A 56,299-nucleotide genomic window follows, 5' to 3' on the forward strand; every position below is an offset into this window, starting at 1 on the left:
TTGCGGACGCCCCCGCGCAACGGAGACCGATCCATGCCCACCCCGATCGTTGCTGGCGGGACGCGTCCCTCAGCCCGTGCCAAGGCGGACCCCATAGGTTTGGATAAGGTGGAGGAATGACCGCTGCCGAATTGCTTCCGCTTCCCGACGACTATGCCGAAGTGTTGGCGGCGTTGAAGGACCAAGTGCGCCAGGCACAGGTCACCGCCCAGCGCCGGGTGAATAGGGAATTGATCGGCCTGTACTGGGGCATAGGCCGACAGATCCTGCTCCGGCAAGAGGCCCACGGCTGGGGCGCCGGGGTCATCCGCCGGCTGGCCGAGGACCTGCGTGCGGAGTTCCCCCAGATGCGCGGCTTCTCCCAACGGAACCTGCAATACATGCGGAACATGGCCAGCGAGTGGGGCGCCGAGGCAAATGTGCCACAGCTTGTGGCGCAATTGCCCTGGGGACACATCCGCACCATCCTGGACAAGGCCCAATCACCTGAAGAACGTGAGTGGTACTCGGCCGCAGCAGTGGAATATGGATGGTCCCGCAACGTCCTGATGAACATGATGATGAACCGCTCCATGCAGCGCACCGGGACCGCGCCGTCGAACTTCACCCAACATCTGGCCGCCGACGATTCGGAATTGGCGCAACAGGTCGCCAAGGACCCCTACGCCTTCGAATTCCTCGGGCTTTCCGGCGAAGTAGCCGAACGCGACCTGGAACAGGCACTCATGGACCGCATCGTGGAGACCCTGCGCGAAATGGGACCAGGGTTCGCCTTCGTCGGACGCCAGGTGCACCTGGAAGTGGACGGCGATGATTTCTACCTCGACCTGCTGTTCTTCCATGTCGAGCAGCTGCGCTATTTCGTCATCGAGCTCAAGACCGGGAAATTCCAACCCGAATTCGCAGGCAAACTGAACTTCTATGTCGCACTGGTGGATGACAAGCTCCGCCGCAAGGCCCACTCCCCCACCGTGGGCATCCTCATTTGCGGCAGCAAGAACGACCACACCGTGCGCTACACGCTCGGGCGGTCCACCTCCCCGATGGCCGTCGCCGCCTACACCTACGACCAGCTCACCAGCGCCGACCGCGCACTGGTGCCAGCCGAGGACCAACTCACCGCGGCCCTCGACGCGCTCCCGGAGGCCACCGAATAGCCTGCAGCCGCTAACCGTCGGAGCCGCCTTGTAAGGTGTGGCCCATCTGCACCAGTGGCAGGGGCACCCTGGAAGGAGGTGAAACATGGGCAAGTCATCGAAGCCGTCAAAGGCTGCGCTCTCCAAGGCGGGAGCGAAGCTCGCCTCGAATTCCTCGAGCAAACCGGCGAAGTCCAAGGCGGGATCCACGCTCGGCAAGGGTTAGGCACCGAGCCAGCAGTGGTGGGTGCCTGACGCAGGGCCCCACCACCTTCTCCTTGCGAACGCACCTAGGTAGTGCAGACGGCTTCTGATATTCCGTTCAGTTGACTTCGGAAAACGACAGAGCCGGTTCGCTATCCCGTGAATTTTCACGGCAGTGCAACGGCTCGCGGGGACACCGCATGATTGCCTTCAAACTCAGGTGAGGCCGTAGCATGCTCAGCATGACCCCTCGCACCTCGATGAAGCTGCTTGCCCCGCTGCGCGACCGGCAGGCCGGTCCCCTGCTGGCAAGTTTCTGGGCCGCTGAACTCGCCGACGGCATCATCTCGGTACTGGTGCCGGTGGCGGTCTACGCCGTGACGCAGGATGTCAGCGCAGTCGCCCTGGTGTTCCTGGGCAGGATGCTGCTGGGGATCGTCATGGCGCACCTGGGAGGGTGGTTGGCCGACCGGTATCAGCGCAAATACTTGTTAGTCGCCAACTACCTTGTCCGGATGCTGTGCGCCACAGCGATCCTGGTGTGGCACGAGCAGGTGCTGTTCCTCGCAGTCCTTGGCATCGTGCTGGGTGCGCTGGGTGCTTTCGACAATCCGGCAGCCGAGGCCGGAGTCAGGTCCATCTTCCGGCACGACCTGCAAGCCGTGGCGGTCATGCGCAACGTTGGGCAGACCCTCTCTCAGATGATCGGCCCGGCCCTCGGCGGGCTCCTGTTCGGAACTGTTGGTGTTGCCGGTGCCTTGTGGGCCAGCATCGGGCTCATGGTGATCGCGGTCCTGGTCATTATTCCTGTGGCACCGTTACCCAAAGGTTCCCCGCGCGAGAAGAACCCTCCGGGCCAGAAAACCAGCAAACCGGAAAAGCCCCGGCTGATCGGCGCCGTCTTCATGGCGACCTTCCTCAGTTCATTCCTTGTCGGCGTCGTAGTCGCTGTCGGTGTCCCGCACTTAGAGCAAGACAGTTCAGCCCCTGCTGGCGCTTATGGCTATGCGTTGGCCATCTACAGCTTTGGTGCGGTGATTGGCGGCTGGGTTGCGGGCCTCATCCGGTGGCGCGATCGTCATCTTCCTCGGGTGCTGTTGATCTCGGCGGGGGCCTACGGGCTGATCGCCGCTGCGGGAATGCTCGGACCTTGGTGGACGATCCTGATTTCCTGGTTTGCCTGGGGCATTTGTTTCGGGCCCGAGGGCATTCTCACCGACCGATACGTTGTGGCGCGTACTCCCGACCGGGACTTGGGCCGTCTCTACGCACGCTGGTCCAATATCGGCCGGCTCGGAGCCGCTGCGGCCTATGTCAGCATGCTCGTCTGGGGAACAGCCAACCCCACCATCCTCGCACTGGTCCTCTCGCTGGGGGCGGTTGTCATCGCACCCTTGCTCATCGCCATCCCCCTCCTGCGCCAACGACAACACCAATGATCGCGGGACTTGGCGACTCCGAGGCCAGAATCTCAAGAGTAAGGATTGAACGTTTTGACCTCAGGAAGCGCCCTTGCATGGCTTTCAACGCCCACGTCTGGAAAATCAACGGAGTACAGCAGTCCCGTTGAGACACGCGGGTAGGCTATCGCCAACAGACAAGATGGCTAGCGACATGCCCCAGTACTATCCATGCCGGTCGCCCCGAAATCGTAGGAGACCGATATGCGCCGTAGAAATTTGTTCGCGTTGACAGCAGTTCTTCTCGTCCTTCTGGTCTTGTCCGTTGTCACGCAAGTTTGGATTTTGCCTTCCGAAGTCAGGAGCGTGGTCGCGGTGTTCCCGGAAGTCAATCCAATCGCAATCGCCATCGCCTGCTGGCAAGTTGCTGCGGTCATAGGGTTTAAGCTCGTCCACCTAGCTCGCGACCACGGGCTCGATGCCTCGAACTACGGGTGGATTCAAGCAATGATCGGTTGCATACTCGCCTTCATCGTGCTCGTTTTGGCAGCCTTTATCACGCTGAACATTATGGGATACACACCGCCGGGCGTGATGCTCGGACTCATCGGCGGAGGAATCCTGGCCATGATCGCCGCTGGCTCACTTGCACTATTTCTGGGAACTAGGCCCCTGGCACGGCAATACTGGAAAAGCTGAGCCCGCCCCTCAGCGCCGACCCAAGCCCTAGAACCCGGTCAGCCGGCCTGGGTATAGAACATGGAACAAGCCGCGATGGGAAAAGTGTCCCGTAGAGGGTTCCCCTATCGGCGTCTCTTGGCCCGAGCGCCGAACTCGTCAAGAACCCGTACAACATCTTCCGCCAGCCAAATGCGGTTGCGTCTTCCGCTCGAGATTTGAACCAAGACACCGGCATCGACAAGGCGGTTGATAGCGACCTGGGCGTTGACGGCTGAGATGCCAAGTTGAGTTGCAGCGGCGGCGCTGTCAATAACTGGCTGGCGAAGGAGGATACTCACGAGCCGGTGGGCCGCGGAGTCTCGCCTTGCCTTAACGCGGTCGCGCCACTCAAGCTGGACGGTTTCCAAGTCGTCGACGAGGATACGACCATTGTGAACCGCCGCGAACGATGCCTCAGCGATGGAGCGGACTATCGGTGCGATGTCCCCGGATCGGTAAGCACCGTGGGCATCGAAATAACGACCCGTGTCGTGGAGCAAACCCGCGGAGACCGGAACGGCGACATTGCGCGTTAGCTTCCCCCCACGCAGCATCGCCTGGATAAGCGCTCGACCGACTCTGCCATTGCCGTCGGGGAATGGATGGATCGTTTCGAATTGGGCATGGGTAATCGCGGTCTGAACAAGAACAGGAAGGTCAACGCGATTGGCGAAAGCGACAAGATCGTCCATGAGTGCGGCGACTCGTTCGTGATGGGGCGGAACGAACTGTGCGGTGTGGGGCCCGAGGCTCCCCCCTCCGATCCACACCTGCTGATCACGCCAATGGCCGACGATGTCGGGGTTGCTTTGCTCGAGTAGCGCGCGGTGCATTTCCAGGATGGCGTGGCCATCAATGGATTCGGACAGTGCAAGAGCTGCTTGCATGGCTCTGACGTTGCCCACGATCAGCTGCGCATTCCTCGAGGCGTGCTCACCGAGCTCCGCCAACGCGATCTGTCGCGCGCCGCTGGTTAGGTTCTCAATCTCTGAGCTGGAGGCACTTTCGGTGCGCAAGAGAATGGATGCGAATGGTGCTGCAATCTGCCCCACTTCGGCATCGAAGCGGGCAAGCTCACTGGCTGCTTCTTCAGCCAGCGCTTGCAGTTCGCCATCGATATGGATTTCCAGACCGGAAATGAATGGTGGCACCGCCGCCAGATACGGTCCGGCAGCCCGGCGCCGTTGCGTGCGTGAGCCATAATCGTCTTGAACGTTGTGCCAGGGCCGCTCTTCATAGCCGAGTGGTGGCCAGGCCACGTTCTGCTCAAACATTGACATGACACAAGCATACCAATGGTTAAGTAATTAAGCATTGGTATGTGCCGCTGCTATTCTGATTTGCTCCAAGCGACGCCGTCCGGCGGACGAGTCCGGTTTCGGGTGTCCCGCAAGCCGTTCCGTTTGCGGTTGGAAATGCGGGAGGCCGAGTTGAACCGATATCCGATATCCGATATTCGATATGAGCGTGCCGTAGGCTCAAGCCACGCAGGATTTAGCTTGAAAGCACGGATGGGATTCAGGATGACCGACAAGTACTACTACGAGCCTATTGAGGCGGCCGACCTGCCCGCACTCGAAGCAGGTCGTTACCCAATTCTGCACCGTCTCTGGGACGCAGTGGAGAACCCGGCTGGCGTCACCGAACCCGGAGTACTCGACCGGGCTGAAAGACACGCTAGTGAGTTGAAGATGGCATCCGTGGACGTGGGCGTTCCTGGGTGGCAAGGCGAACTCGCATCGCCAGCTGTAGATCTCGCGTGGTTTGCCGAGAAAGGCTTCTCAATCTTCGCCGTACTCGACGGGAAAGGCGACCCCGGCCCCTCTTGGTGGCTGTCGATTAAGGATTGCTTCTTTGGAACCAGATCTGCCACTCCCCCATTCCGAACCTTAAATTGAGATTGCACTAGAGCACGGAGTAATTTGTACCTGTGGGGCGCCGTCCCGCAGAAGGTTCGGCTTGCGGGCAGGCGTCCTCGGTAGACTTCGACCATGAGAGCCAGAGCGTCTACATACGGATCAGTCGGTACAGTCCTACTCATCGGCGGGCTCGCCCTGACCCTCGGCTCGGGCGGCTCAGCCCTTCTCGTCGCGCTCGGCGCTCTTGTGGCCGTCGCAGGCGTCGCAGGCTTTGCTACAGGCGTCGTCCTGCACGTCCGTGCTTCCAGGACAATCCGCCGAGTCTAGCTACACTGCCAGTGAACGACCCCGTGAGGTTGCTTTCCCGGTGAGGGTTCCCATCTGAAAACGGTGCGAACCTAACCAAGTTTCAGGTAATCGTCTACTGCTGCGCCAGTTTTGGCCGAGTCACCGCGATGATAAAAACGACGATTCCCATTCCAGTTAAGGCCCAGCCCAGTATGCCGAGATTAGTGAACGTAACAACAAGCGCTCCGGCAACTAAAAGCGCAATGGATACGGCCAGGCTCGTCCGTGCAATTTTGGTCATCATCATGAAGTCAACTATACGATCCAAGGAAAAACTGATCGAGGCCAGCAACTTCGCTGCTTAGCGCGACCCCACTGAAAACATCTTTATCAAAGGCACTTCAGGGATGCGATCCGTATCCGCTGTCCCACCAAGCGTTCCCCCTCCGCAGCACCAGCTCTCGACCACCGGGATCGACGTCATCCAGCGATCCGACGGCTCAATATAGACATCGGATTTCACAGGATATACACCCCGAATGCGGGATAACCTCATGCGTTGGAGTCTCGCCACGGGACAGGATTCAGTTCGTCCATGGTTGCTCCCCCAGTCCGTTTTGTACGAGCATGACTGGCGCCGTTCGGCGGCAAACACCATCCGTTCTCTTCGAATCGTTACACTGTTCCCTTGGGCAATCCTTGGGGACAGCCGGCCCTACAAGATCTGGAGCTGAAAATTCATGGGTGGACACCACCACGCGGACGTACTCGTTGACCCGGCCCGGCGCAGGCGCGCCAACATGATCCTGTGGATCCTACTGGCCCCCATTGGTGTACTCGCCCTGGTGGCCACCATTGTCTTATGGCCCAGCGGCGGACTTGCCAAGTCACCACTGGGCGACATCTTCGGAACGGCAAACGGCGCGGAATTGTCTACCGGCACCGTCACCCGAACGGTCAGCGAGGTCTGCCCCTCAACCGAAGGATTGGACCAAGTCGGCGGCAAGGAACTGCAATGCCAGATTTCCTATATCGCGCCAGCGGAGGGAGGTGCCTCCTTCGCCCTTGAGGTTCCGCCGGAAACTACCCAATCCCGGCCCCTGAAGGCCGAGGACAAGATCAAATACCTTGATATGTCGCACACCAGTGACTCGTCAGCACCCTACGTGTTTGTTGACTTTGTCCGTTCAACGCCATTGGTGCTGCTGGGCCTTGCCTACGTGGCGGTGGTATGCCTGGTGGCGCGATGGCGCGGGTTGCGGGCCTTGGCCGGACTCGTAGGCGGCCTGTACTTCATCATCGGTTTCATGGTCCCGGCGCTACTCGAAGGCAAGTCGCCGACGTTGGTCGGGCTGACCACCGCCACGGTGGTCATGTTTGCCGCGTTGTATTTTGCTCACGGTTTCTCCGCCAGGACCTCCACAGCCCTTTTGGGCACTTTGTTCGGGCTCGGTGTCACCGCCGTCATTGCGGTCTGGGCCACCGATGCCGCTGCGCTGACCGGAGCCACCGATGATTCCGCGCTGACGTTGAGCACCGTGGTGCCGGACTTGAGCCTTTCCGGGTTGCTGTTGTGTGGCCTGCTCATCGCCGGCATGGGAGTACTCAACGACGTGACCATCACCCAGTCCTCAGCCGTGTGGGAACTGGCGGAACTCGCCCCGCATTCCAGTGCCAAGCAGCTGTTCACCGCAGGTATGCGCATCGGTCGCGACCACATCGCCTCGACCGTGTACACCATCGCCTTTGCCTACGCCGGTGCCGCCTTGCCGATCCTGGTGTTGGTCAGCTTGTATGACCGGCCCCTGCTCGATTCCCTCACCACCGGGCAAATGGCTGAAGAGGTCATCCGCATCCTGGTGGGCTCCATCGGTCTGGTCTTAGCGATCCCGGTGACGACCGCAATCGCCGTGGCAGTGGTTAAAGCCACGGGCTCGGGCGCCAAGCCTTCGGGACGACGATCCTTGGGAACGCCGGACGACGGAGAAGCAACGCATCCGGGCCACGGCCGCGAGATCGAAGTGGGCGCGGCGCCACCCCTCAACATCTAATGCGAATGATTCTTATTTAAGTTAGGGTGGAAATCCGAGTAATGCACCACCACTCCTAAAGGATCCAAAAAGCCTCATGAATCGCCGCACCCGCATCCTTCTCCCCCTAGCCCTCGCCGGGTCCCTCGCCCTGGCCGCATGCGGTGGCAACGACACCGGCCAGGAGCCCGCCGACTCCGACAAGCTCCGGGTAGCCACCAGCACCACGGTGTACGCCGATCTGGTCCAGCAGATCGGCGGTGACACCATCGAGGTCTCCCCCGTGATCGATTCCCCGGCTCAAGACCCGCATTCCTACGAAGCGACCTCGCGTGACAAGCTTTCGCTCTCCAAGGCCCAGCTGGTGGTCGCCAACGGCGGCGGGTATGACGCCTTCATGGACGTGCTGGCCCAGGACCTGGAGCTTCCAGATTCCGCGGTGATCAACGCCGTGGACACCTCCCCGGTCGCCCACGAGGACGAAGGCGAACACGAGGGACACGAGCGCGCCGAGTCGGAGCACGAAGGACACAACCGCGCCGAGGCGGAGCACGAAGGACACGACCATGAGGACGGGCACACCGGCGAAGCCGAAGGTGCCGACGCGCATGCCGGTCACGACCATGCGGCCTACAACGAACACATCTGGTACGACCTCGAATCCATGCGCCTACTCACGGACGAAATCGCCACACGTCTGGGAACCCTCCGCCCCGTAGACGCCGAGTCCTACAAGAATAATGCTGCGGCGCTGAATGACGAGCTCCGGGGTCTCGAATCCCGGGTTGCTGCGCTGCAGGGACCCTTGGAATCCACGGCGTTCGCCATGACCGAACCGGTACCCTTCCACCTGCTTGAGGATGCGGGCATGACTGATGCCACCCCCGAGGGCCTGAGTGAATCCATCGAGGGCGGCGGCGAAATCTCCCCGCAAGCGCTCAACGAGATGGAAAAACTGTTCAGCAACGACGCCATCGACGTGCTGGCCTACAACACCCAGACCGAAAGCCCGCAAACCGAACGGGTCCGCGCTCTGGCCGAAGCCGCCCAGGTCCCGGTCATCGACTTCACCGAAACCCTGCCGGCCAACACCACCTATGTCTCCTGGATGGATACAAACATCCGCGCCCTGGAGGCCCTGACAAGCTAGTGCAGACGGGCTAAGCACGGCACAAAAACTCCCGGGGGCCGCGAACCATTGGTTCGCGGCCCCCGGGAGTTTGTACTCCAAGCACCTACTTCTTTAGCTGGCGGACTCCGAGGCATTGGGCCAACGCAGCAGCGCGGCAATCCCCGTACCCTCGGGCAACACCCCGTCGGGGACGTAGCGGATCGAGGCGTCGGTGAGCGCGGTGGCGCGCAGCAGCACCTCCGGTGCCGGCCAGGAACCCATGACCGATTCGGCATGGTCTCCGGAATCCTCGCCGCAGAGCCACGGCTCGGCATTCAGCGCGGTGAGCGTCTCGTCGTCCTGGTACTGATTCACCAACACGGTGGCCGCTTGCGCCTGTTGCAATGCCGCGACCACTTCGTCGAAGCCCAGGGCCAATTCCGGCCTGCCGCTTCCGCTGCGGTTTGCCACGCGTTCGGAGAGTTCCTGCACGTCTCGGCCCAAGACTTCGTCGACCCGTTCCTGCACGGCCGCAGCAAAAGCTGCCTGGTCGGCTCCGCCGGTGCGGGTGTGCTGGTCCAGGATGCTGGTGATGGGTTTGTGTGCCACCGCGAGCATCCCGGCCACCATCTCGCGAGCCTTGACGTCACCGGCCAACACAATGAGCCTGACATAGTTTTCGCGGGCCAGCTCGTCGATCTGCTTGGCCAATTCGTCGGCATTGCGCCGCCAGATTTCCTCCGTGTTCGACTGGTTCTTGGGTTCGTCGTACTGTCCCGGAACCTTGCGTGCGTGATGTGCTTCGTCGGGGTCCCCGGTGACTCCCCGGGACTCATCGGCACCCTTGACCGACGAATGGTAAAGGCTCACCTCGCCGCCATCCTTACCGGCCTCGGCCACAAGATAGGGGAATTGGCCTCCCCTGGCTCGGGCCAATGCCACCAGATTCGGGAAGGGACCGCAGTCCACGTCCGCGAACTCGACCTTCAGTCCATCAATGATTTCATCCACCACGACCTCTCCGTTGTTCACCGCCACAAAGCGGGCAACCGGGGAAGCATGGCCTTCTGCCGACACCAGCGCAGCGGTCAGCGCCTCAATGTCGGCATCCGAGGCTTGTTGGGATCCAAGCAGTTTTCCTACCTGGCCGGGAAGCGAGTCAACAGCTTCCTGGGCCGAGGTGGTTCCCAGCGAAACGTCTACGAGGGCGGTACACCATTGGCCCTCTCGACGGTAGAGCGAGGCGTCGATTCCTGTGGAACCTGCGCGTGATGCCATGGGGGAGCTCCTTCCCACGCGGGGTGCTCCCGCGTGCCGATTCGATCCGTCTGCTCACCGTAGCATCGCTGGAGACCTGCCGAAAGGGTCTGCTCAAAAGCGATTTCATTAGGTACGATGATGCCCACCATGACCCGCCGCGAAGTACAGGGATGGGCACCTCAACACGCATGTCGAGGTGCCCTTTGCCGTATTTTCTAGAGCCCCAGCACGCTGGTGGCGATCAGGAAGTAGATGATCAGTCCGGCGGCATCCACGAAGGTGGAGATGAACGGGTTGGAGAACACCGCCGGATCCGCGCGCACCGCCTTGCCCAGCAACGGCATCAATCCGCCGATGCTCGCGGCCATGGTGCACACCCCCAGCAGCGTCAACCCAATGACCAGCCCAATGGACACCTCGAAGGCGAGCCCGGCGATGACAAAGCCGAGGGTCCCGAGCAACAAGCCCAGGAGCGCGCCGACCCGGACCTCACGCACAAACACCTTAAACACGTCCCGTGGTCGCACATCGCCCAGCGCCAGGGCCCGGGTGATGGTGGTGGCCGCCTGGTTGCCGGTGTTCCCACCGGTGCCGATCAGCAACGGGATGAACAGTGAGAGCACCACCTGCGCTTCGAGGGTCGCCTCGAAGGCGCCAATGACCTGGACCGTCAGCGTCGCACCCAGGGCCAGCACCAGCAGCCAGACCACCCGGGCTCGGACGATCGAACGAACAGGGGTTGCCAGGTAGGGACGGCGCAGCGGCTCGGTGCCACCGGAGCGTGCCGCATCCTCCGATTCGGCGTCTTCAAGGACCTGCAAGGCATCGTCAACGGTCAAGATCCCGACCAGCCGGTCCTCGGCATCCACGATCGGCAAGACCAACACCTTGGCATCGGCACAGTAACGCGCGGCTTCCTCCACGTCGCTGGTGGCTTCGACGCTGATCGGCTTCTTCATGATGTCCTGGACCCGTTCAACGGGTTCGGCGCGCATCAGATCACGCAGCGACACCACCCCCTTCAGGCATCGGCCGGCGTCGGTGACCATGATGGTGTAAACGCTCTCGGCGTCATCCAGCTGGGCACGGACACGTTCGAGTGTCTCGCCCACACTCATTTCCGGGTGGGTGATCACGAACTCCGGGCTCATGTAACGCCCCACCGCGCCCTGCGGGTACCCCAGCACGGTGCTGGTCAACGCGCGTTGCCTCTCATCCAGACCCAGGATCAGCCGGTTTGCCACCGAGGCCGGCAGCTCATCGAGCAACGCCACCCGGTCATCGGGGCTCAGCTCGGCAAAAACCTCCGAGACGTCTTTCTCCTGCAACCCGGCAACCAGATCCGCCTGCAGCGAGGCGTCAAGGCGCTCGAAGACTTCCACGGCCCGGTCCTTGGGCAACGTTCGATAGGCCAGCGCCCGATCGATGGTGTTCAGCCGTTCAAGTTGTTCCAGGGTCTCGGTGGTCCCCAATGGGTGGAAGACCATGGCGATGGCGGCAATGTCGTTCGTGGCCAGGGACTTGGCCAGCTGCTCCGCGCTTTGCTCAAAAGTGGTGGTAGGGGTTTTGATCATGATCCGGTTCCCTCCGGTGCAGACACACAGGTTCATCGCGCCGGTAGTGGCCGGCGAAGTGTGCCAGGGATGGGTGTTGTGGGCTGGTATTACGTAAAACCACAACCGCGCAGTGCTTGCTGCGGCACGAGAACCCTAGGGTCACACGCAACCATGGGCCATGAAGGGATCAACGCCCCGGGTTCAGATTACCCGGGGAAGAGGATGGTGACATCGTTCCCCACCGGGACAAAGGTCATCCGGTGAAAGAAGAAGAATGGTTCACGGCTGGTTGATGAGGGATTCCCGAGCACACAGGTGATGCTCGCGCGGTTTGGTAGATCGACTAGATCCGTCGTCCATGCGTGCGGTCACCTCCATCCGTGTCTGGGCCCCCGGCCAATACCCGTGCGCCCGCCGTTTCCGGTGGGCCGCGCCGGGTCCGGGCGCCGTCCTTATCCTAGGCCACCGCGGACCCGAAGGGCCAATGCGGGTGGTCTTGGCCTCGGCTGCCTGTCTGATCAGCTGCAGGGCACGACAGTGGTGGGGACCCAATAACGTTTGGTCGGCCCGTCTGAGGCCTCCACAATGTTCTCCAGCACTCCCCCATTGGCTTCGATGGTTCGTGTCGAACCGATATTGTCGTCACGGCAGGTCACCAGTGCCGGGTCGATATTGCGTTGGGCCAATTGCGCCAATGAAAGCCGCAGGATTTCAGTGGCGTAGCCGCGCATCCGTTGTCCCGGGCGCACTGCGTAGCCGATGTTCCCGCCGACGGTTCGCAGGTGCTCATTAAGCTCGAACCTGATGGAGGTGCGGCCCACCAGTTCCCCCTCGGCGAAGGCTCCCCAGAGGGTGGAGCGAACCCAGCCCGGAGGCAGACCCAGCCCCTCTTCGTGGGCCCGCAATTGTTCCAGGTAGGACTCGAATCCGCGTCGGGCCGAGTAGCCGAGCAGGAAGTCGAAGTCCTCGGCGTCCAATTCGGTGTGGGCGGCAAGCGCCTCGGTGGCATCGCTGGAGGTGAAGGGGCGGATCAAGAGCATGATTTGTAGGTTATCAGCCCGGCCCGAGGGTCTCGGACCACCGGGTCAAAGCATTCCGGCGCGGCGGGTGGGGTTTCTGGATGTTGCCGGACCCCACCCGCCGTCATGAAGCCGCCGGAGGCGGTTTTAGAAGCTCAGCATTCGATGACGTTCACGGCCAGGCCGCCCATCGCGGTTTCCTTGTACTTGTCGCTCATGTCCTTGCCGGTCTCGCGCATCGTGATGATGACCTCGTCGAGGGTCACGTGGTGCTTCCCGTCGCCCATCAGCGCCATCTTGGCGGCGTTGATGGCCTTCGAGGCGGCGATCGCGTTGCGCTCGATGCACGGGATCTGCACGAGCCCGCCGATCGGGTCGCAGGTCAGCCCGAGGTTGTGTTCCATCGCGATTTCCGCGGCGTTCTCCACCTGGTCCACCGTCCCGCCCAGGATCTCGGCCAGCCCGCCGGCGGCCATCGAGGAGGCCGAGCCGACCTCGCCCTGGCAGCCGACCTCGGCGCCGGAGATCGAGGCCTGCTCCTTGTAGAGCACGCCGATCGCCGCGGCCGTGAGCATGAAACGCACGATCACGTCCTCACGCTCCTCCTGGTTCCAGTACTGGGCACCCGGGGCGTAATGGGTTGCGTAGAACATGACCGCGGGGATGATGCCCGCGGCCCCGTTGGTTGGAGCGGTGACCACACGGCCACCGGAAGCGTTTTCCTCATTGACGGCCAGCGCGACCAGGTTCACCCATTCCTGCCAGTACACCGGGTCGCGGTCCTTGTCTTCCTTGGCCAGGCGTTTGTGCCACTCGGGGGCGCGGCGGCGTACCTTGAGCCCGCCGGGCAGCACTCCTTCGCGTTCCAGGGCCGAATCCTTGCAGTCCTCCATGACCTGCCAGATGTGCAGCAGGCCCTCCCGGATCTCATCCTTGGTGCGGTAGACCTCTTCGTTGGCGGCCATGACCCCGGCGATGGACATGCCGGTGGTGGCACAGTGCTCCAGCAGCTTCGCCGCGGTGGTGAACGGGTAGGGCTGCGAGCTGACGGCTTCTTCGATGTTTGCCGCGATCTTGTCCTCGGCACCCTCACGGACGATGAATCCGCCGCCCACCGAGTAGTAGGTGTCCTCGGCCAGGACGTTGCCCGCGGCGTCGAGCGCAGCCATCTTCATGCCGTTGGTGTGCCGAGGCAGGATCGTCAGCGGATGTTGGATCATGTCCTCGACCTTGTAGTCGATTTCCTTGCCGGAACCGACGGCCTTGCATAGCTGCAGTTTGCCGGTGGCAGCCATTTCCTCGAGGCGTTCATCGACTTCGGCGGGCAGGATCTCTTCGGGGTCGTAGCCCTCCAAGCCCAGCATGATGGCCGTGAAGGTTCCGTGCCCGCGGCCGGTGGCTGCCAACGACCCGTACACGTCGACGCGCAGGTTCGCGGTTGCCTCCACATGTTCCTCGCGCACCAGTTTGGCGGCAAAGGCATGTGCTGCACGCATGGGCCCCACGGTGTGCGATGAGGATGGCCCGATGCCTACGGTGAATAGATCAAAAACGCTGATAGCCATGAACGTGTTTCCTTTACGAGTATTGCTTGAACTGGCTGGTACCAATGCTGTTGCGCCAAGAAGGCGCCCTGTGATGCACGCCACTATGAGTGGCGCATAAACCGCGAGCCCGGGGTCCAAGCGGATTCCCGGGCTCGTGGCGCCATGCCTGTGATCCGGGACTAGGCCAGTTTGGCGAGTTCAGGGTATAGGGGGTGGGCGTTAGCTAGGGCATGCACCCGGTCCTTGAGGGCCGCGAGCGTCGCCTCGTTGTTCTCCTGGGTGCCGGCGATGAGGGTCTCGGCAATGATGTCCGCAACCTCCACAAACGCTGCCTCCGAGAAACCACGGGTCGCCAACGCCGGAGTACCGATGCGCAGACCCGAGGTCACCATCGGCGGACGCGGATCAAACGGCACCGCATTGCGGTTCACCGTGATCTCCACCTTCGCCAACAGATCCTCGCCCTGCTGCCCATCAAGTTCCGAGTGGCGCAGATCCACCAGCACCAGGTGCACATCGGTGCCCCCGGTCAACACGCTGATGCCCGCAGCAGCAACATCAGGAGCATTCAAACGCTCCGCCAAGATATGCGCCCCGGCCAGCGTGCGCTCCTGACGTTCCTTGAACTCCTCGGTCGCGGCGATCTTGAACGCCACGGCCTTACCGGCAATCACATGCTCCAACGGGCCACCTTGCTGCCCGGGGAACACCGCGGAGTTGATCTTCTTGGCGATGTCAGCATCGTTGGTCAGGATGATCCCGCCACGTGGACCGGCCAGGGTCTTATGCGTGGTGGAGGAGACCACATGTGCATGCGGCACCGGGGAAGGGTGCAACCCCACGGCGACCAGACCGGCGAAGTGCGCCATGTCCACAAACAGGTACGCCCCGACCTTGTCCGCGATCGCTCGGAAGCGTTCGAAGTCCAGCTGGCGCGGGTAGGCTGACCAGCCGGCGACAATCATCTTGGGCTGGTGCTCGATGGCCAGGGCCTCGACCTTGTCCATGTCCACCACCAAGGTGTCCTCTTCGACACCGTACGGGACGATGTTGTAGAGGCGCCCGGAGAAGTTGATCTTCATCCCGTGCGTCAGGTGCCCGCCGTGGGCCAGGTTCAACCCCATGATGGTGTCGCCCGGACGGATCAGCGCGTGCATCACCGAGGCGTTAGCCTGAGCTCCGGAGTGCGGCTGCACGTTAGCGAAACCCGCACCGAACAGGGCCTTGACCCGTTCGATGGCCAGCGTCTCAATGACGTCGACTTCTTCGCAGCCGCCGTAGTAACGGCGTCCCGGGTAGCCTTCGGCGTACTTGTTGGTGACCACCGAACCCTGCGCCTGCATCACGGCCACGGCCGTGTGGTTCTCCGAGGCAATCATTTCCAGGCCGCGCTGCTGGCGGGCCAGTTCGGCGTCGATGCGTTGGGCAATCTCCGGATCCAGGGTCCCGATGTCTTGAGTCAGTGACGCTGGGGCCAGTGATTCAAACACTGCCGTCATGCTACGTCCCCACCATTGGCCGAGGCGTAGTCTGCTGCAGAAAGCAGCGGGCCTTCCGCGGTGACCTCGACGGTGAACAGCCAGCCGGCGCCGTATGGATCCTCATTCAGAATGGCCGGGTTGTCGATGGCTTCCTGGTTGATTTCCAGGATGGTGCCGGTGACAGGTGCGTACAGGTCGGAGACCGACTTGGTCGACTCGACTTCGCCGCAGGTCTCCCCTGCGGTGATGGCGTCGCCGACCTCGGGCAGGTCGACGTACACGACGTCGCCCAGCGCATCAGCCGCAACCTGGGTGATTCCGACCTTGGTCGGGGTCGAGGCGTCGACCCATTCGTGCTCGGCCGAGTAACGAAGGGAGGCAAGAACCTTGCTCATGTGGATATTTCCTCTCAAAGAATGACGGGTACTGAATTTAGCTGGCTGTCAGGTGGTGGAGGCACACGAGGCGCCAACACCACCGACAACGTTACTTGGCTCGGGTGTAGAACGGCAGTGCGACGACCTCGAAGGCCTCCGGCTTGCCGCGAAGATCCACATCGACCTTGGTGCCGACGGCCGCATGGGCCGGCTCGACGTAGGCCAGTGCCACCGGGAATCCCAGGGTCGGGGATGGTTGTCCGGAGGTGACGGCACCGATCTGCGTGCCGTCGATGGACACCGGGTAGCCGCCGCGGCCGGCGCGACGGCCCAGTCCCTTCAGCCCAACCAGGACCTTCCGGGGGCCTTCGGCCTTGATGGCTTCCAAGGCCGCCCGACCCACAAAGTCCTCTTCCTTCTTGAAGGAGACGATGGGGCCCAGGTTGGCTTCGAAGGGGTTGCCCTCGAGGGAAAGCTCGTTGCCGTACAGCGGCATGCCGGCTTCCAGTCGCAGCGAATCGCGGCAGGCCAGTCCGGCGGGGACCAGCCCGTGGTTAGCTCCGGCGGTCATCAGTGCATCCCAGAGGGCAGGTGCCTGCTCGTTGGGCAGGTACAGCTCGAAGCCGTCCTCACCGGTGTATCCGGTGCGGGCCAGCAGCACATCGAAGCCGGCCACGGTGGCGTCATCCGCGGAGTAGTACTTCATATCGGAGACATGGCCCCTAGTCGCTTCATCGACGAGTTCGTGCAGGATGGCCACGGAGGCCGGCCCCTGCACGGCGATCAGCGAGGTCTCATCCGAGGCGTCGGTGACCGTGACGTCGAAGCCGGCTGCGCGTTCGGCCAGTGCCGCGGCAACCACCGGAGCGTTGCCGGCGTTGGGCACCACGAGGAACTTTTCCTCGCCGCGGCGGTAGGTGATCAGGTCGTCAATAATGCCGCCTGCTTCGTTGCAAATGACCGAGTACTTGGCCCGGCCCACCTTCATCACCGCCAGGTTTCCTGCCAGTGCGGAGTTCAGGAACTTCGCGGCCTCGGGTCCCTGGACCCAGACCTCGCCCATGTGGGAGAGATCGAATAGGCCGGCGGTGGCGCGCACGGCCTTGTGCTCCGCCAATTCCGATGCGTACTTCAGCGGCATGTCCCAGCCACCGAAGTCGGTGAAGGAGGCACCAAGCTCGGCATGTTTTCCATGCAAGGAGGTTTTTTTCGGGTCGCTCATCAAGCTACCTTTCGTGAGGCAAAAACGAGTGGTCTGGGATTAGTTTTCGAAGGCTTCCGGCGGCGGGCAGGAGCAGATCAAGTTCCTGTCGCCACCGGCGCCATCGATACGTCCCACGGACGGGAAATACTTGTCCACGCGCAGGGCACGGACCGGGAAGGCCGCCTGCTCGACGGTGTACTTGCGGTCCCAAGCGGTGTTGACCACGGCTGCCACGGTGTGCGGGGCGTGGCGCAGCGGAGATTCCTCGATGGTGAAGTCTCCGGCCAGCACCTGCTCCATTTCGCCGTGGATCGCGATCATGGCCTCAATGAAGCGTTCGATCTCGGCCAGGTCCTCGGACTCGGTCGGCTCAACCATCAGGGTGCCGGCGACCGGGAAGGAGAGCGTCGGTGCGTGGAAGCCGAAGTCCATCAGGCGCTTGGACACATCCTCCGCGGTGACGCCGGTCTTGTTGGTCAGCTCGCGCAGATCCAAGATGCACTCGTGTGCGACCAGGCCCTTGTTGCCGGTGAACAGGATCGGGAAGTACGCGTTGAGGCGCGAGGCGATGTAGTTCGCCGAAAGGATCGCGGTCTTGGTGGCGCTGGTCAATCCTTCGCCGCCCATCATTGCGATGTAGGCCCAGGAGATCGGCAGCACGCCGGCGGAGCCGAACATGGTGGCAACCACCGGGACGCCGTCGCGCATCGAGTAGGTGCCCGAAGCGTCGCCCGGCAGGAACGGGATCAGGTGCTCGGCCACGCCGATCGGTCCCACGCCCGGTCCGCCGCCGCCGTGCGGGATGCAGAAGGTCTTGTGCAGGTTCAGGTGCGAGACATCCCCGCCGAACTTGCCCGGCTGGGCCAAGCCCACCAGGGCGTTCATGTTGGCGCCATCGATGTAGACCTGACCGCCGGCACCGTGGACCTTGTCGCAGACCTCGCGCACGTCGGAGTCGTAGACACCGTGGGTGGAGGGGTAGGTGATCATGATCGCTGCCAGGGTGTCCTTATTGGCTTCGATCTTTGCATCCAGGTCCGCGGCGTCGATCGATCCATCTGCTGCGGTCTTCACCACGACGACCTTCATGCCGGCCAGAACCGCCGAGGCGGCGTTGGTGCCGTGCGCGGAGGCAGGGATCAGACAGACCGTGCGCTGGTCATCGCCGTTGGAACGGTGGTAGGAGCTGATCGCCAGCAGGCCCGCGTATTCGCCCTGCGAACCGGCATTGGGCTGGATGGAGACACCGGCGTAACCGGTGATGGTGGTCAGGCGGCCTTCGAGGTCGGTGATCAGTTCGCGCCAGCCGGCGGTCTGGTGTTCCGGGGCGAAGGGGTGGATGGAGGCGAACTCGGGCCAGGAGATGGATTCCATCTCGGCGGTGGAGTTCAGCTTCATGGTGCACGAGCCCAACGGGATCATGGTGCGATCCAGTGCCAGGTCGCGGTCCGAGAGGCGGCGCAGGTAGCGCAGCATCTGGGTCTCGGACTTGATGGTGTTGAAGATCGGGTGGGTCATGAAGTCGCTGGTGCGTTGCACGGCCGCGGGCAGTTCGAAGCCCTCGGCCTTCGGTGCCGCACCCTCGATGCCGAAGACCGAAGCGATCGCTGCCACGTGGGCAGCGGTGGTGGTCTCATCGGTGGAGATGCCCACGGTGGTGGCATCCACACGGCGCAGGTTGATGCTCGCTTCTTCGGCCTTAGTGATGATGGAATCGGCGTTCTCGACGGTGACCTGCACGGTGTCGAAGAAGGACTCGGAGGCCAGAATCAGACCGGCACCGGAGAGCGCGGTGGCGATGGTGCGTGCGTGGTTGTGCGTGCGCTGGGCGATGGCCTTGACGCCGGCCGGACCGTGGTATACACCGAACATCGACGCGGTGATGGCCAACAGCGCCTGGGCGGTGCAAATATTGGAGGTGGCCTTCTCGCGGCGGATGTGCTGCTCGCGGGTTTGCAGGGCCAGGCGGTAACCGGGGGTTCCGGTGTCATCCTTGGATACTCCGACCAGGCGGCCGGGCAGGGAACGCTCCAGGCCGTTACGCACGGCCAAGTAGGCGGCGTGCGGGCCACCGAAGAACAGCGGGACCCCGAAGCGCTGGGTGTTGCCCACGGCGATGTCTGCACCCTGGTCGCCCGGGGCGGCGATCATGGTCAGGGCCAGAATGTCGGCGGCGATGGTGACCATCGCACCGCGCTCCTTGGCTGCGGCGATCACGGCGCTGTGGTCGATGACAGCACCGTCATTGCCCGGCTGCTGCAGCACGATGCCAGAGATCTCACCCTCGGGCAGGCCGCTGGACAGGTCGGCAATTTCGACTTCGAAGCCCAGGGCGTCCGCGCGGCCCTGCACCACGGCAACGGTCTGCGGGAAGAGGTTGGAATCCAGCACGGTCTTAGCGTCGGCCTTGGCCTTGTTGGCGCGGCGCATCAACAGCACGGACTCGGCGACGGCGGAGGCCTCGTCGAGCATCGAGGCGTTGGCGATCGGCAGCCCGGTCAGGTCCATCACCATGGTCTGGAAGTTCAGCAGTGCTTCCAGGCGGCCCTGGGAGATCTCCGGCTGGTACGGGGTGTAGGCGGTGTACCAGGCCGGAGCCTCAAGTACGTTGCGCAGGATGACCGGCGGGGTGTGGGTGTCGGAGAAACCCTGGCCGATCATCTGGGTCTTCATGATGTTCTTCCCAGCCAGCTCGCGCAGGTCGGACAGGACCTCGGCCTCGGAACGCGGCGCGGGAAGATCCAGTGGTTCACTCTGACGGATATCGGCCGGGACGGCCGTGTCGACGAGTTCGTCGAGGGAGGAATAGCCAAGCTGTGCAAGCATGGTGTCGATGTCGTTGCCTTGCGGGCCAATATGGCGGGCGACGAACTCAGCGGACGGGGTCACGGTCATGGGGAACTCCATTGGGTCATCGGCGTGCGTACACACCGAACGAGCTGCAAGTCCCTCCCCGACCCTGTTGCTTGACCTGAGAGTTTCCGCGTCGTGCCATGGTAGGCGGCACGAGCTTGCACCTTCGGTGAGCATCACCGCCGGGGCGATGTTGCTGCTTTCCAGAGTTGCCTCTTCGCGGCGGTACGGGGGCCTGAGAGTTTCCCGGGGAGGAATTGCTCCTACGGCGCCCGACCAACAAATGTTGAACGGGACTCTCCCGCCGCATGTCAGTGGCTGCGCCCCTTGCGGGGCACGGTCACCATCCTACCGGCGAAGCGTGAGCCATACAACATGGGACCTGACGGCCCAATCCACTGCGCGCTATTGGCGCTTCACCAGCGGATGCCGGGGCTTCGAGTCGGCGGTCTGCTCCCCCCGCGCCGACGCGGATGACTGTTTACTCTTCTCCCTCGTCGTCGAGCAGGCAATGGGGTTTGGCTTCGAAACCCATCGGCAGCTCGACGGAATAGGGAATACCCCACGCGCTGCGATAGGCAATGCGCACCCCATCGAATGAGGACTCCGCGCCCCGGTCCACCGGCTCAACGGCGATGATGGCGGATTCGGTCGCGCCGCCGCCGAGCACAGCAGGCAATTCGGCGAGCCCCCGCCAGGCCGCTTCCGCATCGGTCCCCTCGGTGCGCACCGGAAAATGCTCCACGCCGATGCCACCAACCACGTGTTGGACCCCGGCGTCGACCAGCCTGAAGTTCACGGAGCCCAGCAACTCAATGGACCGCACAATGACCTTCTTGCCCGGTTTCACCTCAAGGTGCGGGGTGGTGATGGCGCCGGGCGACGTCCCGGGGGTTCCCGTGCTGTAACACGTGAGGCCACCACCGCGTTCGGCACCCACCGGGTCAAGCATCCGGTATCCCACCCAGCCAGCGGTGGCGACCACCACGGCGATGGCACCGAAGGCAACCGGTCGCGGCCAGCAGGCCGACGGGTTACTTTCGAACGACTGTGAAGTGGTTTCCAGCATGGCACACGGCCTTTCCCTGATGCCGCACCGCGGGTCCTCCGCGTGCTGAGGTTCAGATCATCCTAGTCGGCGGGGAAGAAACCGGACAGCGCCCGGCGAACCGCGACCGGAACCAGATCATGACCCCGACGTGGGAGCTACACGATCCCGGTGACCCCCAGCCACGAACCAATGGCAAAGGTGACCCCGAGCGCTGCGGCCCCGCCGATCAGCACCCGTAGCGTCGGTCGAAGCATGGGCGCCCCGCCCAGCCGGGCACCGAGCGCGCCGGTGATTCCCAGCGCCAGCATCACGGCCATGAATGTCACCGGGATCTTCAATTCCATAGGCAGGAACACCGCGGTGGCGAAAGGCAGCATGGCACCCACAGTGAAGGCGACCGCCGAGGCCAGTGCCGCATTCCAGGGGTTGAGCACCTCGTTTTCATCAAGCTGCAATTCGATGTCCAGGTGTGCAGCCAGCGCATCATGGGCGGTCAGTTCCTGGGCCACCTGCGCGGCGGTCTCCGGCTTGAGGCCCTTGGCCTGGTAGAGCCCGGTCAGTTCGGCCAGTTCCTCCTCGGGCATCTGTTTGAGTTCCAGGCGTTCTTTTTCGATGAGCGCTTTTTGCGAATCGGCCGAGCTGGATACCGAGACGTATTCGCCCAGCGCCATGGAGATGGCCCCGCCGATCAACGCTGCGGCACCTGCTGTCAGCACCGGGCCCGTGGCCGTGGTGGCACTGGCTACGCCGATCACCACGGCAGCGACGGACACGATCCCGTCGTTGGCGCCCAGTACCCCGGCGCGCAACTTGTTCAGCCGTTCGGCAACTCCGGTGTCGTGTGGTTCATCATGGTGCTGCAGCTGAGGTTCTTCTTGCCCATTCATGCTCCCCAGCAAAACACTCAAGTCCATCGATTGGCCAGCATCGACGCGCTGATCCGCCCAAAGCGCACCGAGGGTGCGCTACCGTGCCACGGCGCCCAAGGAGACGAAATCCGGGTAGCGGGCCGAGAGCTTGTCCCCCGAAGAGGTGCCGGTCAGCCGGCGTTTGACCCACGGACCCAAATGTTCCCGAGCCCAGATCGCATCGGCGCGCAGCTGCGCGGCACGCGATAGGGCCAGTGGTGCGGCAAGATCCGGTACCTCGATCTCGCTCTGGTGTTCGAGTACGCGCAGCACCTTCCTGGCCATCAGGGTGTGGCCTGCACCGTTCATGTGCAGACGGTCGGTGGACCAATAGCGCAGGTCCCGGAATTCACGCCACCTCCAGTAATCGGCGATCACCGCACCGGTTTCTTCAGCGATTTCGCGTACCGCCTCGTTGTAGATTGCGGTGCGGCCGCGTGTGGTGGAGAAGATCGCTGACCCATTGGAGTCGAATCCGGTAAAAAGCAGTAGCGTCGTCCCGGTTCCGGCCAGCGTGATCGCCATGTCGCGGTATCGGACCATCAGCGCATCGATGTCGACGCTGGGGCGCAGGATGTCATTGCCGCCCATGTACAAGGTGGCCAGCGTGGGCTTCAGGGCCAGCGCGGCGGGCAGTTGCTCGGCGATCACCTGGTCGATCTTTTTTCCGCGGATCGCAAGATTCGCATATCCCCAGTCCGGGTGGATGCAGAGCTGCTCGGCCACCCGATCGGCCCAGCCGCGCACCTGGTTGGGGCGGGTTTCATCCACGTCTCCCATGCCTTCGGTGAAGGAGTCGCCCAATGCCACAAATCGTTTCGAGAATTCCACTCGCCCAGCTTAGCGCCAGAGCGGTTCATGGGCAGCACCGGGCCGGGACACAGCAGGCACCCAGAAATCGGGTGCACGCTGGAAAACATGAAGACCAAAAAACGTCGCACCGCACCTCACGGCACCACCGCCAGCAATCGCGCGGTCATGGGACATGACGCTGCTCCAGTAGCGAGTCCCACGTCTTTGCCCGGAGAAGAGATCGTGGCTCCGCGGACCGTGGGACCCGAAACCTATGAAGTCTCGATGGAATTTGTGGCCACCGTGCAGTCCGCCAACCCGGCGCAGATTCCGTGGCTTGATCAAATCCGTCGCGATCAGCAACTCAACGATTCCTTCAGCGAGGTCATCTAGCACCCAGGCGGCTTGTTCCCCAACTTAGCCGCCGAGCAATACCTGGCGCGCCAGGACGCTAAGCTGTCCGCCGTGCGAGCCGGTCCCGTTGACCTCGGCGCGCGCCGGAATGTAACCCAGCGCCAGCCCGTAGGCGGGATCCGCGTAACCCAGCGAGGCATTGGCCCCATCGTGACCAAAGGCCCGGGCCGAGCCGAAGTCGTTATTGGCATGTGCCTTCATAAAGCCGATGGCGAAGGCCCCCAGGTGCCCTCCGGCCCGATCCAGACCGAAGACACGATCCTGGCTGACTTTGGCAATGGTTTCCTCGGTCAACAGTGGCGCATGTTCGTCGCCTGACTCGTCAATGAACCCGGTGCCCACTGCCGCGTAGAGCCTGGCCAGACCCAGTGCGCTGGCCACCCCGCCGATCGCTGCCGGGCCGCCCTCGCGGATGGCACGCACGTTGGGCACCTCCATGATCTCGAAGCTTTGCCCCTTGGGTCCGTCAAAGCCTCCGGTGGAATTCAGCGCCAGACCCAACGGGGAGAACGGGTCAATGAAGGGTGGTGGTGGGCCTTGGGCCGCCGTGAGCACCGGGTGATAGCGCGATTCCAGTTCCTCGGGCAACCCGAGGTAGAAGTCAATGTTGTGTGGTGCGCGGATGCGCCGCTCGAAGATGTCTTGCAGGGATTCTTGGGCGCAGCGGCGGGCCAGTTCCTCCATGAAGACGCCCATGGTCAGCGCATGATAGCTGTGCGTTCCCGGCGATTTCCACAGCGGGGCGGTTGCGGCGATGATGCTGGCCGCCAACCGCGAATCGAGCAGTTCTTCCTGGGTGAACCCGCCGGGAACCCCGGGCAGTCCCCCCTGGTGGCTCAGTAGCTGTTCCACGGTGATGCCGGCCTTGCCTGCCGCGGCGAACTCGGGCCAGTACAGGGCCACCGGTGCTTCAAGATCCAACAGGCCCTGCTGCACCAACAATGCCATCACGATGGCCCCGGCTCCCTTGGAGCAGGAGAACACTCCGGTCATGGATTCAGGGGTGGAGTCCTTCCCCACGCTCATATCCAGCACCAGGTTTCCACCCTGGTAAATGGCCAGCTGCCCGGAATAATCCGGGTCCTCGGCGGCGAAGGAAGCCATGAGCTGCGCCACCGGGGCGAAGCGCTGGTCGATGACATGGGTGTGGTTCATCTGCGTAGTCACGTCCCACACATTACCCATCGCCGCGGGTCCCATGCCTTATTTCGGCTCAGGAGGAGGGTGTTTCCTGGCGGTAGCGCAACAGCCAACGATCTTCGACTCGCTGCCAGAAGGAGGAGCAGAGGATCACTTGGTCCCCGGCCAACAGCCGATAAGCCAGTTGGACCTTGTCCCTGCCCCACGGGGTTACGGCCAGGACCTGCAGCGCACCGCCGGCATGCAAGGGGGCCCCGGAGTTGAAGGCGGTGATGATGGTGGAGCGGTCGGTCAATGATCCATCCCGGCTGATCTCTTGGAACTCCGGGTGCAGGAATGCCATGACTTCGGTCAGGTCGCTGCGTACCGTCGGTGAGAGCAGCTCGCTTTCGAGTTCAAAAACCATCTGTACGTCCGCCGTGCTGCTGGCCGAGGGGTCGGTGGCCTTGGCTGCTCCGGATTCGGGCACCGGGGCCGCTGGGCGTGCGTCCGGGGCGGGGGAAGTTTCTTCGGCAGCCGGGGCGGGGTCTGCCGGTTCCGTTGTCTTGTCGGCAGCCGTGGGATCCGTTGTCCCCGAGGTTCCGGCAAGCCCGGGACCGGCATTAGGTGCCCGCCCTGCCTGGTAGGCGGTCGCCGCGTCGCGCGCTCGTACGTCTGCGGCCTCGTTCAGTTCGTGGCCGGCATGTCCCTTGACCCATTCGAAGGTGTATTTGCGGCCCTTGATGGCTTCGTCGATTTCCTTGAACAGGTCCAGGTTGAGCACCGGCTTGCCGTCGGACTTCTTCCACCCCTTTTTCTTCCATCCCGGCATCCACTTGGTCACCGAGTTGATGACGTACTGCGAGTCGCACAGGATGTGCAGATCTTCATCGGGCAGGTGGGCGGTGGAGCGGAAGAGGTCGAGCACCGCCATGAGCTCACCCATGTTGTTGGTGCCGTGTGCCCAACCGCCGGAGCGCCAACGCGCATCGTCGATGTACCAAGCCCACCCTGCGGGTCCTGGGTTTCCGAGTGCTGATCCGTCTGCGGCTGCGGTGATCGTCATGGCTTCAATCCTGCCACGGCTCCACCGACACAATCGCATCGGTCCCGATCGTGGTCCCCCACCCATGGTCTTGTCCGATCCCAGGTCGTACGCTGGGGCCATAGGGATGGGCTGGACACCGCGACACCATTGAACCGCCGCCGAAGACTTGGGTTTGGTGCCGGACCCGGGACACATCATCTGCCCGGTTCCCGAACGCCTTCCAACATTTTAAGTTTCTTGGATCCCGTCCGTTGAGCAAAAAACTGCGGAAGGCAGTGGTGCCATTGTCAGGTAACCAAGCCGTCGCCTACAAATCCCCGGGAATCGTGGAAATCATCGATACCCCCTACCCCACCTTTGAACTCAAAGACGGACCCGGAGTCAACCCTTCCAACATCGGGCGAAAAGTCTCGCACGGAGTCATCCTGCGCACCGTCACCACCAACATCTGCGGCTCAGACCAACACATGGTCCGCGGCCGCACCACCGCCCCGGCCGGACTGGTCCTGGGACACGAAATCACCGGCGAAGTCATCGAGACCGGACCCGACGTCGAATTCATCAAGGTCGGAGACATCGTCTCGGTCCCCTTCAACATCTCCTGGGGACGCTGCCGCAACTGCAAGGAAGCGAAAACCGGAATCTGCCTGAACGTAAACCCCGACCGACCAGGCTCCGCCTACGGCTACGTGGACATGGGCGGCTGGGTCGGCGGACAAGCCGAATACGTGCTGGTCCCCTACGCCGACTGGAACCTGCTCAAATTCCCTGACCGCGACCAAGCCCTGGAAAAAATCATGGACCTGAGCATGCTCTCGGACATCCTCCCCACCGGATTCCACGGCGCGGTCAGCGCCGGGGTCACCGTGGGCTCCACCGTGTATGTGGCGGGAGCCGGACCCGTGGGACTCGCAGCAGCCGCAGCCTCCCAGCTACTCGGAGCCGCGGTGGTCATCGTCGGGGACATGAACGAGGACCGACTCGCCCAGGCACGCTCCTTCGGCTGCGAAGCCATCAACGTCGGAGCCGGAGACCCGGCGGACCAAATCGAACAGATCCTGGGCGTACGCGAAGTGGACTGCGGCATCGACGCGGTCGGCTTCGAAGCCCGTGGCCACGGAGGCGGAGCCGGCGCCCAAGAAGCTCCGGCGACGGTGCTGAACTCCCTGATGGATCTCACCGCCGCCGGTGGTTCGCTGGGCATCCCGGGCTTGTATGTCACCGGGGACCCCGGGGCCGCGGACGAGGCGGCGAAGAAGGGCAGCCTGTCCCTGTCGCTGGGCACCGGCTGGGCCAAGTCCCTGTCCTTCACCACCGGCCAATGCCCGGTGATGAAGTACAACCGCCAGCTGATGATGGCCATCCTGCACGATCGGATCCACATCGCCAAGGCGGTCAACGCGCAGGCGATCTCCCTGGCCGATGCACCGCGCGGCTACGCGGAGTTCGATGCCGGCGCAGCCACCAAGTACGTCCTGGACCCTCATGGCTACCTCTCCGCGTAGTCATCCACCATCCCCACCAGTAGGAGCAGTGCCATGTCATTGAATCTCGCGGATGCCCGCACCATTATTACCGCCGCCGAGGCGAAAGCCACCGAAATCGGCCAGCCCATGAACATCGCTGTCGTCGACGCCGGAGGGAACCTCGTCTCCCATGTCCGGATGGACGGGGCGTGGCTGGGCAGCATCGATATTTCCATCAATAAGGCCTTCACCGCGCGTGCCTTCGACCTGCCGACCAAGGATCTTGCGGATAACGCGCAGCCGACCCAGCAGTTCTACGGCATCCATGCGTCAAACCACGGGCGCATCATGATTTTCGCCGGAGGCATCCCAGTGAAACGTGACGGTGTGGTCGTCGGTGCCATCGGGGTCAGCGGCGGGGCCGGAGACCAGGACCAGTCCGTGGCGGAGGCCGGCAGCACCGCTCTCTAACTGAACCGGGCGGTTCCCCACCGGCGTCGATGCAGACTGCACGGTTGACTGTGGGGGTGCCACAGCCGACGCTGCCCAGAGCATTTTAGATCCTTGACCCACAGCGGGTGAGGCACCTACCGGGCATAACAAAGACACTGGCCCCACCTTTACGGTGGGGCCAGTGTCTTTGTTGCTATTAGTTCTGCTAGGAGACCGATTCATCCGATGGCACGGCAGATTCCGGCTCGTAGTCCGACTCATCCGATGGCACTGCTGGTGTCGGCGCAAAAACTGGCGCCGAGAACGTCGAAGGGGCCGTCTCTGCGGTTTTTCCCGTGCTATTGAGGAGGCCGGAGAGCATTCCGGCGATATCAATATCGGTGCTGCCCTTGATCATGGCAAGTCCCTCGGTGACCACGCGGTTCGCCTGCTTAACGGCATCCGAAGCACCGTCTGAACTGATCACCGTGTAGTTGTCGATACCTGCCACGGCATCCGAACTGGCCTTGACGATCTCCGGCAACGCGCTGATTGCCAAGAACGCCAGTGAGGCTTCGTTGTGACCGGTCAGTGCCACGGCCTTGGCATCTTCAGCCCTAGCGGTTGCTTCACCAATGGCCGCGATGGCGGCACCCTCCGCCTCGCCACGTACGCGAACGGCGTCGGCTTCCGCCCTGGCCTTGAGTTCAATGGCCGAGGCTTCACCCTCTGCTTGGAACACCTCGGCGTTCTTCGATGCCTCGGCTTCAACGGTCTTTGCCTCGGCACGGGCCTGAGCATCGGCGATAGACGCCTTTTTGGAACCCTCGGCTTCAATGGCCTTCGAGTTGGCGCGCGCGGTGGCGCTGAAAATGTCGGCGTCTCGCTTGGCCTCTGCTTCGGTACGCATCTTGTAGGCCTGGGCATCGGCGGGCTTGTGCACTTCGATGTCCAGGCGTTCCTGTTCCACCAGGGCCTGCTCCGTCAGGGCCTTGCGCTCCAGTTCAGCAACCGTCACGTCCTGCTCTGCCTTGGCGATTCCTTGGGCAGCGCCGGCAATGGCTTCGGCCCGGTCCTGTTCTGCCTTGAACTCGGACTTCTTGATCGCCAGGTCGCGCATCAATGCGGCGGTGGCACCCTCTTGCTCGATGCGGGCCGCCTCAGATTCTTGGAAGGCCCTGGACGTGGCGACACGAGCTTCACGCTTGGCTCGTTCCAGACCCGGCTTGCCGACTTCTTCGAGGTAGTCGATGGTCGTTGGTACGTTGTCCGGGCCGATCACGATACGGGAAGGAGTGCTGACCGAGGAGATGTTGAATGCGTCGATCTGGATTCCCTGCTCCGCGAACTGGGTAACCGCCGATTCCAGGGACTGGTCCTGGAATTCCTTGCGGTTGTTGTTCGCGTCCTCCACCGACATGGCAGAAACGATGCCGCGCAGCACGCCCTCTGCAGACTTGGTCACCGAGGCGTTCAGGTCGTCCTTGGAGTGCGTGAGGAACCGTTGGACGGCCTTGCTCATGCCATCGACAGAATCGTCGTACTTGAAGTTCAGGCTGGCTGTCACCGAGGTGGTGATGAAGTTCTTGTCAACGCCTTCCACAGCAAGCTCTACCTGTCGCTGTTCGAGAGACATGACGTATTTCTGGTGGATTACCGGCAGGAAAAGCACGATGCCCTTGGTAAATATTTGCACCTGCCCCTTCGCGCCCTTACCGGCGCGGATGATTGCCTGGTTGGGTGCGACAGTAACCAGTCGGGTGGTGGCGTACCAGACGAGGGCTATGAGGACAGCGATGATCGCTGCGACGGCGATGACAGTTCCATTTTCGGCAAAAGCCATGGTTAGAATCCGTTCAGTTCGGAGGTAGATGCGACTCTTATACGGTCTTCAACAATTGCCACGACAGCAATTGGTGTGCCCTTCACGATCGGGCTGGTTGAAAATACGAGACGCTGGTTGATTTCGTCGGGGTGGTCCAGCTGCACTTTCCCGACGATGTCGTTGATGTCTGTGGTGGCGACGCCAAGTAGTCCGATGACCTCGTGCGGCTGTGCGTCAGAGATACTTGCCAGCTTTCGGGCAAGCAGCGCTACGCCCACGATGGCAATCACTCCTAGAACGGTTCCCGCACTGTAGGCCAGAAAGAGTGGACCGTCGTTGAGCAACACAATCGCACCCGCGGCGCCGAAAAGCGTGGCTGCCGCACCGACGGCAGTGGTGGAGATGATGCCGTCGAAGAAATCGACAAGCTCTCCCAGCGTCATGGACACGATGAGGAGCAGGAGGCCAATGCCTCCGATCACTGCGAATGCGAGCATGCGGATTCCTTCTTGGGTTGTTTTCCGGACCTCATGGCACGGCACGATTCAAGTACTCGGCGTTGGCGAGGGCCCACGTTTCCGACGCTTCGCGTGCTGTGATTACTTCCTGAAGCGTCAGGTTGGGCACCCAGTCGAGCTCCCTCGATTGCCTCACCTGACATAAAGTCTATTGGTTAGCTGTATAAAGTGGGGCCAGCGCAGTCGCAAGCCGACCTGACGCGCAAGGCATTTGCTCCCCGGACGATACGTACCGACATGGTTAGTTCGCCAAAAAGAGCATCCAACCAGAATTCGGTTCGCGGACCGTTCGAGGTGGGCCCATCTCTAGGCGGTGAACTTCTAGCCGGCCGATGATCCAGCTGGATCGCCCACCGGAAGCAGACGGGCAAAGACGAGAGAATCCTGCGCCTGTCCGTCGATGCGCTTGTGCTCGCGCAGGTAATCCACCTGTTGCATCCCGATCTTTTCCAGCATCCGTACCGAGCCGGTGTTCTCCGGCCGGCAGGTGGCCACCACCCTGGTGATCCCCAGATGTGACCCGGCCCAAGCCAGTAGCGCCTCGGCGGCCTCCGCCGCATACCCGTTGCCCCACGCATCACGGCGCAGGACGTAACCGATCTCCGCTTCACCGGGCCCGCGGACCAGATCCGATGTCCCGGTCATCAGCGCCACCGAACCGATGACCGATCCGTCCATGGCAACCGCCAAGGTCCAGGTCTCCCGTGGCACAGCACGCTGTTCCGCGGCGTATTCATCCAAAAACGCCGCGGTCTCTTGCGGCGTGTTGGGACCCCATTCGGCAAAGGCACACACCACCGGGTCGGAAGCGAAGGCCTGCACGGCGTCTAGGTCGCCGGGGTCGTATTCGTGCAATAGCAACCGTCGGGTGGAAATCTCCATGCTTCTTATGATGGCACGGTGCCAAAACCTTGCCCGGGACTGGTGCCCGCAATGTCGCTTCGGACCGCGCCCTCACATAGACTCGAAGGCGAACCCCCATCAGCACTCCCACGCAAGAACCGGCGGCAATGCAAAACAAAGATTCCTCAGTCCAAGCGACCTTCAATTCCGTCGCCCGGCGCTACGACCTGATCAACCGTCTGATGACCCTGGGCTCGCACCAAACGTGGTGCCGGGAGGTCGCCGCCCGCGCCACCTCATTCCCGGGACTCGACTACCTTGATCTGGCCACAGGAACCGGCGTCATCGCCCGCGAAATACGCAAACAGCACCCCGCGGCCAACATTACCGGCGCCGATTTCTCTGAATCGATGTTGGATCTGGCCCGGCAGATCAATGGCGGATCGGGAATTGAGTGGCAGTTCGCCGACGCCCACGAGTTGCCCTTCGCCGATGAGTCGTTCGATGCCGTGACCCACGGTTACCTGTTGCGCAACGTCAGCGACCTGGATACGGTGCTGGCCGAGCAATTCCGTGTCTTGAAGCCCGGCGGCATGGTCTCGGCCCTCGAGTCCTCTCCCCCGGCCGGCCCGCTGGCACCGGTCATCCGCATGGGCATGCGTATGGTCATCCCGACACTGGGACAGTTCATCGGCAAGGACCGCGCCTCCTACGAGTACCTGGTCGATTCCACGCTTGGTTTCCTGACCCCGGAGGCCTTGCGCGAGCGCTTCACCCGAGCAGGTTTTGAAGACGTGAGTGTCAAGGCCAAGTACCTGAGCACCAACATGCTCTGGAGCGCGCGCAAACCGTCCTGATGAGCTAGGTGTAACCGCCCCTCGGGTACCGCGATCCACACCGGATTTGCCGCAGGGCTAGGATCAAGCCATGGAATCCCTCCTCAGCACCGAACAACATGCCCAGCTATACGATGCTGAAAACATTTGGTCAGCCGACGACGAGTTCTTTCTGGCCTTCGCCAACGAGCGCTCCGCGAGCCGGATCCTGGACCTGGGCTGTGGGACCGGCAGGTTGACGCTCGCACTTGCCGCCGCCGGACACGAGGTCACGGGCGTGGATCCGCACCCGGGGTCACTGGCCGCGGCACGCAGCAAACCTGCAGCCGAAACCGTGCGCTGGATCGAGGGCACCTCGGCCGTACTGAACGACGAGGCACCTTTTGATGCGGTGCTGATGACCTCGCACGTTGTCCAAGCCATCACCGACGACACAGAATGGGCTCGGACGCTCTTAGACATCTACCGGGTGCTGGCTCAGGGTGGACGGTTGATCTTCGACTCGCGTGATCCCCGATCACGAGCCTGGGAACGTTGGACGCCGGCCCAAACCAGGAACGAACTCACCCTGGCCGACGGCACCCACGTGCAGCTGTGGATCGATTCTGCCCCGAGCGACAACGGGCTCGTGAACATCACCGAGCACCGGCTCTTTGCCGATGGATCCCGGGAATTCGAGGATGCAGTCTTAGCTTTCCGCAGCGAGCAACAACTGCGTACGCACCTCTCCGACGCAGGCCTGCACGTCAGCTCGGTATTCGGCGGATGGCACCGGCAACCAGCGGGCCACGGCACCGGGGAACTGATCTGCATCGCCACCCGGTAGATGGGCGTGGCCAGAGTTGTTAGCGGTGATTTCGTCCCGTTTGCACGGTCGCCAACGCGCGGTGCAACGAAGCAAAAATCAAGGACCCCCACCCGGGAATTTCGAGTGGGGGTCCTTGGCCTGCTACAGATGAGCTTTTGGCCCAGTGGTTCTTAGAGCAGCGGGTAGAGCGGGTTGTGGCCGGATGCCACGAGCTCGGATTCACGCACGGGTTCCGGCGCGGTGCCGTTGCCCCAGGGGTTGCCGCCGAGAGCTTCGCGCCCGTGCGGTTCGAGCCAATTGGACAGGTCCGGGCCGACCGGGACGATCTGCGTCGGGTTGATGTCCTCGTGCACCACGTAGTAGTGCTTCTTGATCTGGTCGAAGTCGATGGTGTCACCGAATCCTGGCAGCGCGAACAGGTCACGGGCGTAGCCCCAGAGGTTCGGCATTTCGGTGAGTTTGTTGCGGTTGGCCTTGAAGTGGCCGTGGTAGACCGGGTCAAAGCGCACCAGCGTGGTGAAGAGTCGCACGTCGGCTTCGGTGATGGAGTCGCCCATCAGGAACCTGCGGGTGGCCAAGCGTTCCTCGAGCCAGTCCATGGCGATCCACAGACGGTCGTAGGCCTCATCGTAGGATTCCTGGCTTCCGGCGAAGCCGCAGCGGTAGACGCCGTTGTTGACCTCGGTGAAGATGCGCTTGATGATGGGCATCATTTCCTCAAGCTGGTCCTCGGGCAACAGATCCGGGGCACCGGCGCGGTGAAATTCCTTCCACTGGGTGGAGAGATCCAGGGTGATCTGCGGGTAGTCGTTAGTGACCACACCGCCGGTTGGCACATCGACGATGGCCGGAACGGTGATGCCGCGCGGGTAGTCATCGAAGCGCTTGAAGTAGTTCTCTTGGATGCGTTCGGTGCCCAGTATCGGGTCGACTCCGCCCGGATCCAGGTCGAAGGTCCAGGAGCGCGCATCGTGCACCGGGCCGGGGGTGCCCAGCGAGATGGCATCCTCCAGGCCCAGTAAGCGGCGCACGATGATGGCCCGGTTGGCCCAGGGGCAGGCCCGTGCGGCGACCAGTCGGTAACGTCCGGCCTCGACCGGCCACAGCTCGGCGCCCTCGGCGAGACCGCCGTGCACAGTGCCGATGGATCCCTCGTTGGGTTCGCCGGAAGTGCGCACCGCGTCGGGATCAGCGACGATTCGATCCTGGATGTAATTCGTGTCGCGCGTGAATTCCGCGCCTGTCACATAGGCACCGGCGGTGCTGTGCTGTTCTTCGCTCATGACCCAACCCTAGGTTCGGGTGCCCTCAAGCACCAAGGAGAATACGTAAGGACCTGCCCGGTGGCCCATATGCCGGCCCATGCGCTGAAGCATGGGCCGGCTTCCGGGGCAACGGGGTGGCAGGTCACCGAAGAACCCCCATGGTTTCTCCGGTGACCTGCCACCCCGCAAGACTTGGGGCGAACCCTTAGGCGGAAACGAGTGCTGCTTCGCGCACGGACTTCATCGCCACGGTCCACGGCACCAGCTGGTCCAGGACCGGTGCCAACGAGGCTGCCTGCAGCTCGGTCGGCTTGAAGACCGAGAAGTTTTCGAAGTCGGTGAACAGCGAGAACATGCCGGTCTTCTGCACGTGGGCCACCTGCAACTCAGACAGGATGCCGCGCAGGTGTTCGACGGCTCGCACTCCGTGGGCCGAGCCGTAGGAGACGATGCCTGCTGCCTTGTTGGCGAATTCGGCGTTCAGGTAGGACAGCGCGTTGGCCAGGGCTGGTGCGACCGAGTGGTTGTACTCGGGGGTGACGAAGATGTAGCCATCAAACTCGGCGATCTTCGCCGACCACGCCTTGGTGGTTTCGTTCTGGTAGTTCTGGTAGGCAGCCGGGTAAGCTTCATCCAGCAGTGTCAGCTTGAAGTCCGCGATGTCAACGAGCTCGTAGTCGGCATCGCCGCGCAGCTGGGCCTGTTCCAGAACCCACTGGGCCACGCCGGCGTTGTTGCGGCCCGGGCGGGTTGAACCGGTGATGATGGCAATCTTGGTCATGGGTGATCTCCTTGTTCGTGGGGCGGGGACGCATCCGAACTTTGCTGACACGTCAACTACAACTTGATATTTCAATACTCTCGCGAGAAGATTGATGTGTCAACTAAGTCGAATCAAGTGTGAGGAGCACCATGTCCGAGCCCCGATGGCTCACCGAAGAGGAACAGCAGTTGTGGCTGGAGTTCCGGGAATTTCTCTGGGGTTACCCCCGGGCGATGGACCGCCAATTGACCCGTGACGCCACGATGTCCAGCGGAGAGTATGCCGTTCTCGCCGCCGTCTCGCAGGCAGCCCCCGAGGCCCTGCGCTCGGGCGATCTGGCCACCACCTTGGAATGGGAACGCTCACGTGTCTCCCACCTTTTGCGGCGCATGGAGGCCAAGGGCCTGATCGAACGCTGCGCGTCCAGCGGCGACGGACGAGGCCAGGACATCACCCTGACCAGCGCCGGATGGGACACCGTCCGCAGCGCGGCACCCGGCCATGTCACGTTTGTGCGTGAGACTCTTCTTGACCCACTGTCCGCGGCCGAACAGGACCAATTGGGCCAGATGCTGTCCAAGATCCGTTGCGCGGCAGTCGAGCGCAACCTCTGGTAGCAGCCCCGCAGCGCATTGGCCCGGGCAGGGCCAAGCCTCGGAGGAAGCCTTACTCCCCGTGTTCGGTAGTGGAGGGCCAGTGACCGTCGGCGGTGAACGAAGTCGCCCAGTAGTACGGGTTCAACGCCCGTAACGGGAGCATGTCCCAGGTATTGGTTCCCTCTGGTCCCGGCACGGCGGCCAAGACGTCCGGCCCCCAGACGGCCAGTCGTTCCTGGCAGATGCCGCATGGGGCCAACACTTGGTAGGTGCCCTCCTGGGTACCGTTGGTCACGCAGGCCGAGGCGATCACACGCTTGCCCAAGGTGTATGCCTGGGCGACGGCTCCGGCCTCGGGACACATGGTCGCTGCCGCATTAAAATTATCGAAGCTGACGCTGGTGAGGATCTGTCCATCCTCCAAGCGGACGGCCGCGGCCGCGACCGAATCCTGCGCCCCGGGCCACCTGGCCCGAAGTTGTTCAATGGCGGAATTGACAAGAACCTGATTCGAATCCATGCGCTTATTCTGCCACGTTCCCGCGGATTCCGGCCGTTGTTCCCGTGCGTTGGTCCCCGAAACCGACAGGTTCCGGGTAGACGGCCCAAATGGCCACGTTTAATTGCAGGGGCGGCTCAGCGCGGTCCTCCAGGTCGGCTCCCCCGCCTAACGATCAGGTCGGCATGCCGAAGATTCAGCGCGTCACCGGCACCACAGCCCTGGGCAGAGGCCTTAGCTGCGTGCCTGGACGAGATTGGCGAACGGCAAGGGTCCGTGGACCTGGCGGAATTGAGCATGATAAAGGGCGTGGGCCCCGTTGAGCTCCGCTGCCGGAAATTCTTTCCATGCCACCAGCAGGTTCTCCGCGTCCGCCAGCTGCCAGATCAGCCGTCCGTCCCAATGTCCGGGTGGTTTCCCGCGGCCAAAATCGATAAATTCCTGGACCTGGCGTCGAAGTCCACGGTTGCCCTTGCTCCCGGGACCTGCCTTGCCGATGTACAGGACCTCCGCATCCGCGACCCAGTTGGCGGCGAGCTCGGCCTGAGCCAGGGAGGGGTTCTTCTTCTTAAATATCCCGGCCGTGCTCTTGGCCAGGAACCGCGGTTCACTGACCTCGGGCAGTAACAGGGCGAAGATCCCCTGATGTTGCGGAATTCGATTGATGTCAAGCGCCGTGAGGGGCCGGAACCCGGTGAATCCGTCGGCTTTGAGCGTCTTCTTGTTCAACGTCATCGATTCCTTGGATCTGGGCGGAGGGAATAGTGCTGGGCGATCTGCGATGCTAACGACGAATCGCACCTATCGATGGTACCCGGCACGGCCTTGCTCCTTCATCGGATGCCCTCCTGAAGATGGTTATCTCCGGCGTTGCCGCCTCTCCTGGTCCCGCCGAGAGCACAGCATGAGCAAGTACACGGGCGCCGAAAAAACAGCTGCGGCGGCGTCAACGACGAAGGGTGTCGTTTGCCTCCCGGGGGAAGCAAACGACACCCTATTATCGGTCCGGCCCCACGATGTGGCCTGTAGCAGAGCCTCAGCCGGCCTGAAGGGCCTTGACCAACTCGTTCACCGAGTCGAAGAGCGGGTGCTCGGCATCAAGCCCGGTGATCTTCGCCGTAGCCTCCACACTGGTGTTCTCGGCCAGGATCACGGCCATCTCCGCGGCTTCGGTGTCCTCCGGTGCGTTGAACCGAAGTGCCGCGCCCATGGCCTCAAGCAGTGCCACCGGCTTGACGCCTTGCTGGGCAAGTTCTGCCGCGGGGCCGATGAATCGCTCGCGGCGGCTGAGCTTGCGCAACGGTGCCCTGCCCACACGCACCACGGTGTCGGGCAGATGCTCGTTGGAGAACCGGGCCAGGATCTTTTGCACGTAGGCTTCCTGTTCCGCCTCGGCAAAGCCGTACTTGGAGACCAGCAAGGACTTGGTTTCCGCCAGTACCGCGGCGACCTTAGCGAAGACCTGCGGGTCGTTCATGGCATCGGAGATCTTTTCAAGTCCCGCCGCGTATCCCAGGTACGCCGTCGTGGCGTGCCCGGTGTTCACAGTGAAGAGCTTGCGCTCGATGTACGGGGCCAGATCGTCCACGAACGTTGCCCCGGAGATTTCCGGAACCGCATCTGCGAACGGAGTCCTATCGATGACCCATTCGAAGAACGTTTCCACCGTGACGTCCAAGCCTTGGCCCGGAGCCTGGTTGGGCACAATGCGGTCCACCGCGGTATTGGCAAACAACGCTTTGGCGTCGACGGCGTCGGCAGCTACCGAGTCATCGGCGCGTACCGCCGCTTCCAAAATGTCCGTGGCGTTGATCGCGTTCTCGCACGCCATCACCTGCAGCGGTGCCAGGCCTGCATCGCGTCCGGCGATGCCAGCGGCAATCAGCGGGGCCACGAACTTCAGGATGTGCGGTCCCACCGCGGTGGTGACCATGTCGGCGTTCGCGATCTCCGCAATCACCGCATCTTTCTGCGTGGCCGAGTTCAGTGCGCGGAAGTTATCCACCGTGCGTACTTGTGCTCCCTGCCCCACCTCGTGCACCTGGTAACTCTGCGCTGCATCGAGCTCGGAGATCAGCGCGTCGGCCACATCGGCAAACACAATCTCGTAGCCCGAGTCGTGCAACAACAGGCCCACGAAGCCTCGGCCGATGTTCCCGGCCCCAAAATGTACTACCTTCACGATGCGTTGACCTTTCCGAAAATATCGAGGATTTCCTCGCGGGTGGTGGCGTTTTCCAGCCGTGCCACCTGCGTCTTGTCGGTGAAGACCCGCGCAATGGAGGACAGGATGGCTAGGTGCTCGTTGTTCATCCCGGCGATGCCGACAACGAACTTGACCTCCTTGCCGTTCCAGTCAATGCCCTCGGGATAGCGGATGATCGATACCGCGGAGCTGGCGATGTTGCCCTTGGCTTCGTTGGTTCCGTGCGGGATGGCCAGGAAGTTGCCCATGTAGGTGGACACCGAGGCCTCGCGGGTGTGCATCGAGGCCACGTACTCCTCGTTGACGGCACCGCGTGCCAGCAGCAGGGCTCCGGCCTCGTCGATGGCAGCATCGCGCGAGGCTGCGGTGCCGGTGAGTACCACGCTCTCGGCCACCAGCACACCACGGCCCGGAGCAAGATCCTCCTGCGCCGGTTCCGCCACGTGCCTGGCGCTCGTCGAAACCCCTGCTGCACCAGTTCCGGCTGCTGCAGCAGATGCCGCGCCGGCGGAAACCGACACGGATTCTTCCGGAGCCGAGTTGCGGGTGCGCACCAGCTCCACGATTTCGTCATAGCGCGGGCTATTCATGAAGTTATCCACCGCCACGTGCACGGCACTGGCCGTCACCGGCTTGGCACGTGCGGCCAGGTCCTGGTGGGTGACCACGATGTCGTAGGTGTCGGTGAGGTTCGCGATGGCCGAGTTGGTGACCTTGACGTCGGTCAGTCCGGCCTTCTTGAACATATTGCGCAACACCGAGGCTCCCATGGCACTCGAGCCCATGCCGGCGTCGCACGCGAAGACCACGTTGTTCACCGGGCCAGCATTCGCATCGGCGGCAAAGGCAAAGCCCACCGAGCTCTTCTTGCCCTTCATGGCTTCCATCTTGGCCGCTGCCTCGCCCAGCTCGTCACCCTCGGGGGTCTTGGAGATCTTGAGCAGGAACGAACCGATCAGGAAGGAAACGACCGTCGCTGCGAGAACCGAGAGCGTGACGCCCAGGTAGCTGTCCGGGGACGTCATGGCGAACACCGCGAAGATGCTGCCCGGGGCGGCGGGGGCCCGCAAGCCCGCACCGGTGAGCACCAGCATGAAGATCCCGCTCATGCCGCCGCCGATGGCGGCCAAGATCATGATCGGCTTCATCAGGATGTAGGGGAAGTAGATCTCGTGGATGCCGCCGACAAACTGAATCAGCGCCGCACCCGGGGCCGAGGCCTTGGCCATCCCCTTGCCGAAGATCGCATAGGCCAGCAGAATGCCGAAGCCCGGGCCGGGGTTGGCCTCAAGCAAGAAGAGGATCGATTTGCCCTGCTCCAGTGCCTGCTCCGTGCCCAGCGGGGTCAGGATGCCGTGGTTGATGGCATTGTTCAGGAACAGGACCTTGGCCGGTTCAATGAAAATGCTGGTCAGCGGCAGCAGGCCGTTGTTGACCAGGAACTGGACGACGGCTCCGGCACCGTTGGAGAACGCAACCACCAGCGGGTTGACCAGCACCATGCCAAAGATCGCCATGATCGCCCCGACGATGCCCGAGGAGAAGTTGTCGATCAACATCTCGAAGCCGGGCTTGATTTTCCCAGCCCACGCGCCGTCGAGCTTCTTCATGACCCAGGCCGAGAGCGGGCCCATGATCATCGCGCCAATGAACATCGGGATGTCGGCACCGACGATGACGCCCATGGTGGCGATCGCACCGATCACCCCGCCGCGGACCCCGTGGATCATCTTGCCGCCAGTGAAGCCGATCAGCAGCGGCAGCAGGTAGTTGATCATCGGGCCCACCAGCAACGCAAATTGCTCGTTGGGCAGGAACCCGTCGGGAATGAACAACGCGGTGATCAAGCCCCAAGCGATGAACGCCCCGATGTTGGGCATGATCATCCCCGAAAGGAAGGTGCCGAACTTCTGCACCCCGACCCGCAAGCCACCGCGGGTGGCAGCCTCAGTTTGTGTTGCCATGATGTTTCCTAATCGTTGGTCCTGCAGCGTCGCAGGGAAGGAACGGACGAGTATTCATTCTCAAGAATCCTTTGAGATGCGATGGAGCCATTCAAGGAACATCTTCATCTCGGTGTTGGAAAGCTGTTGCGGGTTGGAAGATTCCAGCGCGGCGTTCAATGCGATCGCCGCCACGACCACCGATGAGGTTTCCACCGGTGTCGCCGAGTCGGCGATGCCTGCATCCGACGACACTGCGGTGATCACCGCGTCACGGGTCATATCGGAGAGCTCGAAGTTGCGCTCGGTCTCGGGTTCGGAAATGAGCATCAGGGTGACCCCGATGTTCGCCGCCAGAATGCTGCGCACCGCGTCGGCCGGGGGCACGTTCAGGTGCCCGGACTCCGCGGCTCGATCAATCTTTTCGCGCAGCAGCGCCTCGGCCTCCGAGACCCTGTTCGAGCGGTTTCCGGGACGCACCTTGCCGAACATCACCAGATAAAGGTGCGGTTGCTCGATGCCGAAGCGCACATGTTGGTCCCACATGCTCCGTACATCATCAAGCGGTTTGCCGGTGGGGGCGAGGTCCATTTCGCTGGCCACATACTGTTCGAATCCCACGGCTACCACCGCGTCGAACAGTCCTTCTTTGTCCCCAAAGTGGTGGTACAGCGTTGGCGCCGTGACCCCTGCCAGCTCGGTGATCTTCCGGGTCGAAACCGGTGCCCCGTCAGAATTCGCCAAGAGTTCGACCGCTGCCTGCAGCAATCGTTCCCTCGGCGGAAGCTGGATGTCTAGACTCATGGCTGCTACCCTAGCACCTATAGCATTGCTATATGAAGAGGATCACAACTTGAGTTTATGCTCGAGTCCAAGCGTGATCTACGGCTGCATCGCGCAACGGACAACCCAAGAGCAACCCATGGGATCGAGGAACTCAAGTGAACAACTTCTCAGGAGTGGGCGTTATGCCCGGTCGCGTCATCGGCAACATCCGGCATATGCCGCCGGCGCTGGCCGAACCCCCGGTCGGTGAGCAGCTCTCGGATTCGGTCACTGCGGCCCAAGCCATCGCCGGGCTGAAGGAAGCCGCCGCAACTGTACAGTCTGATCTGCGCACCCGCGCCGCCACCGCCAGCCCGGAGGCCAAGGCCGTGCTTGATGCCACCGCCCAGATGGCCACCGATTCCATGCTGCTCAAGGGCGCCAACAAACTCATCAACACCGGACTTTCAGCCGAGCGCAGCATCTGGGAGTCGGGCGAGACCGTCGCCCAGATGCTGATCACCCTCGGCGGATACATGGCCGAACGCGCCACCGACGTGCTCGATGTCCGAGCGCGCATCGTCGCCGCGCTGCGCGGGGTCCCGGCCCCCGGAATCCCCGACTCCGCCGACCCTTTCATCCTGGTCGCCGAGGACCTGGCCCCGGCAGACACCGCCACCCTAGATCCTGCCAAGGTCATCGCGCTGCTGACCACCGGCGGCGGACCGCAGTCACACACAGCCATCATCGCCCGGGCCATGGGATTGACAGCGATCGTGGCGGCCAAGGGGCTGCAGGCCTTGGATGCCGGCACCGAGGTGTTCGTCGACGGCGCCGCAGGCATCATTTCCACCTCCCCGGGAGAATCCGAACGCGCCGCCGTCGCCACCTGGCTGAAGAACGCGGAGGCACTCTCGGTCTTTGACGGCAACGGAGTGCTGGCCGACGGACACTTGGTCCCGCTGCTGGCAAATGTCGGAGGCGGCAAGGACGCCGTGAAGGCCGCAGCCGCCGGCGCCCAGGGCGTCGGGTTGCTACGCACCGAGTTCTGCTTCCTGGGCCGCGAAACCGAGCCAACCATCGAGGAACAGGTCACCGAGTACAAGGCCGTGTTCGACGCCTTCGGATCCAAGAAGGTAGTGGTGCGCACGCTGGATGCCGGCGCCGACAAACCGCTGCCCTTCCTCACCGACGCCTCGGAGCCCAACCCTGCCCTGGGTGTGCGCGGCTACCGAACCGACACCACCTCCCCCGGCGTACTGGCCCGCCAACTGTCGGCCATCGCCACCGCATCCGAAGGATCCGAGGCCGAAGTCTGGGTCATGGCCCCGATGATTTCCACCCCGGCCGAGGCCGGTGACTTCGCCGCAATGTGCGCCGAGGCAGGACTGTCCACCCCTGGGGTGATGGTCGAGGTCCCCTCTGCAGCGGTGAGCTCCGAAGCCATCCTGGGCCAGGTTTCCTTCGCTTCTCTGGGCACCAACGACCTGACGCAATACACCATGGCCGCAGACCGGCAGCTCGGCCCGCTGGCCGCGTTGAACAACCCCTGGCAACCGGCGGTGCTGCGCCTGATCCAGCTGACCGTGGAAGGCTCCCTCGCCGAGGGCAACAACAAGCCCGTGGGAGTATGCGGCGAGGCGGCCGCCGACCCGGCACTGGCCGTGGTGCTGGTGGGCCTGGGTGTCTCGACACTGTCAATGTCCGCACGTTCACTGGCCGCGGTGGCCGCGGTGCTCAAGACCGTCACGCTTCAACGCGCCGGAGAATTGGCCAAGCTGGCCTTGGCCGAGCCGAGCGCGGAATCGGCCCGCGCAGCGGTGCGCGAGGCTTTGCCCACCCTGGCCGAGTTGGGCCTCTAACCACCACCGGCTCCGCACCGTAGGATTGTTCCTACCTGCCCGTCTACAGCTTTCCCACACATCGTCGTATACAGGAGAAAACACATGTCTGAACGTCTTGCCACCATTGCCAGCGCCTCCGGCCTGCATGCCCGTCCCGCCGCACTCTTTGCCGAGGCCGCAGGTGCCCTGGACATCGAGGTCACCATCGCACCCAAGGGCGCTCCGGAAGACGACGCGCTCGATGCCTCAAGCATCCTCTCGCTGATGACCCTGGGCGCGGCCAAGGGCGACGAAGTGGTGCTGCGTGCATCCGGCGACGGCGCCGAAGCGGCGCTGGATTCCCTGGTAACCTTGCTGGAAACGGACCTGGACGCCGTCTAACCAATCCCTTCGCCTACGCCGATGGCGTGGAGCTCGAACCTCACCGTTCTGGCTCCACGCCATCTGTGTTTTGTCTTGAGTTCCACTGCCCGCACCTGGTCTTCAGCCGTGGACGGTGCTGCTCTAGCCCGAACGCAGCCAGTCCCAGCAGGCGGAGGACCGGTTGCCGCCGTTCAATGCGGGACTGCTGAGCTCTTCCGGCCACCTGCTCGGTCGAGGTACGGTAGCGCCTACATGGCACTTCGATCGTGCGTCGACCACTTGGGGACGAGCGTCCTCTGCGGACCGAGCCAATGAATGGTTCAGGTAAGGAACAAGACATGGAACTGATCTTTGTTCACGGCGCCTTGGTGCGTGAGGGACAGTGGTGGTGGCAGCGGACCGCAGAGCTGCTCCACGAACACTCCGGGATCCGCAGCAGAGCCATTGCGTTGCCCTCCTGTGGCGAGGGCGCACCCGAAGAGATTTCCGGCGGCCTGGCTGCCGATGCGGCGGCGCTTCGCCGCGCGCTGGATGAGGTGGACTCCGCCATCGTTGTCGGCCATTCCTACGGCGGCACCGTGATCGCCGAAGCCGGACACCATCCGGCAGTTGCGCACCTACTCTATATCTCGTCCTATCTGCCCGATATCGGGCAGTCTCAGGGTGAGATCATGAGCGGTGAGGGCGACCCGGTGTCCATCGGCGACAACGGTGACGGCACGCTGAGTGTGTCCGGCTACGACGCGGCTTCCTTCGGAGCCCGATTCCTTCAGGACGCGGACGAGTCGACCCAGCAGCAGGCCTGGGCTCGGGTGACCGCACAGGCCTCCGGGGCGTTCATGTCCCCCACGAGTGCCGCCGGCTGGGAGGGAGTCGATTCGACGTACATCATCTGCGGCCAAGATCGCAGCACGTCGGTCGAGTTGCAACGTTTCCATGCGAACCGAGCCACACGCTCCGTCGAACTACCGACCGGGCACCACCCGTTTATTTCCCGGCCCGACCTCGTCGTTGAACAAGTTCAAGCGCTACTGCACCGGGGATGAGTCATCAAGGCCCGGTGGATTCCGGCCGCCGGAAATATTGCAGCCTGCCGGTCTCGATCCCGAACAGACCAGCGACCGATTGTGGGCGAGCGTGGGGCCGATGCTCCAAGAAGCATGCCCTTGGATCACCTCACCGCAGGTTCGTGGCCCATCGATTGATCACACCGAGGGCCCACGGCGCCGGAGAATATGATCCTTCGTGACGACCTTGACCGGGACGGAACTCTAGATTTTGAGGTCTTCCCATTCGAAAGTGGTCACGGTTCCGTTTTCCCAATCTTGGCGCAGGATCGAGTAAGCAATGAAAGCGACATGACCACCGTCGTTGGTGGGCCATCCCAATCGGGAGTGTGCTTCCTTGAGGAAGCCGGCGCGGAGGAAGGTCTTGCGCATGGCGATGTTGTCTTCGCGCGTTTGCCCTTCGAAACGGAGCGTATTGGGCATCGTCTTGAAAACCATGTCGCAGAGCGCACGCAGCACTTCCACTCCCGCACCTTTGCCACGCTGGGACTCGTCCAAACGCAGGTCAAAGAGCGGGGAATCATCTTCCTCTAAATCCTCCAGCGCGGCCAGACCGAGACGTTGTTCGTCCCGCAGCACCCAATAGCCTTGGGTGTCTTCGTTCCAGAAATGTTCGTTTTCAATTTTCGTCCGAGTTTCGGCGGCCTGCGGGGCGGGCTGGACGTGGAAGGGAAACTGTTTGAGGTCAGAAAGCCGATAATTTCTTCGGCAACGATGGCTGTCCCGCTAGCAGAACCTTGTCGGGACACCAGGGCAGGTAGTGGTCCATAGCCGGTCACAGTGATTGAAAAGCGTTTCGGCCGAGGTTCTAGTTTCTTGGAACTTCTTCGAGGTGGAATGGGCTGTGGTTCAGCACGCCGTTGCGAGCCGACAGCACTGTCTCACGGTCATTGCTCAGCGTGACAGTCCTCAGCGATACTCCCAAGACACCGCTAGTTCCTCGATATCGGATACCTGCACCGAGAATATGGTCACCGGCTTCCACGTTGCCTGTCCAGGGAGCATCCCAATTGGCGAGGTATTCGGTTCCATCGATATGCACGATTGGTCGGGCAAATACCCGGAGGAACATTGAGGAAAGCCAGTGTGAGCGCACCATGATTTTCAGGGAAGCCATACCCACAGCGTATCCAACCCCGCGCAAGTGCGAAGCTGGGAACATCAGCGGACATCGAACATACGAGTTCCCCTGGTTGGTCCCGGCGCGAGTGTCCAGAAGAAACAAATGGACACGGAGGTTTGCGAGATATCCGGTGGGAAGGAGTCGGCGCTATCTGGCCTCATCCGGAGAATTCGGGACCGTCCCGGCATCCGCGCTTCGTCAGCGTGTAGGTAGTTCCGTGGCGAACGATCTGCGAATCTTTCAGGGCTTAGCCCGGTGACGCACTTACGAGCGTTCCGAGTCTGCACGTGCCGGTCGGTTAGCAGCAGGCCAGCTAGTCTCGAGGGCTCTCACCGTGGCAATAAAAAGTTATAGCAGGAAGTTCTGGATTGCTTCCACGACGCGTGTTCCGACGAATTCAAGACCAAATACGAGCACGCAGAAGCCCAATGCCAGGGCCATGAGCAGGGCGAGGATTATAACGACGGAATCCAGAAGTCCACGTAACTTTTCTGGCATCGGGGCTTTGGAAGCAGCGTCTTTAGCGCTTCGTTTCTTCGACCCGTCTAATTCGACGGTGCTGCTCCTTGGGCCAGCGCCCCTGGACCTTCTCCGCCGTGACATGATTACTCGCGCCAACCAGACAGCTAACCAGATGCAGGTTGCCACCACGAGTACGCTGACATAGATTCCGACAACTCCAGCATCAGTCGGCAGCAAGCGCTTGAGCATCATCGTTGGCTGATTATCGGAGCGTTCCTCGGGTTTGTATGTCACCAAGACTGTTGAGCCAACTTCCACCGTGTCCCACAGCTCCCTGGGCAACGCGACATTGCTGGCGTGTTCCTCAGCGTGCTTGGGTGGAGTAAAGGTGTAGTCAATCAGGAATTTTTCAGTCGTTCCTCTGTCAGAAGGTATGACTTTGCTGTGGTGCTTGGTGATTGTTGCAGTTGCTTGTATTCCGGTCTGTGTGAGCTCTTTTTTCTCGACAATCGTTGCGATCAGTCCAAGGCTTTGCCACAGAACCAGCGCCACCAACACCGTTACAGCCATCGAAGTGAGAAGGACGGACGCGATTTCACCTCGTCGCGCCTTATCTGGGGGCTCGCTCCGCCTCGACTTCGTTGGGGTGGGGATAGAGGCGTTCATCGTTGGGGAACCTTGATCAATTCTTTGTAGAGCTTCGTTGGTGCACCGGGACCAAACGGCAAAGTCCAGGTTCAGCGGCTGGTTGAGTTGGCTTTGCGGGCAGCAATGACGCCGTCCCGCGTTCCTGCCCTAATGCTCCGGTACAGCGAGTCACGAAGATGGCAACAAATGCGGCGGCAAGAACACCTTTCATTTGCACTGCCGGCGTAGATTACTGCCCGGAATCGAACGATGCAACCCTACTCTAGGCACACAGCCAACCACCCAAAGCTTCCGCAGGTCCCCCTCTTGGCGTTAGATGCTCTCTCCGTCAAGGCACCAGTTCGCTGGCCTGCTCATGCCCCGCCGCCACGAGCCCGGCATAGGCCCCCTCGGAGGCAAGCAGTGCGGCGGGCGTGCCGCGCTCAACGATCCGGCCCGCTTCGAGCACCACCAGCTGGTCCGCGTCCTCGACGGTCGACAGTCGGTGGGCAATCGTCAAGGTGGTTCGTCCGATGGCCAAGCGGTCCAGCGCGTGCTGCACCAGGGCCTCGGTGGTGTTATCCAGCGCGCTGGTGGCCTCATCGAGCACCAGCACTTTCGGGTTGCGCAGGATGGTTCGGGCAATGGCCAAGCGCTGCTGCTCGCCCCCGGAGAAGCGGTGCCCGCGGGCACCGACCAGGGTGTCGAGTTCCTCGGGCAGTGAGGCCACAAGGTCTGCGATCTGCGCGCTGGCCAATGCCTTCCACAAGGTGGCGTCGTCCGCTCCGGGGTCGGCCAGCAAGAGGTTCTCGCGGATCGAGGCGTGGATCAGATAGGTTTCCTGCGAAACTACTCCAACAATCTTGTTCAATGCCTCCGGTGCCATCTCACGCACGTCGATCCCGTCGATGGTGATCCGCCCATGGCTGGGGTCGTGGAGTCGGGGCAGCAGCGAGCCCAGAGTGGATTTACCCGACCCGGTAGGCCCGACCACGGCGGTGGCGGTACCCGGTGCCAGCTCCAGATCAATTCCCTGCAGCACGGGCTCTCCCCCGTGATAGGCGAAGGACACGTCTTCGAAGCGGACGTGACCCCGGATCTGTTCCGGATCCAGATTCACCGGGTCAAGCGGCACAGCGATTTCCGGTTCCATATCCAAATATTCGAAGATCCGGCTAAACAGGGCCATCGCTGTCACCCATTGCACGCCGACATTCAGCATCCCCATGATGGGCCGGAAGATCGCACCCTGCAGAGCGGTGAAAGCTACCAGAGTGCCAATGGTCATCCCGCCCGAGGTTGCAGGGAAGCCAGCGGCCAGATAGATCACCGCGGGAATCGCGGCGAACACGATGCTCATGGTGGCCATGCGCCAACGTCCGGCCAGCTGGCTGCGAAGCTCGAGATCGACCAAGCGGTGTGAGGAGGCGCCGAAGCGTTGGACGTCCCGTCCGGTGGTACCCAAGGTCTTGGCCAAGCGGATCCCGGAGACCGAGAGTCCCTCCTCGATCATCGTGTACATCCCGGCCAGCTCCTGCTGGCGCGCGGTGGTGATGTCGCGGCGCATCAGGGCTACCTTGCGCGAAAGCCAGATGGCAGGTGGCAGCACGATCAGCGACAGCAGGCTCATCCTCGGAGAAAGGGCAATCATCGCGATGGCCGTGGCCACCGCGGTGGTCAAGTTCGAGGCGACCGAGGTGGCGGTGGAGGTGACCACCGATTGCATGCCGGCGATGTCGTTGGTCAACCTGGATTGGACCTCGCCACCGCGGGTGCGGGTGAAGAATCCCAGGGACTGCGCCTGCAGGTGGGTGAAGAGCCGGGTGCGCAGGGTGTGCATGACCTTCTGGCCCATTTTGGTGGCCATCCAGGTCTGCACCACACCGATTGCGGCCGTGGCCGCGGCGACGGCCACGAGCCCGCCGGCGAGCCAGGCCAGCAGCACGGTGTTCTGCTGCGGAAGCGCGTCATCGATGATCGCGCGAATAAGGAAGGGTTGGGCCAGCCCAATGACCGAAGCCACCGAGATCAGCACGACCACCACGAGGATGGTCCATTTGTGTGGGGTGAAGAGCGCCGCGATCCGGGTCAATTTTACTGGATGGGCCTTGACCTGCAAGAGGTCCGCAGGATTCAGTCGGGCGACGGGTCCGCCACCACGGCCTCCCCCGCCACCAGATCCGCGGGCGCCGCCCGCAGAACCCTTGGCCGATCCACTCTGGGCCGAGCGGGCTGCATTGGAAGATGAAATCGATTCCAATATATGCACCACCTTTCTTGGTGGTTGTGGGTGCGGGTTTCGCACCTTGCTTATGCTGAGGTTACCTCACCATACGGCTTCCAGTCAATGTCGCCGACCCCCGACGGTAAGCTGAAAGGCATGGCATCACGCAAAAACCCAGCAAGTCCCGGGGATCTTTCGGAGCTATTCCATCGCTCTTTCCGATTGCTTCGCCATTCATGGTCACAACGTCTGGCCCCTTTCGAGCTGACCCCGCACCAATTCCGGGCATTGCACACGCTGACGCGCAATGCCGCGGACCCGCATTCCGCCGACGGGATGCGCCTGAAAGACGTGGCAGAACGCCTGCGCATTGCCGCTCGTTCGGCCACCGAAGTTGTTGACCACCTCGAAGCCAAGGGGCTCGTGGCCCGCGGGGCCGACCCGGTCGACCGACGCGCCACCTTGGTCACGCTCACCGATGCCGGACGCGAGCTGACCGAGCAGGTGCGCACCGCACGCCGCGCGCACACCGAGGACTACTTCTCACAGCTAGACGCCGCCGAGCGCGCCGAGCTCGCCCGTATCCTGGGCAAGCTCTCGGGCCCTGCCGAACACCAGTAGCCGGCGCGGCATCCTGAGCATGCGTCGCGCCGGCCGGAGACCGTATTTTAGGTTTCGGATTTGCCTCGGCGCCAGTAACCCATGAAGGCCACCTGTTTGCGGTCCATGCCTGCATCGCGCACCAGGTAGCGGCGCATATCCTTGATGACGCTTGCCTCCCCTGCCAGCCATGCATAGAACGGCTGGGTGGAGGCGGTGGAGGTCTCCCAGAGGATCTGTTCATCGATGTCAACGTCTTCGGGTTCGGCACCGGTCAGTACCGCTCCGGCCGCAGGTATCGCCACGATGTCACGCACCGCGGCGGCCAGCAGCTCACCATGCGGATGGGAGCCGCGCGGCAGCCACTGCACCGAGACCCCTGAGCGTGTGGAGGAACCCTGGATGTCACCGGTGTCGGGGACCTCAATGAGCGCGTGCCCGGTGATACCTGCCGGCAGGGACTCGAGAATCGAGCAGATGGCCGGGGCAGCCGTCTCGTCACCTGCCAAGAGAATGCGTTTGGCGGTGCCTGGACGGAATTCGATGCCACCGTAATCGGCTCCGCACAAGGCAGCGTTGGGACCCAACAGCAGGATCGGGTCCCCGAGCCGCGCCTGGGCAGCCCACACCGTGGCAGGGCCTCCGGTGAGCTTCCCGCCGTCGGTACGCAGATGCAGCACGAAGTCGATGTCGATTTCCGGTTCGCTGCCGCAGTTATCCCGGTGCCCTGCTTCGCGCAGGGCACGCACCGTATAGGTACGCATGACCCCACGGGATTCGGCCGGCAGTGCCAGCCAACGCCGATACCAGCCGGTGGCGTCGGCACGTGAGAGCAGTGCGCCGGGGCGCAGCGACTCGAAGGCTGCCGGCAACTGGTCCCCGCCCCCGGCAGGGTCCATGTCCGGGGTGAACATCAGCTTGATGCGCAGATCCAGCGGGGCGTCCCCGGCACCGAAGTGTTCCAGGTCCTTCCCAGCCAGGGTCAGGCGCCGGAAGTTCTCGCCGATCGGTTCGATGCGCACCACCTTGGTGGCGAAGGCGAGCATGTCACTGATTTCCTCGGCACGCTCGATCCCCTCCCCCGCCGGTGTGTTTGACCCGGGATCAGCCGCCGTGGCGCGGGCCTGCACTTCCTGGGTTCCGGCTTGCGGCCCCTGCACCGGCGCAGGGCCTGCATCAAGGTCGGCATCGGGGTTCTGCGTGCGGTGGATGCCGTTGGCGGCCAACACGGTTTCGGCGCGCAGCACCCGGTGCCGACCAATGGGTAGCACCAGTGGGGTGCCGGCCACCGGGTCAGGGATAACGCGGCACGGCATGCCGAAGACGTTTTTTACCATCGCCTCGGTGACGACCGCGGCGGGGTGCCCGGCGGCAACAATCTTGCCTTCTTTCAAGGCGATCAGGTGATCGGCGTAGCGGGCGGCAAGATTCAAGTCGTGCAGCACGATTACCACGGTGGTGCCGCGGGTGCGGTTGAGCTCGGAGATCACATCGAGCACCTCCAGTTGGTGGGCCACATCTAGGTAGGTGGTGGGCTCGTCGAGCAGCAGCAACTCGGTTTCCTGCGCCAGGGCCATGGCGATCCAGACGCGCTGGCGTTGGCCCCCGGAGAGCTCATCAACGGGGCGTTCGGCCAAACCCGTGGTGCTCGTCAGCGTCATGGCGCGCTCCACCGCGGCCTCGTCTTCGGAGGTCCAGCGCTTGAACCAGCCCTGATGTGGGTAGCGGCCGCGGCCGATCAGTTCGCGCACGGTGATTCCGTCGGGCGCGGTGGGGGTCTGTGGCAGCAACCCCAGCATTTTGGCGACCTCGCGGGCGGGCCGGGAGTGGATGTCTTCCCCGTCCAGTAGCACCTTGCCGCCGGCGGGCTTCAGTAGCCGGGCCAGCCCACGCAGTAGCGTGGATTTGCCGCAGCCGTTGGCCCCGACAATGATCGTGACCTCGCCGGCCGGCAGCGCCAGGGAGAGCTCGTCGACGATGCTCACCGCGTCGTAGGCGAGTGTGAGGTCCTGCGCTTCGAGAAGTGCCATAAAGACCCTCAGGTTCCTTCCTTGTTGGTGCGCACCAGGACCCAAATCAGGAACGGTGCTCCCAGTGCGCCGGTGACGACGCCAACTGGTAATTGTATGTCGGGCAAAATGTTGGCGGCGAGGAATGTGGCCGTGGTGACCAGCAGCGCGCCGGTCAGCGCCGCGGACCCCAGGTGGCTGCGGCCCTTGCACAGGCGCAGGGCCAGCGGCCCGGCCAGGAATGCGACGAAGGCCAACGGGCCGGTCACCGCGGTGGCCACTGCACACAACCCGACCCCCAGCAGGATCAGTCCCAGCCGGGTGCTGCGGACCTTGAGCCCGAGCCCGGCGGCGGTGTCATCGCCCAGTTCTAGGATGCGTAGTTTTGCCGCGGCAGGTACCAGCAGCGGGAACAGGATCGCCAGCGCCGCTGCCAGCAGGGACGCACGCTCCCAGGTGCTGGCCGATAGCGACCCGGTGAGCCACCGCAGGGCATCGCCGGCGGTGCGCACATCGGTGCGGGTCAGCAAGTATTGGATGACGCTTTGGAGCATGGCCGCCACCGCGATGCCGGCCAGGATCAGCCGTGGCCCGGTGTTCTTGCCCGCTTCGGCGATCGAGTAGATCAGCAGGGCCACGGCCAACGCACCGGCGCAGGCGATCAGCGAGAGCCCCAGGCCCTGGGCCCCGAAGAGCAGCATGCCGGCCACTGCCGCAGCGCTGGCCCCGTAGCCGACGCCGATCACGTCGGGGCTGGCCAAGGGATTGCGGAGCATGCGCTGGAAGATTGCCCCGGAGGCGCCGAATGCCGCCCCGGCAAGGATGCCCACCGCGGCCTGGGGCAGGCGGTCCTCCCAGAGCATGAAGGAAACCCCGGGGACTGTTTCACCGGCCAGTGCCGCCAGCAGCTCGGGCACGGAGAACGGGTGGCGGCCAGCCAGCAGGTTCAGCAGCACCGCGGCCAGGATCCCGGCACAAGCCAGTAGGTTCACCCGGGCCACCGTGGACTTCCTGCGTACCCGGGGCAAACGTTCGGGTGCAGAGGCGGTGTCGAGAGTTTGCGAGCGAGGAGCCGGGACCGCCGGGGCAGAGAGGGAAGAGGGGCGCCGAGCAGCGGGTCGGACAATCTTTCGGGCCGGGCCCAGGAGCTGACGGGTCACAGGGAAACCTTCTTTCCGCGGCGCAACAGCCAGAGAAACAGCGGGGCGCCAAGCACCGCGGTCATGACCCCGACCTGGATCTCGGCGGGCGGGGCAATAACCCGGCCCAACACGTCGGCCAGCAAGAGCAACACCGGGCCGGCCAGCATGGACAGCGGCAACAGCCAGCGGTAATCAGCCCCGGCCACGGCCCGCACGGCGTGCGGAACAATCAGCCCGACAAAACCGATGGGCCCGGCCAGTGCCGTGGCAGCACCGCATAACAGCACCACTCCGGCCGCCGACACCGCGCGCCCGCGGCCCACCCGGAAACCCAGCCCGACCGCCGAATCATCACCCAATGCCAAGGCGTTAAACAACTTCGCACCGGCCAGCACCGCCAGGGCACCCAGCGCCAGGAACGGGGCGACCGAAAGCATCTCGGGAACATCCCGGGCCCCGAGCGTGCCGACCTGCCAAAACCTGAAATTATCTAGTGCCTCCTGGCCGATCATCAGCACCGCATTGGTCAGTGAGCCCAGACCCGCGGCCATGGCCGCCCCGGCCAGCGCCAATTTCAGTCCCGTAGCCCCGTCGCGACCCAGCGAGGCCACCACGTAGACCAGCGCCGCGGCACCGCCTGCGCCCACAAAGGCGAAGAGCATGTATCCGTGCAGCGTGGAGACGGAAAAGAAGTGGATGCCGGCAACCACTGCCAACGCGGCGCCGGCGTTGACCCCCAGGATTCCGGGGTCGGCCAGCGGGTTGCGGGTGATTCCCTGCATTCCCGCGCCGGCCAGGCCCAGGGCCGCCCCGATCAGCAATCCCGCCACGGTACGCGGGATGCGCGAGGCCACCACCACGTGATCGCTATTGGCTGGGTCAAGCTCCAGCAAGGCCTCGAACACCGTAGGCACGGCGATCGGGCGGGCTCCGATGAGCAACGATGCGAATACCGACATCAGCAGGATTCCCAGCAACACCAACCCCACCAGCGGCGCGCGCAGGGAACTGCGGGGTGTTCGTGGTTTCGCCGGGGCCGCCAACCCGAGGGAAGAGACGGCCTTCGTGGGCGTGCTCATAGTTTCATCCCGCGAGCATGGACCCTGGAGGGGGCCGTGGACCTAGACTGGGGGCCATGAGCAAGCAGTACGCCATTCGCGTTACCGACAATGCCAGCTTCTTGTTGGCCCCCAACCCCGGGCCCATGTCCCTGGACGGAACCAACTCCTGGATCCTGCGCGCGCCCGGATCCGAACATGCACTCATCGTCGACCCTGGCCCGTTGGATGCCAGTCATCTCGCGGCGTTGGCCGCCGAATCGGTGGAGCTGATCCTGATCACGCACCGCCACGGCGACCACACCGAGGGCATCGACACACTGCACCGGCTCACCGGTGCTCCGGTGCGCGCCGCGCTGCCCGAGCACTGCCGCGATGCGCCGGTCCTTGAAGACGGGGAACAGATCGAGGCCGCGGGCCTGCGCCTGCTGGCCATCGCCACCCCGGGCCACACCTCGGATTCCTTCAGCTTCCTGCTGCCCGAGGACGGTGCCCAAGGATCGATGCTCACCGGGGACACGATTCTGGGTCGCGGCACCACCATCTTGGATGCGCCCGATGGAACTCTGGCCGATTATCTGGCCACATTGGATGTCTTGGAATCCTCCCCGGATGCGCTGGTGCTGCCCGCACACGGGCCCACCCTTCCCTCGCTGCATACGATTGTGCGGCACTACCGCGCCCACCGGCATGAGCGGCTGGATCAGATCCGCGCCGCGCTGGCGCAACTGCGTGCGGCCTCCACTGCCGACCCGACCATCGGACAGGTCACCGACGCGGTCTACGCCGATGTCGACCCCGCGGTGCGCGGGGCAGCCGAGACCTCGGTGATGGCGCAACTTCGTTATCTCAAGGAATTCGAAGGGGTCTGACATTGCGTGGAGGTTCTTCCCGTAGTGATGCGTTGCGGATGGGTGCCGGCTATTTCCCTGTCGAGGCCTCCGCGCCTGCGGCAAATGCCGGCACGACCTTGTCAAGGGCGTAGGGAACCGACAGCGGGGAGGCCGCCGAGATCGCCAGCGTCTCCATGTCGCTGGTGACCGCCACCAGTCCGCCCTTGGAGATGGCCGGGATCTGGGCAAAGAGCTTATTTGCCATGATCGCGTCAACGCCGGCGGTGGCCGAGGTGAAGAAGATGTCCGAATCGAGTTCGTTGGCACGCTCGGCGGCCCAGGTCATGAAGAACTCACCCTCCTTGGCGTTTTCGTCCACGATCGGAGCCTGGGTCATGCCCAGCGCGGTGAGGAAACGCGGGCGCGAGTCGCCGGTGGCATACAGACTGATCACGCTGTCGGCGACGTTGAGGTCTCCGGCAATGAACGTGGTGTCCTTGAACACCGGGTTGGCTTCAGCCGCCGCGGTGATCTTGCCTTCGACATCGGCGACGACCTTGGCTGCCTCGTCGTCCATGCCCAGCGCCTTGCCCACTGCGGTGGTGACTTCTTGCCAGCCCGCTGTGTAGTTGGCCGCCAACGGGCCGACGACCGGGGCGATCTTGGAGAGCTTGTCGTATTCGTCCTGGGTCAGGCCCGAGTAACCAGCCATGATCACATCGGGTTCCAGCTCGGCGATGGCGGTGAAGTTCACGCTGTCGGCTTCCGAGTACTGCTTCGGTGCTTTTTCGGTGCCGATGGAGGCGCCGAGCTCGGCAAGCTTGGCATCCTTCCAGTCGGTCGAGCCTTGCTCGTTGTTTCCCCACGTGTCTTCGGCCATGCCCACCGGCACCACGCCGAGCGCCAATACGGCGTCGGCATTGACCCACGAAACCGTCGCCACGCGCTCGGGCTTCTTGGTGATCTCGGTGCTGCCATAGATGTGCTCGATGGTGACGGGGAAGGCCGCGTCGGCCGCCGTGCTCGAATCTGCCGGAGCCTGACCTGACGTCGCGCCACATGCGGAGAGAGTCAGGGCCAGTGCTGCCGAGGCCGCTGCAAGCAGGCCGGTGCGTCGTGTGATTTTCATGTGCTTGAGGAATCCTTTAAGAATCGTCAGGGAGCGGGTGGGTAAAGAAGCTGGCCAATACTTGGTGGCAGGCTTCGTGGATTGGCCGTTTCACGATCACCTGACGAGTAAGGCTAACCTCACAAAATCCAATTACGCAACAAGCATCGGCCCTAATTGAAACAAGAAGGTCATGGCGTGGCATGACAAAACCGCGTCATCACGCAGATCAATCGACAATTTGGTGACTAGGATCACGGAATGAATGAATTTTTCCCGCCCGACACCAGGAATCCACACCGCACCCAAGGCACCGCCCTGATCACCGGAGCAACGTCCGGACTGGGCACCGAATTCTGCATGCAGCTGGCCTCCAGGGGTCACGACCTGGTGATCGTCGCCCGCGACAGCGGCGCCCTGATCGAACTAGCAACGCGCCTGCAGGCGCAATTCGCCATTGACGTCGAAGTTCTGTCGGCGGACCTGGTGACGGATGCGGGAGTCGAACGCGTCGCCGCCCGTCTTTCAGATTCTGCTCGACCCATCCGGGCGCTGGTCAACAACGCCGGGTTCGGACTGCGGGGCAACTTCGCCGACAACAGCCTCCAGGACGAACTGGGGCATCTACGCATCCACACCCAAACGCCCCTAACACTGATGCACGCCGCCCTGAATTCGCTAGCGACAGCCGGCGGTGGCCAAATCATCAACGTCGCTTCGGTGGCAGCATTCACCCCGCGGGGAAGCTACTCGGCCGCCAAGGGGCTGATCGTGAACTTCAGCCGGTGGGCCAACGTTTTCTACGCCGATCGCGGCATTTCCGTCACAGCTCTCTGCCCGGGTTTTGTGCACACCGACTTTCATCAGCGCATGGGCGTCGACAAATCCACGATTCCGCCCTGGGGATGGCTTCATGCCCCGGACGTGGTGCGCCAGGGACTGAGTGACAGCGACGCAGGAAAATCCGTCTCGGTCCCCTCTAGGCGATACAAGATCGCGGTCGCGCTGGCGCGTATCGCACCGGACGCGCTCGTGGAGAAACTGGCCCGCCGCGGCCGCTGACACGCCCGCTACTGGGGCGATGCCTTAGCAACGAGGCATCACCCATCGCCACCTTCCGGCCCCTACTGGAGAATGCCCGCGCTAATCTATGCCGCGTCTCGGGCAGGTGGCAAAGCTCCGTTTCATGACGTCGCCAAACCTATGTGTCGGGGATCACTTTCATGGCGTCGCGCAGACCACATTCCGCGACATGACGGCCCTTCTTAGGCAACCCTTGCCTTCACTCCGGACCAAAATGACAGCGCATCGAGGTTGTCCAGCTTGCACCTAGGCATGCCTTATCTATAGCGTTTCACATAAGTTGATTTACGCAATGAGGTTGTTCCCTAATTAGCAGCAGGTTTGGAACAGCATCCACAACATCGGAGAAAAATCTTGAAGACCCCGCTTCGCGTCGTCCTGGGCGCATTTGCCGCCGGCGCATCCCTTCTTGCTTTGACCGCTTGCGGCGGCTCCACCGAGGCCGGCGCCAAGGCCGACTCCGGTGAGACCGTGAGTATCACCCACGCTCAGGGAACTACCGATGTTCCGGTCAATCCGGAGACCGTTTACACCTTCGATTTGGGTGTACTCGACTCGATGACGGCCCTGGGGCTGGACGCCGATGGCGTGCCTGAAACCAAGTACCCGGAGTC

52 protein-coding genes and 1 riboswitch (1 of these 53 cut by a window edge) are annotated in these 56,299 nt (G+C 63.0%); of the genes, 19 read left to right on the plus strand and 33 right to left on the minus strand.

The window, feature by feature from the left end; all coding sequences use genetic code 11:
* Positions 1–116: 116 nt before the first annotated feature.
* The 3 genes from ADIAG_RS09150 (at position 117) to ADIAG_RS09160 (ending at position 3,439) form a co-directional block, all read left to right on the plus strand.
* Positions 117–1,157 (plus strand): PDDEXK nuclease domain-containing protein, encoded by a 1,041-nt coding sequence (locus tag ADIAG_RS09150; protein ID WP_007271063.1) that lies wholly within the window; start codon positions 117–119, stop codon positions 1,155–1,157.
* A 425-nt stretch (positions 1,158–1,582) separates the two neighbouring features.
* Positions 1,583–2,779: an MFS transporter gene (locus tag ADIAG_RS09155; protein ID WP_161623951.1), complete on the plus strand. Its 1,197-nt coding sequence runs from the start codon at positions 1,583–1,585 to the stop codon at positions 2,777–2,779.
* A 225-nt stretch (positions 2,780–3,004) separates the two neighbouring features.
* Complete coding sequence (locus ADIAG_RS09160; protein ID WP_007271066.1) at positions 3,005–3,439, plus strand: DUF2975 domain-containing protein; 435 nt, start codon at positions 3,005–3,007, stop codon at positions 3,437–3,439.
* A gap of 104 nt (positions 3,440–3,543) precedes the next feature.
* Here the strand turns inward: ADIAG_RS09160 and ADIAG_RS09165 are convergent, their stop codons facing one another.
* On the minus strand, positions 3,544–4,734 hold the full coding sequence (locus tag ADIAG_RS09165; RefSeq protein WP_200859386.1) for a Fic family protein: 1,191 nt from the start codon (positions 4,732–4,734) through the stop codon (positions 3,544–3,546).
* A 225-nt stretch (positions 4,735–4,959) separates the two neighbouring features.
* Between ADIAG_RS09165 and ADIAG_RS09170 the strand changes: the two genes are divergently transcribed.
* Positions 4,960–5,358 carry a hypothetical protein gene (locus tag ADIAG_RS09170; RefSeq protein WP_152426108.1) on the plus strand — a complete coding sequence of 133 codons (399 nt, stop codon included), beginning with the start codon at positions 4,960–4,962 and terminating at the stop codon, positions 5,356–5,358.
* Between the two features lie 382 nt (positions 5,359–5,740).
* Here ADIAG_RS09170 and ADIAG_RS09175 read toward each other — a convergent pair whose 3' ends face one another.
* Positions 5,741–5,914: a hypothetical protein gene (locus ADIAG_RS09175; protein WP_161623952.1), complete on the minus strand. Its 174-nt coding sequence runs from the start codon at positions 5,912–5,914 to the stop codon at positions 5,741–5,743.
* A gap of 433 nt (positions 5,915–6,347) precedes the next feature.
* Here ADIAG_RS09175 and ADIAG_RS09180 point away from each other — a divergent pair, with 433 nt between their 5' ends.
* On the plus strand, positions 6,348–7,658 hold the full coding sequence (locus ADIAG_RS09180; RefSeq protein ID WP_007271069.1) for a YibE/F family protein: 1,311 nt from the start codon (positions 6,348–6,350) through the stop codon (positions 7,656–7,658).
* A gap of 76 nt (positions 7,659–7,734) precedes the next feature.
* A complete protein-coding gene (locus ADIAG_RS09185) occupies positions 7,735–8,787 on the plus strand; it encodes a metal ABC transporter solute-binding protein, Zn/Mn family (protein WP_007271070.1) in 1,053 nt (350 codons plus the stop codon).
* Positions 8,788–8,880: 93 nt separating this feature from the next.
* On the opposite strand, the gene ADIAG_RS09190 is transcribed toward ADIAG_RS09185, so the two are convergent.
* The 11 genes from ADIAG_RS09190 to ADIAG_RS09240 all read right to left on the minus strand — a co-directional run bounded on the left by ADIAG_RS09190 (position 8,881) and on the right by ADIAG_RS09240 (position 22,835).
* Positions 8,881–10,026, minus strand: a complete 1,146-nt coding sequence (locus tag ADIAG_RS09190; RefSeq protein ID WP_007271071.1) for a baeRF2 domain-containing protein — start codon at positions 10,024–10,026, stop codon at positions 8,881–8,883.
* 197 nt (positions 10,027–10,223) lie between these two features.
* Positions 10,224–11,582, minus strand: a complete 1,359-nt coding sequence (gene mgtE, locus ADIAG_RS09195) for a magnesium transporter (protein ID WP_007271072.1) — start codon at positions 11,580–11,582, stop codon at positions 10,224–10,226.
* A 500-nt stretch (positions 11,583–12,082) separates the two neighbouring features.
* Positions 12,083–12,604 (minus strand): GNAT family N-acetyltransferase, encoded by a 522-nt coding sequence (locus tag ADIAG_RS09200; protein WP_007271073.1) that lies wholly within the window; start codon positions 12,602–12,604, stop codon positions 12,083–12,085.
* Positions 12,605–12,738: 134 nt separating this feature from the next.
* The gene (locus tag ADIAG_RS09205; protein ID WP_007271074.1) at positions 12,739–14,148 is read right to left on the minus strand and encodes an L-serine ammonia-lyase; all 1,410 of its coding nucleotides are present in this window, start codon (positions 14,146–14,148) and stop codon (positions 12,739–12,741) included.
* Positions 14,149–14,309: 161 nt separating this feature from the next.
* Positions 14,310–15,629 (minus strand): serine hydroxymethyltransferase, encoded by a 1,320-nt coding sequence (gene glyA, locus ADIAG_RS09210; RefSeq protein ID WP_007271075.1) that lies wholly within the window; start codon positions 15,627–15,629, stop codon positions 14,310–14,312.
* Complete coding sequence (gene gcvH, locus ADIAG_RS09215; RefSeq protein ID WP_007271076.1) at positions 15,626–16,006, minus strand: glycine cleavage system protein GcvH; 381 nt, start codon at positions 16,004–16,006, stop codon at positions 15,626–15,628. Before gcvH ends, glyA begins: the two co-directional genes overlap by 4 nt.
* Positions 16,007–16,097: 91 nt before the next feature.
* Positions 16,098–17,210 (minus strand): glycine cleavage system aminomethyltransferase GcvT, encoded by a 1,113-nt coding sequence (gene gcvT / locus ADIAG_RS09220; protein WP_007271077.1) that lies wholly within the window; start codon positions 17,208–17,210, stop codon positions 16,098–16,100.
* Between the two features lie 39 nt (positions 17,211–17,249).
* Positions 17,250–20,087 (minus strand): aminomethyl-transferring glycine dehydrogenase, encoded by a 2,838-nt coding sequence (gene gcvP / locus ADIAG_RS09225; protein WP_007271078.1) that lies wholly within the window; start codon positions 20,085–20,087, stop codon positions 17,250–17,252.
* A gap of 171 nt (positions 20,088–20,258) precedes the next feature.
* A riboswitch (glycine riboswitch) is annotated at positions 20,259–20,359 on the minus strand.
* A 167-nt stretch (positions 20,360–20,526) separates the two neighbouring features.
* A complete protein-coding gene (locus ADIAG_RS09230; RefSeq protein WP_007271079.1) occupies positions 20,527–21,114 on the minus strand; it encodes a hypothetical protein in 588 nt (195 codons plus the stop codon).
* A gap of 137 nt (positions 21,115–21,251) precedes the next feature.
* Positions 21,252–21,983 (minus strand): VIT1/CCC1 transporter family protein, encoded by a 732-nt coding sequence (locus ADIAG_RS09235; protein ID WP_043474337.1) that lies wholly within the window; start codon positions 21,981–21,983, stop codon positions 21,252–21,254.
* 78 nt (positions 21,984–22,061) lie between these two features.
* Positions 22,062–22,835 carry an SGNH/GDSL hydrolase family protein gene (locus tag ADIAG_RS09240; RefSeq protein ID WP_007271081.1) on the minus strand — a complete coding sequence of 258 codons (774 nt, stop codon included), beginning with the start codon at positions 22,833–22,835 and terminating at the stop codon, positions 22,062–22,064.
* 87 nt (positions 22,836–22,922) lie between these two features.
* On the opposite strand from ADIAG_RS09240, the gene ADIAG_RS09245 reads away from it, so the two are divergent.
* A complete protein-coding gene (locus ADIAG_RS09245; RefSeq protein ID WP_043474338.1) occupies positions 22,923–23,189 on the plus strand; it encodes a hypothetical protein in 267 nt (88 codons plus the stop codon).
* Positions 23,190–23,213: 24 nt separating this feature from the next.
* Here the strand turns inward: ADIAG_RS09245 and ADIAG_RS09250 are convergent, their stop codons facing one another.
* Together ADIAG_RS09250 and ADIAG_RS09255 are read right to left on the minus strand one after the other, a co-directional pair.
* A complete protein-coding gene (locus ADIAG_RS09250) occupies positions 23,214–24,377 on the minus strand; it encodes a serine hydrolase domain-containing protein (RefSeq protein WP_161623953.1) in 1,164 nt (387 codons plus the stop codon).
* Between the two features lie 46 nt (positions 24,378–24,423).
* Positions 24,424–25,395, minus strand: coding sequence for a ribonuclease HI family protein (locus ADIAG_RS09255; RefSeq protein WP_007271084.1), 972 nt, complete (start codon positions 25,393–25,395; stop codon positions 24,424–24,426).
* 266 nt (positions 25,396–25,661) lie between these two features.
* Here ADIAG_RS09255 and fdhA point away from each other — a divergent pair, with 266 nt between their 5' ends.
* Positions 25,662–26,882: a formaldehyde dehydrogenase, glutathione-independent gene (fdhA, locus tag ADIAG_RS09260; protein ID WP_043474388.1), complete on the plus strand. Its 1,221-nt coding sequence runs from the start codon at positions 25,662–25,664 to the stop codon at positions 26,880–26,882.
* 33 nt (positions 26,883–26,915) lie between these two features.
* On the plus strand, positions 26,916–27,314 hold the full coding sequence (locus ADIAG_RS09265) for a GlcG/HbpS family heme-binding protein (RefSeq protein WP_007271086.1): 399 nt from the start codon (positions 26,916–26,918) through the stop codon (positions 27,312–27,314).
* Between the two features lie 187 nt (positions 27,315–27,501).
* Here ADIAG_RS09265 and ADIAG_RS09270 read toward each other — a convergent pair whose 3' ends face one another.
* From ADIAG_RS09270 to ADIAG_RS09280, 3 genes are all read right to left on the minus strand, one after another.
* On the minus strand, positions 27,502–29,118 hold the full coding sequence (locus tag ADIAG_RS09270; RefSeq protein WP_007271087.1) for an SPFH domain-containing protein: 1,617 nt from the start codon (positions 29,116–29,118) through the stop codon (positions 27,502–27,504).
* A gap of 2 nt (positions 29,119–29,120) precedes the next feature.
* Positions 29,121–29,597 (minus strand): hypothetical protein, encoded by a 477-nt coding sequence (locus ADIAG_RS09275; RefSeq protein ID WP_007271088.1) that lies wholly within the window; start codon positions 29,595–29,597, stop codon positions 29,121–29,123.
* 342 nt (positions 29,598–29,939) lie between these two features.
* Positions 29,940–30,500: a GNAT family N-acetyltransferase gene (locus tag ADIAG_RS09280; RefSeq protein WP_007271089.1), complete on the minus strand. Its 561-nt coding sequence runs from the start codon at positions 30,498–30,500 to the stop codon at positions 29,940–29,942.
* 128 nt (positions 30,501–30,628) lie between these two features.
* Between ADIAG_RS09280 and ADIAG_RS09285 the strand changes: the two genes are divergently transcribed.
* Together ADIAG_RS09285 and ADIAG_RS09290 are read left to right on the plus strand one after the other, a co-directional pair.
* Positions 30,629–31,318: a ubiquinone/menaquinone biosynthesis methyltransferase gene (locus ADIAG_RS09285; protein ID WP_007271090.1), complete on the plus strand. Its 690-nt coding sequence runs from the start codon at positions 30,629–30,631 to the stop codon at positions 31,316–31,318.
* Positions 31,319–31,388: 70 nt separating this feature from the next.
* Positions 31,389–32,123, plus strand: a complete 735-nt coding sequence (locus ADIAG_RS09290) for a class I SAM-dependent methyltransferase (RefSeq protein ID WP_007271091.1) — start codon at positions 31,389–31,391, stop codon at positions 32,121–32,123.
* Positions 32,124–32,275: 152 nt separating this feature from the next.
* Here the strand turns inward: ADIAG_RS09290 and ADIAG_RS09295 are convergent, their stop codons facing one another.
* Positions 32,276–33,388 (minus strand): glutathione S-transferase family protein, encoded by a 1,113-nt coding sequence (locus ADIAG_RS09295; RefSeq protein WP_007271092.1) that lies wholly within the window; start codon positions 33,386–33,388, stop codon positions 32,276–32,278.
* Between the two features lie 187 nt (positions 33,389–33,575).
* Entirely contained in the window at positions 33,576–34,151 is a 576-nt protein-coding gene (locus ADIAG_RS09300) for an NADPH-dependent FMN reductase (RefSeq protein WP_007271093.1), read from the minus strand.
* A 131-nt stretch (positions 34,152–34,282) separates the two neighbouring features.
* Here ADIAG_RS09300 and ADIAG_RS09305 point away from each other — a divergent pair, with 131 nt between their 5' ends.
* Complete coding sequence (locus ADIAG_RS09305; protein ID WP_007271094.1) at positions 34,283–34,750, plus strand: MarR family winged helix-turn-helix transcriptional regulator; 468 nt, start codon at positions 34,283–34,285, stop codon at positions 34,748–34,750.
* A gap of 49 nt (positions 34,751–34,799) precedes the next feature.
* Here ADIAG_RS09305 and ADIAG_RS09310 read toward each other — a convergent pair whose 3' ends face one another.
* The 5 genes from ADIAG_RS09310 to ADIAG_RS09330 all read right to left on the minus strand — a co-directional run bounded on the left by ADIAG_RS09310 (position 34,800) and on the right by ADIAG_RS09330 (position 40,181).
* Complete coding sequence (locus ADIAG_RS09310) at positions 34,800–35,249, minus strand: cytidine deaminase (RefSeq protein ID WP_007271095.1); 450 nt, start codon at positions 35,247–35,249, stop codon at positions 34,800–34,802.
* A gap of 213 nt (positions 35,250–35,462) precedes the next feature.
* Positions 35,463–35,963 (minus strand): hypothetical protein, encoded by a 501-nt coding sequence (locus ADIAG_RS09315; protein WP_007271096.1) that lies wholly within the window; start codon positions 35,961–35,963, stop codon positions 35,463–35,465.
* A gap of 301 nt (positions 35,964–36,264) precedes the next feature.
* Positions 36,265–37,410, minus strand: a complete 1,146-nt coding sequence (locus ADIAG_RS09320; RefSeq protein WP_007271097.1) for a mannitol-1-phosphate 5-dehydrogenase — start codon at positions 37,408–37,410, stop codon at positions 36,265–36,267.
* Positions 37,407–39,398, minus strand: coding sequence for a PTS mannitol transporter subunit IICBA (locus tag ADIAG_RS09325; protein WP_007271098.1), 1,992 nt, complete (start codon positions 39,396–39,398; stop codon positions 37,407–37,409). The genes ADIAG_RS09320 and ADIAG_RS09325 overlap by 4 nt, the downstream gene beginning before the upstream one ends.
* Positions 39,399–39,458: 60 nt before the next feature.
* Positions 39,459–40,181, minus strand: a complete 723-nt coding sequence (locus ADIAG_RS09330; protein ID WP_007271099.1) for a TetR/AcrR family transcriptional regulator — start codon at positions 40,179–40,181, stop codon at positions 39,459–39,461.
* A gap of 137 nt (positions 40,182–40,318) precedes the next feature.
* Between ADIAG_RS09330 and ptsP the strand changes: the two genes are divergently transcribed.
* The 3 genes from ptsP to ADIAG_RS09345 all read left to right on the plus strand — a co-directional run bounded on the left by ptsP (position 40,319) and on the right by ADIAG_RS09345 (position 43,395).
* A complete protein-coding gene (ptsP, locus tag ADIAG_RS09335; RefSeq protein ID WP_043474341.1) occupies positions 40,319–42,004 on the plus strand; it encodes a phosphoenolpyruvate--protein phosphotransferase in 1,686 nt (561 codons plus the stop codon).
* Positions 42,005–42,088: 84 nt separating this feature from the next.
* Entirely contained in the window at positions 42,089–42,367 is a 279-nt protein-coding gene (locus ADIAG_RS09340; protein WP_007271101.1) for an HPr family phosphocarrier protein, read from the plus strand.
* A 320-nt stretch (positions 42,368–42,687) separates the two neighbouring features.
* Positions 42,688–43,395 (plus strand): alpha/beta hydrolase, encoded by a 708-nt coding sequence (locus ADIAG_RS09345; RefSeq protein WP_007271102.1) that lies wholly within the window; start codon positions 42,688–42,690, stop codon positions 43,393–43,395.
* Positions 43,396–43,620: 225 nt separating this feature from the next.
* On the opposite strand, the gene ADIAG_RS09350 is transcribed toward ADIAG_RS09345, so the two are convergent.
* From ADIAG_RS09350 to ADIAG_RS09360, 4 genes are all read right to left on the minus strand, one after another.
* Positions 43,621–44,040 carry a GNAT family N-acetyltransferase gene (locus ADIAG_RS09350; protein ID WP_083874053.1) on the minus strand — a complete coding sequence of 140 codons (420 nt, stop codon included), beginning with the start codon at positions 44,038–44,040 and terminating at the stop codon, positions 43,621–43,623.
* A gap of 184 nt (positions 44,041–44,224) precedes the next feature.
* Complete coding sequence (locus tag ADIAG_RS21405) at positions 44,225–44,533, minus strand: hypothetical protein (protein ID WP_152426109.1); 309 nt, start codon at positions 44,531–44,533, stop codon at positions 44,225–44,227.
* Positions 44,534–44,887: 354 nt separating this feature from the next.
* Positions 44,888–45,667, minus strand: a complete 780-nt coding sequence (locus tag ADIAG_RS09355; protein WP_007271104.1) for a DUF3592 domain-containing protein — start codon at positions 45,665–45,667, stop codon at positions 44,888–44,890.
* 310 nt (positions 45,668–45,977) lie between these two features.
* Positions 45,978–47,888: an ABC transporter ATP-binding protein gene (locus tag ADIAG_RS09360; RefSeq protein WP_007271105.1), complete on the minus strand. Its 1,911-nt coding sequence runs from the start codon at positions 47,886–47,888 to the stop codon at positions 45,978–45,980.
* Positions 47,889–48,008: 120 nt separating this feature from the next.
* Between ADIAG_RS09360 and ADIAG_RS09365 the strand changes: the two genes are divergently transcribed.
* On the plus strand, positions 48,009–48,473 hold the full coding sequence (locus tag ADIAG_RS09365) for a MarR family winged helix-turn-helix transcriptional regulator (RefSeq protein WP_051059903.1): 465 nt from the start codon (positions 48,009–48,011) through the stop codon (positions 48,471–48,473).
* A gap of 47 nt (positions 48,474–48,520) precedes the next feature.
* Here ADIAG_RS09365 and ADIAG_RS09370 read toward each other — a convergent pair whose 3' ends face one another.
* The 3 genes from ADIAG_RS09370 to ADIAG_RS09380 are packed head-to-tail and all read right to left on the minus strand — an operon-like array spanning position 48,521 to position 52,682.
* Entirely contained in the window at positions 48,521–50,482 is a 1,962-nt protein-coding gene (locus ADIAG_RS09370; protein ID WP_007271107.1) for an SIP domain-containing protein, read from the minus strand.
* Between the two features lie 8 nt (positions 50,483–50,490).
* The gene (locus tag ADIAG_RS09375; RefSeq protein ID WP_235045873.1) at positions 50,491–51,621 is read right to left on the minus strand and encodes a FecCD family ABC transporter permease; all 1,131 of its coding nucleotides are present in this window, start codon (positions 51,619–51,621) and stop codon (positions 50,491–50,493) included.
* Complete coding sequence (locus ADIAG_RS09380) at positions 51,618–52,682, minus strand: FecCD family ABC transporter permease (RefSeq protein ID WP_007271109.1); 1,065 nt, start codon at positions 52,680–52,682, stop codon at positions 51,618–51,620. Before ADIAG_RS09380 ends, ADIAG_RS09375 begins: the two co-directional genes overlap by 4 nt.
* Before the next feature lie 56 nt (positions 52,683–52,738).
* Between ADIAG_RS09380 and ADIAG_RS09385 the strand changes: the two genes are divergently transcribed.
* Positions 52,739–53,533: an MBL fold metallo-hydrolase gene (locus ADIAG_RS09385; RefSeq protein ID WP_007271110.1), complete on the plus strand. Its 795-nt coding sequence runs from the start codon at positions 52,739–52,741 to the stop codon at positions 53,531–53,533.
* 49 nt (positions 53,534–53,582) lie between these two features.
* On the opposite strand, the gene ADIAG_RS09390 is transcribed toward ADIAG_RS09385, so the two are convergent.
* Entirely contained in the window at positions 53,583–54,623 is a 1,041-nt protein-coding gene (locus tag ADIAG_RS09390) for an ABC transporter substrate-binding protein (protein WP_007271111.1), read from the minus strand.
* A 240-nt stretch (positions 54,624–54,863) separates the two neighbouring features.
* On the opposite strand from ADIAG_RS09390, the gene ADIAG_RS09395 reads away from it, so the two are divergent.
* Both ADIAG_RS09395 and ADIAG_RS09400 read left to right on the plus strand, forming a co-directional pair.
* Positions 54,864–55,664, plus strand: a complete 801-nt coding sequence (locus ADIAG_RS09395; RefSeq protein ID WP_007271112.1) for an SDR family NAD(P)-dependent oxidoreductase — start codon at positions 54,864–54,866, stop codon at positions 55,662–55,664.
* Positions 55,665–56,039: 375 nt separating this feature from the next.
* On the plus strand, positions 56,040–56,299 hold the 5' portion of the coding sequence (locus tag ADIAG_RS09400) for a siderophore ABC transporter substrate-binding protein (RefSeq protein ID WP_007271113.1). The gene runs 685 nt beyond the window's last position; 260 of the gene's 945 nt are visible here — the first part of the coding sequence; it begins with the start codon at positions 56,040–56,042; its stop codon lies beyond the right edge, outside the window.

Origin of the sequence: Paeniglutamicibacter gangotriensis Lz1y, from assembly GCF_000348945.1 — a bacterium.
Taxonomy (GTDB): domain Bacteria; phylum Actinomycetota; class Actinomycetes; order Actinomycetales; family Micrococcaceae; genus Paeniglutamicibacter; species Paeniglutamicibacter gangotriensis.

Excerpts from the sequence above, each read along its gene's own strand:
- ADIAG_RS09150 (WP_007271063.1), top strand. The coding sequence starts at position 117 with ATGACCGCTGCCGAATTGCTTCCGCTTCCCGACGACTATGCCGAAGTG.
- ADIAG_RS09155 (WP_161623951.1), top strand. The coding sequence starts at position 1,583 with ATGACCCCTCGCACCTCGATGAAGCTGCTTGCCCCGCTGCGCGACCGG.
- ADIAG_RS09160 (WP_007271066.1), top strand. The coding sequence starts at position 3,005 with ATGCGCCGTAGAAATTTGTTCGCGTTGACAGCAGTTCTTCTCGTCCTT.
- ADIAG_RS09165 (WP_200859386.1), bottom strand. The coding sequence starts at position 4,734 with ATGTTTGAGCAGAACGTGGCCTGGCCACCACTCGGCTATGAAGAGCGG.
- ADIAG_RS09175 (WP_161623952.1), bottom strand. The coding sequence starts at position 5,914 with ATGATGATGACCAAAATTGCACGGACGAGCCTGGCCGTATCCATTGCG.
- ADIAG_RS09180 (WP_007271069.1), top strand. The coding sequence starts at position 6,348 with ATGGGTGGACACCACCACGCGGACGTACTCGTTGACCCGGCCCGGCGC.
- ADIAG_RS09185 (WP_007271070.1), top strand. The coding sequence starts at position 7,735 with ATGAATCGCCGCACCCGCATCCTTCTCCCCCTAGCCCTCGCCGGGTCC.
- ADIAG_RS09190 (WP_007271071.1), bottom strand. The coding sequence starts at position 10,026 with ATGGCATCACGCGCAGGTTCCACAGGAATCGACGCCTCGCTCTACCGT.
- mgtE (WP_007271072.1), bottom strand. The coding sequence starts at position 11,582 with ATGATCAAAACCCCTACCACCACTTTTGAGCAAAGCGCGGAGCAGCTG.
- ADIAG_RS09200 (WP_007271073.1), bottom strand. The coding sequence starts at position 12,604 with ATGCTCTTGATCCGCCCCTTCACCTCCAGCGATGCCACCGAGGCGCTT.
- ADIAG_RS09205 (WP_007271074.1), bottom strand. The coding sequence starts at position 14,148 with ATGGCTATCAGCGTTTTTGATCTATTCACCGTAGGCATCGGGCCATCC.
- glyA (WP_007271075.1), bottom strand. The coding sequence starts at position 15,629 with ATGACGGCAGTGTTTGAATCACTGGCCCCAGCGTCACTGACTCAAGAC.
- gcvH (WP_007271076.1), bottom strand. The coding sequence starts at position 16,006 with ATGAGCAAGGTTCTTGCCTCCCTTCGTTACTCGGCCGAGCACGAATGG.
- gcvT (WP_007271077.1), bottom strand. The coding sequence starts at position 17,210 with ATGAGCGACCCGAAAAAAACCTCCTTGCATGGAAAACATGCCGAGCTT.
- gcvP (WP_007271078.1), bottom strand. The coding sequence starts at position 20,087 with ATGACCGTGACCCCGTCCGCTGAGTTCGTCGCCCGCCATATTGGCCCG.
- ADIAG_RS09230 (WP_007271079.1), bottom strand. The coding sequence starts at position 21,114 with ATGCTGGAAACCACTTCACAGTCGTTCGAAAGTAACCCGTCGGCCTGC.
- ADIAG_RS09235 (WP_043474337.1), bottom strand. The coding sequence starts at position 21,983 with ATGAATGGGCAAGAAGAACCTCAGCTGCAGCACCATGATGAACCACAC.
- ADIAG_RS09245 (WP_043474338.1), top strand. The coding sequence starts at position 22,923 with ATGAAGACCAAAAAACGTCGCACCGCACCTCACGGCACCACCGCCAGC.
- ADIAG_RS09255 (WP_007271084.1), bottom strand. The coding sequence starts at position 25,395 with ATGACGATCACCGCAGCCGCAGACGGATCAGCACTCGGAAACCCAGGA.
- ADIAG_RS09265 (WP_007271086.1), top strand. The coding sequence starts at position 26,916 with ATGTCATTGAATCTCGCGGATGCCCGCACCATTATTACCGCCGCCGAG.
- ADIAG_RS09270 (WP_007271087.1), bottom strand. The coding sequence starts at position 29,118 with ATGGCTTTTGCCGAAAATGGAACTGTCATCGCCGTCGCAGCGATCATC.
- ADIAG_RS09275 (WP_007271088.1), bottom strand. The coding sequence starts at position 29,597 with ATGCTCGCATTCGCAGTGATCGGAGGCATTGGCCTCCTGCTCCTCATC.
- ADIAG_RS09280 (WP_007271089.1), bottom strand. The coding sequence starts at position 30,500 with ATGGAGATTTCCACCCGACGGTTGCTATTGCACGAATACGACCCCGGC.
- ADIAG_RS09285 (WP_007271090.1), top strand. The coding sequence starts at position 30,629 with ATGCAAAACAAAGATTCCTCAGTCCAAGCGACCTTCAATTCCGTCGCC.
- ADIAG_RS09290 (WP_007271091.1), top strand. The coding sequence starts at position 31,389 with ATGGAATCCCTCCTCAGCACCGAACAACATGCCCAGCTATACGATGCT.
- ADIAG_RS09295 (WP_007271092.1), bottom strand. The coding sequence starts at position 33,388 with ATGAGCGAAGAACAGCACAGCACCGCCGGTGCCTATGTGACAGGCGCG.
- ADIAG_RS09300 (WP_007271093.1), bottom strand. The coding sequence starts at position 34,151 with ATGACCAAGATTGCCATCATCACCGGTTCAACCCGCCCGGGCCGCAAC.
- ADIAG_RS09305 (WP_007271094.1), top strand. The coding sequence starts at position 34,283 with ATGTCCGAGCCCCGATGGCTCACCGAAGAGGAACAGCAGTTGTGGCTG.
- ADIAG_RS09310 (WP_007271095.1), bottom strand. The coding sequence starts at position 35,249 with ATGGATTCGAATCAGGTTCTTGTCAATTCCGCCATTGAACAACTTCGG.
- ADIAG_RS09315 (WP_007271096.1), bottom strand. The coding sequence starts at position 35,963 with ATGACGTTGAACAAGAAGACGCTCAAAGCCGACGGATTCACCGGGTTC.
- ADIAG_RS09325 (WP_007271098.1), bottom strand. The coding sequence starts at position 39,398 with ATGGCAACACAAACTGAGGCTGCCACCCGCGGTGGCTTGCGGGTCGGG.
- ADIAG_RS09330 (WP_007271099.1), bottom strand. The coding sequence starts at position 40,181 with ATGAGTCTAGACATCCAGCTTCCGCCGAGGGAACGATTGCTGCAGGCA.
- ADIAG_RS09340 (WP_007271101.1), top strand. The coding sequence starts at position 42,089 with ATGTCTGAACGTCTTGCCACCATTGCCAGCGCCTCCGGCCTGCATGCC.
- ADIAG_RS09345 (WP_007271102.1), top strand. The coding sequence starts at position 42,688 with ATGGAACTGATCTTTGTTCACGGCGCCTTGGTGCGTGAGGGACAGTGG.
- ADIAG_RS21405 (WP_152426109.1), bottom strand. The coding sequence starts at position 44,533 with ATGGCTTCCCTGAAAATCATGGTGCGCTCACACTGGCTTTCCTCAATG.
- ADIAG_RS09355 (WP_007271104.1), bottom strand. The coding sequence starts at position 45,667 with ATGAACGCCTCTATCCCCACCCCAACGAAGTCGAGGCGGAGCGAGCCC.
- ADIAG_RS09365 (WP_051059903.1), top strand. The coding sequence starts at position 48,009 with ATGGCATCACGCAAAAACCCAGCAAGTCCCGGGGATCTTTCGGAGCTA.
- ADIAG_RS09370 (WP_007271107.1), bottom strand. The coding sequence starts at position 50,482 with ATGGCACTTCTCGAAGCGCAGGACCTCACACTCGCCTACGACGCGGTG.
- ADIAG_RS09380 (WP_007271109.1), bottom strand. The coding sequence starts at position 52,682 with ATGAGCACGCCCACGAAGGCCGTCTCTTCCCTCGGGTTGGCGGCCCCG.
- ADIAG_RS09385 (WP_007271110.1), top strand. The coding sequence starts at position 52,739 with ATGAGCAAGCAGTACGCCATTCGCGTTACCGACAATGCCAGCTTCTTG.
- ADIAG_RS09390 (WP_007271111.1), bottom strand. The coding sequence starts at position 54,623 with ATGAAAATCACACGACGCACCGGCCTGCTTGCAGCGGCCTCGGCAGCA.
- ADIAG_RS09395 (WP_007271112.1), top strand. The coding sequence starts at position 54,864 with ATGAATGAATTTTTCCCGCCCGACACCAGGAATCCACACCGCACCCAA.